This window comes from Streptomyces sp. NPDC055025 (assembly GCF_053608565.1).
In genome coordinates, this window is sequence record NZ_JBSGVS010000046.1 from 1 (window position 1) to 40442 (window position 40442).

Sequence of the window (40442 nt, forward strand, 5' to 3'; positions counted from 1 at the left end):
AAACGCTCGACTGGGAAACCCCAGCCGAGCGTCTCGCTAAGCTCCTGGCCACAGCCAGTTGATCACCTGTGTTGCAACGGCCCCTGGAATTCGCCGGGTGCGCCGGGGCCCGTCGTGGAGATCCGGTTCCGTGGGGACGGAACTGTCAGAGGCGTTCGATCACATAGTCGATGCACTCCGTCAGCGCCGCGACGTCCGCCGGGTCGACCGCCGGGAACATCGCCACGCGGAGCTGGTTGCGGCCGAGCTTGCGGTAGGGCTCGGTGTCGACGATGCCGTTGGCGCGCAGCGCCTTGGCGACCGCCGCCGCGTCGATCTCGTCCGCGAAGTCGATCGTGCCGATGACCTGCGAGCGCTTCGCCGGGTCGACCACGAACGGCGTCGCGTACTTGGAGGCCTCGGCCCAGCCGTACAGCGTGCGCGAGGAGGTGGCCGTGCGGCGGACCGACCAGTCGAGACCGCCCTGCGAGTTGAGCCAGCCGAGCTGCTCGTTGAGCAGGAAGAGGGTGGCCAGCGCGGGGGTGTTGTATGTCTGGTTCTTCAGCGAGTTGTCGATCGCGGTCGGCAGCGAGAAGAACTCCGGCACATGCCGTCCCGAGCCGTGCACGCGGGCGGCACGCTCCAGCGCGGCGGGCGAGAAGACACCGATCCACAGGCCGCCGTCGGAGGCGAAGGACTTCTGCGGGGCGAAGTAGTAGACGTCCGTCTCGCTGATGTCGACCGGCAGACCGCCCGCGCCGGAGGTCGCGTCGACCAGGACCAGCGCGCCCTCGTCGGCGCCCGCGACCCGCTCGACGGGGGCGGCGACACCCGTGGAGGTCTCGTTGTGGGTGAAGGCGTAGACGTCGACTCCGGCCTCCGCCACCGGGTCCGGGTGCGAGCCGGGGTCGGAGGTGATGACGGTCGGCTCGGCCAGCCAGGGGGCGAGCTTCGCCGCCTTGGCGAACTTGGAGGAGAACTCACCGAAGGAGAGGTGCTGCGACTTGTTCTCGATCAGACCGTGCGTCGCGATGTCCCAGAAGGCGGTGGAGCCGCCGTTGCCCAGGATCACCTCGTATCCCTCGGGCAGCTCGAAGAGGTTCCGCACCCCGTCGCGTACCGAGCCGACCAGGTTCTTCACCGGGGCCTGCCGGTGGGATGTGCCGAGCAGTGAGGTACCGGTGGCGGCCAGCGCGTCCACCGCCTCCGTCCGCACTTTGGAGGGACCTGCGCCGAAACGGCCGTCGGCGGGCTTGATGTCAGCGGGAATCTGGATATCGGCCACGGGCCGGAGCCTAGTCCCTTCCGGCGCGCGGCCGGCAACGGTGTCCGTCGGATGAGACACCGCTCCCGGCCCCGGGAGAGAACGCTCGGGGCGGGTCGGACGCGTCTTCCGTGGCGGGAGGGGTTTCACTCGCAGGGACGACGCTGTCACCTGCTGTGATAGCCGCTGTCACCCGTCCCCGGGCTCGTCGCCCCGCTCGTCCTGCGCCTCCTGCCCGTCCCGCTCGTCCTGCTCCTTCCGCCCGTCCTGCCCGTCCCCGTCCTGCGGCGCCCGGTCAATGTCCTCCTGCGCCCGCGCCTGCTCCGCCGCGCGCTTGGAGGCCAGCTCGAAGAGGTATTCGATCAGTGTGATCAGGACGTATTTGCTGGAGGAGCGGTCCCGCGCGTCGCACTCCACCAGCGGTACGTCCGGGGACAGCGCGAGCGCCGCACGGATCTGGTCCACCGCGTGGAAGGGGCCGCCGAAGTCGTTGCAGGCGACGATGAAGGGCGTGCCGTGGTGTTCCAGCCGGTCGAGGGCGTACCAGGAGTCGGAGAGACGGCGGGTGTCGACCAGGACGACCGCGCCGAGGGTCCCCGAGAAGAGCCGCTCCCAGAGAAACCAGAAGCGCTCCTGGCCGGGGGCGCCGAAGAGATACAGGACGGACTTCTCGTCGAGGGAGATCCGGCCGAAGTCGAAGGCGACGGTGGTGGAGTTCTTTCTTCGCAGCCCGTCGAGGCCGGCGATCGCGTCGATGTCCGCGCTCGCCCGGGAGATCGTCTCCTCGGTGTTGAGGGGACGGATCTCGCTGACGGAACGGACCATGGTGGTCTTGCCGACACCGAAGCCGCCCACGATGACGATCTTCAGGGCGTTGTTGACGGTGCTGGCCAGTGCGGGTCCGTCCGAGGACCGCTGCGTCAGGGACGGGACGGCCATGGCCGCGCCCGTGAACCGCTCGGGGGTTCCGGCGGGCCGTTCAGAGGTTGCGGAGTCCAACGCGCACCTGCTTCGGGAGGTCGGGATCGGGGAGTCGCGAGGCCGCATGAGCCGTACGGGGATGGCGGGCGCCCCGGGAACGTGCCCGGGGGCGGCCCGTTCATGCCCGTGCCCGTGGGCCGCTCTGTCCGTGTGCGGTGGTGCGCGGGGGAGGGCCGGCCTGTTCGACGGAGGGGACGAAAGGGATGGAGGGGACGGAGATGATGGAGCTGCCAGTCGTGGTCATCGTGGATCGCCTTCCGGGTGTGTGGGGTCGGCCGGGTGCGGTGGAGCGGTTGGTACGACCTTCCGGAAGGCGCTGAACCGGTGTGCCGGTGGGGCGGCGACGGGCACGGCGGGGATGGGGAAGCCCCGCGTCGCCCACGGTGGGTGAGCCAGAGGTGATCCGGAGGTGACAGGCTCGGAATCTGTTGAATATTGCTCAAACGGTGGCCACTATATGAGATTTGACGATCAGTTTGGGAGTTTCCTGTTCGCTTTTCTTCTGCGCTCCGAGTGCGGCGAGCGGCGAAAAGCCAGGGTTGTGGTGGTGGCGGAGGCATCCTGGGCTTATGGCTGAGTCGGATACGAACACAGCGGCAAGGGCGACGGCGGCGACGACCACGGCGGAGGCAGCGGCCACGGCGGCCACGGCGCTCGCGCGGGCGCTGAGAAAGGCCGTGCGCGGCGAGGTGGAGTTCGACGCGGCGGCACGCGCGCTGACGACCATGGACGCGTCCAACTACCGCCGGGTCCCCGTGGGTGTGGTCGCGCCACGCGACACGGCGGACACGGCGGCGGCGCTGGCGGTCTGCCGGGAACACGGCGTACCGGTGGTGCCACGCGGCGCCGGGACCTCGATCGCCGGGAACGCCACCGGTGTGGGGGTGGTGCTCGATCTCACCCGCCATCTGCGCTCCATCGTGTCCGTGGACCCGCAGGCGCGCACGGCGGTCGTCCAGCCCGGGGTCGTCCTGGACGATCTGCGCGCCGCCGTGAGGCCGCACGGACTGACCTTCGGGCCCGATCCGTCCACGCACAGCCGCTGCACGCTCGGCGGGATGATCGGCAACAACGCGTGCGGATCGCACTCCGTGGCCTGGGGGACGACCGCCGACAACGTCCAGGGGCTGTCGGTCCTGACCTACGGCGGTGACACATTGCGCCTCGGCCGGGGCTGGGACGGCGCCCCCGCCGGACTGCGCGAGCTGATCGACCGCAATCTCGCGCCGCTGCGCACGGGCTTTCCCGCCGGACTGCCCCGGCTGATCTCCGGTTACGCGCTCAACGCGCTGCTGCCTGAGGCGGGCCCCGACCTCGCCCGCGCCTTCTGCGGCAGCGAGGGCACGCTCGGCGTCGTCACCGAAGCGACCGTACGGCTGGTCGAGGCACCCGCCGCGCGGGCGCTCGCCGTCCTCGGCTACCCGGACGAGAGCGCCGCCGCCGAGGCCGCGTCCGGGCTGCTGCCGTACGGCCCGCTGACCGTCGAGGGCATGGCCGAGGACCTCGTACGCGTACGGGACGGAGGCGGCGGGGGCGGAGGCGGCGGGGGCGGTCGGGCGCTGCCGCGCGGCGGAGCCTGGCTCTTCGTGGAGACCGGCGGCGCGACCCCCGCCGAGGCACGGGCCGCCGCCATGGAGATCCTGCGCGCGGCCGACCCGCTGGACGGCATGGTGGTGGACGATCCGGCCGGACAGCGGGCCCTGTGGCGGGTACGGGAGGACGCGGCGGGCACCGCGACCCGTATGCCGGACGGCAGCGAGGCCTGGCCGGGCTGGGAGGACTGCGCGGTGCCGCCGGCCCGGCTCGGCGCGTATCTGCGCGACTTCCGCGCCCTGCTGGCCGCACACGGCCTGCGCGGCACGCCGTACGGGCACTTCGGCGACGGCTGCGTCCATGTCCGTATCGACTTCGACCTGCTGAGCGAGGACGGCGTACGGCGCTTCCGGCGGTTCTCCGAGGAGGCGGCCGGTCTGGTGGTCGCGCACGGCGGCTCGCTGTCGGGGGAGCACGGCGACGGACTGGCGCGCTCCGAGCTGCTGCCGAAAATGTACGGCGACGAACTGACCGGTCTCTTCCGGCAGTTCAAGGACGTCTGGGACCCGGCGGGCGGGATGAACCCGGGAGTGCTCGCCCGGCCCGCCCGGCTCGATGAGAACCTCCGCTTCTCCGTGCTGCCGCGCGAGCGCGTCGACGTCGCCTTCGGCTATCCGCACGACGGACCCGGCGGCGGGGACTTCTCGGCGGCCGTACGCAGATGTGTCGGGGTGGCGAAGTGCCGGGTGGCGGGGCCGAGTTCGGGATCGGAGGTGATGTGCCCCTCGTTCCGTGCGACGGGTGAGGAACAGCACTCCACACGGGGGCGCGCCCGGCTGCTCCACGAGATGCTCGCGGGCGAGGTGGTCACGGACGGCTGGCGCTCGGAGGAGGTACGGGACGCGCTCGATCTCTGTCTCTCCTGCAAGGGCTGCCGGAGCGACTGCCCGGTGGGCGTGGACATGGCCACCTACAAGGCGGAGTTCCTCCACCACCACTACCGGGGCCGGCGGCGGCCCGCCGCGCACTACGCGCTGGGCCGGCTGCCGGTGTGGCTCAGGGCGGCGGCGCCGTTCGCCCCGGTGCTGAACGCGGCGGCGCGGGTGCCACCGCTGGCGGGCCTGGCCAAGCGGCTGGCCGGCATCGCTCCGGAACGTACGATCCCACGGCTCGCGCCCGAGACCTTCGGACGGTGGCTGAGGCGCCATATGAAGGGCAGGACCGAGGTGTTCACCCGTGGCCGCACGGTGATCCTGTGGCCCGACACCTTCACCGAGCACCTGGCGCCGTCGGTCGGACAGGCGGCGGTACGGGTGCTGGAGGCGGCCGGTGTCGGCGTCGTGGTGCCGCCGGGCGAGCGGGGCGGCCAGCGCGGGCGCGGCGGGCAGGTGTGCTGCGGGCTGACGTATGTCTCGACGGGCCAGCTCGATCAGGCCCGTACGGTCATGCGCCGCACGCTGGACCGGATGGAACCCCTGCTCGACCTCGATCTGCCGGTGCTCGTCCTGGAACCGAGCTGCGCCGCCACGCTGATGACCGATCTGCCGGAGCTGTTCCCCGGCGATCCGCGCGCGGCGCGGCTGGCCGCGTCCGTACGGACCTTCGCGCAGGCCCTGGAGGAGTGCGCGCCGGAGTGGGAGCCACCGAGGCTCGACCGCGCGGTCGCCGGCCAGACCCACTGCCACCAGCACGCGGTCCTCGGTGACGCGGCGGACCGACGGCTGCGTGAACGGGCGGGTCTGACCGGCGAGTTGAGCGGGGGCTGCTGTGGTCTCGCGGGCAACTTCGGTTTCGAGCGGGGCCACTACGAGGTGTCGGTGGCGTGTGCGGAGGACCAGCTCCTGCCCTCGGTGAGGGCGGCGGAGCGGGCGGGGGGAGTGGGGGTAACGGGGGGAGCGGGGAGGGGTGCCGGGAGGGGTGCCGGGAGGGGCGCGGAGCTGCTGGCGGACGGTTTCTCCTGCCGTACCCAGCTCGACCAGCTCGGCGGACACCGGGCACGGCATATGGCGGAGGTGCTGGCGGAGGCTCTGGGGGAGGCGCGGGGAGAGGACCCGGCGGGGGCGGGGTGACGGCGGGGGCGAGGTGATGGCGGGGCCGAGGTGACAGTGGGGCGAGGTGATGGCGGGGTGGCTCTCCGTCAGCTCTCGGTGGGCCGGCGTCTGCGGACCACCGAGACCACGCCCGCTCCCGCGACGACGGCGGCATCGGCGGCACCGGCGGCACCGGCGACGCTCGGTGCCGTGGCCCCTGTCGGGCCCGTGGACCCCGTGGACCCCGTGGAATCCACGGACCCCGTCGTGGTCAGGACGGTCCTGGGCGGTTCCCCGGTGGTGGACGCCCGCGACCGGGCCGCGTCCAGGATCAGATCCGTGACCGCCTTCGGGTGGGTGAGCATCACGAGGTGCGGGGCGTCGATCTCGACGGTGCGGGAGCGGGCCCGCCGGGCCTGGAAGCGCTCCAGCTCGGGGGAGACGGCCCGGTCCTGGCGCGAGATCACGGCCCAGGAGGGGATGGTCCGCCAGGCGACGGAACCGGCCGCGTCCTTGAACGCCTGGGCGTCGATGGGCCGTTGAGAGGCGGCCAGCACGGCCGTGGTGGCCTGGGGGAGCGAGGCGGCGAGGACCGGGCGGTACAGCTCGGGCTTGACATGGAGATCGGTGCCTGTGGATCCGTCCGGCTCGGTGAACGGCACCGGCTTCAGGGCCGGGTCGAGTTCGCTGCCGGGAAACATGCCGGAGAGGACCGAGAGGACCTCGCCCTCGTCGGGCACCAGCGCGTTGATGTACACGAGCGACTTGACATGGGGGTTGCCGACCGCCGCGCCGCTGATCACCGCGCCGGCGTAGGAGTGGCCGACCAGGACGATCGGGCCCTCGATACTTCTGAGGACGCTCGCGATGTACGCCGTGTCACCGGGCAGACCTCTGAGCGGATTGGCCGGGACCATGACCCGGTAGCCGTCGCTCTGGAGACGCGGGACGATCTCGCGCCAGCTCGACGCGTCGGCGAAGGCGCCGTGCACCAGCACGATCGTCGGTCTGGCGGTGCCGCCGCGACGGTTCGCGGGGGCGGCGGGAGCGGCGCCGGCGGTGGGGACGGCGGTCGCGAGAGCGGTCGCCGTGAGCATCGCGGCGAGCGCGTACCCCCGGCGCGATGGTATCCGCGGGCCGGGCCGCGGACCTTTCCCCGGGCCGGTGCGCGAGGGTATGGCCATATCTCTCTCCTCTGACGGTCGGACGAGATCGGCATCAGTGTGGTCAAACCCCCGGGGGCGGGGCGCGCGGCGAGAGGCAAGCGGGTGAACGGGACCGCCATTCGGGTAGTGGTACGCGTACGGGGAGTGACTGGGGTGCGGGGTGGAGGTGGCTGGTGGCCGGTGGCCCTCGTGGTGGCGGAGTGCCTCTCGGTTCCCGGTACCGCGGCTCACGCCTGCCCGTCACCCGGGCTCACGCCTCCGCGGTGAGTTCGTGCGCCAGGGCCGCGAGACGGGGGATCGCCGGGTGCGTGGTGCCCTCGCGCCAGACCAGGAAGACCGGGAGGGGCGGGGCGTCGGAGAGCGGACGGTAGGCCACACCGGGATGCGGATGGACGGCTGCCGTCGAGGCGCCCGTGACACCGATACCGCGCGCCGCGGCGATCGCCGTCAGCCAGTCGTCGGTGTTGGTGACCGTGACGGTCATGGCGGGACCGGCGTCCGGCGGCCACAGGGCCGGACTCGTGGTGCCCGAGACCCGGTTGAAGATCAGCGGTTCCGGCGCCAGGTCCGCCAGCGTGAGCGACGCACGCGCGGCCAGCGGTCCGTCGGCGGGTACGGCCGCCACCCGGGCCTCGGTGAACAGCAGTTCCTTGACCAGCCCCGGGATCTCCACCGGCCCGCGCAGCAGCGCCGCGTCGACCTCGCCCCGGGTCAGCCCCGCCGTACGGTCGTCGATCCTGAGCAGTTCCAGCGGGGTCCCCGGCTGCTCGCTCTGCCAGCGCCGCAGCAGGGGCGTGGTGTACGGGCCGAAGGCCGACCACGGGTGGCCGAGCCGCAGCGGCCGGCGCCGCAGCCGCCCGGCGTCGAGTGCCTCGTCGAACGCGGCCACCGCCGCGGCGGCCTTGTCACGGAAGACGCGCCCTTCGGCGGTGAGCGCGAGATGGTGGGTGGAACGCTCAGCGAGCCGTACGCCGAGACGCTTCTCCAGCGCCGCCAGGGCGCGGGAGACGGCGGGCTGGGTGAGGTGCAGCCGGTCCGCCGCCCTCGTCAGGTTGGATTCTTCGGCGATGGCGAGGAAGCAGCGGAGATGACGCATCTCAATGCTCATGCGCGTGGAGCATAACGGCAGCCCAATCGGCATTTCACGGGGTGAGATACCGAGCCGTAGCGTGAGCGGGGAAACGGACGGGTGAAGTACAGTACGTTGGACTCCAAGTCCATTGAAGTGAACCGTGCGTCAAGGGGAGGATCCCGGTGGAAGAGCCGCGTACCGCTACGGCCGCAGGCGCGGTCCAACTGCCGGAGGTGGCCGGAAGCGCGCACGCCGCCCCGGCGGAGACCGGTGGCCGCCCGGGGGCGTCCGGGCGCGCGCTGGGGCCGGTCACCCTTGTCGTCGCCGGCGGGCTGTCCGTGCAGTTCGGCGCGGCCGTCGCCGTGCTGCTCATACCGCGCACCGGCGCCCTCGGAGTGGTCTCGCTGCGGCTCGCGCTCGCCGCGGTCGTCCTGCTCGTGGTGTGCCGGCCCACGCTGCGCGGGCACTCGCGCGCCGACTGGGGAACGGTCGTCGCCTTCGGTGCGGTGATGGCCGCCATGAACGGGCTCTTCTACCAGTCGGTGGACCGTATCCCGCTGGGCGCGGCCGTCACCCTCGAAGTCCTCGGCCCGCTCACGCTCTCCGTGATCGTCTCGCGGCGGCTGGTCAATGTGCTCTGGGCCGTGCTGGCCCTCGGCGGGGTGCTGCTGCTCAGCGGCGGCGGTTTCGACCGGCTCGACCCGGTGGGCGCGGCGTTCGCCGTGTCGGCGGGCGCCATGTGGGCGGCGTACATAGTCTTCAGCGCGCGGACCGGCCGACGCTTCCCGCAGGCCGACGGACTGGCGTTGGCCATGGCGGTGGCGGCGCTGCTCGCGCTGCCGCTCGGGATCGCGGAGTCGGGATCGAAGCTGCTGGTGCCCTCGACGCTGGGGCTGGGGCTCGCGGTGGCGGTGATGTCCTCCGTCCTTCCGTACACCCTCGAACTGCTCGCGCTGCGGCGGCTGCCCTCCTCGACCTTCGCCGTGCTGATGAGTCTGGAGCCGGCCATCGCGGCGACGGCCGGGTTCCTGGTGCTGAGTCAGGCGCTCTCCGCCGCCGAGTCGCTGGCGATCGCGCTGGTCATCGCGGCGAGCATGGGCGCGGTGCGGACCCAGGTGGGCGGGAAGGACGCGGGGACCGGCCGGGAGTGAGGCGCGTGCGGGTAAAGCAAGCACGCTTGCTTGTTTCTCCGGGCGCTGCCATGCTCCGGGGCACGCACATAGCCGTGTCCCGAGGGGAGCGCACCCGTGTCCGTATCCGGTTCCGCATCCGGTCCGGAGTCCGCGCGTGGTCCGGCGTCCGGTGTCGCGCTGCTCGGGTTACTCGGCGATCTGCGCGCCGAGAGCGAGGAACTCGACGCTCTGGTGGCCCCTCTCGGCCCCGGGGACTGGTCCCTCGCGACCCCCTCACCCGGATGGTCCATCGCCCATCAGATCGCCCATCTCAGCTGGACCGACCGGGCCGCGCTGCTCGCCGTGACCGATCCGGCGGCCTTCGCGGAGGAGTCGGAGAAGGCCCTGGCGGCCCCCGATTCCTTTGTCGACGAGGGCACGGCGGCCGGGGCGTCGCTCCCGCCCGCCGCGCTGCTCGCCCGCTGGCGCGAGGGCCGCGCGCGGCTCGGGGACGCCTTGCGCGTATCACCGCCCGGCGCCCGTTTCCCCTGGTACGGACCGCCGATGAGCGGCGCCTCGCTGGCCACCGCGCGGCTGATGGAGACCTGGGCGCACGGCCAGGACGTCGCGGACGCGCTCGGTGTCCGGCGTGAGCCGACCGCGCGGCTGCGGCATGTGGCGTGGATCGGCGTACGGGCCCGCGACTACGCGTATCTCGTCCGCCGGGAACAGCCGCCCGCCGAGCCCTTCCGTGTCGAACTGACCGGACCGGCCGGGGAGTCGTGGACGTACGGTCCCGAGGACGCGGCCCAGCGGGTGACCGGGCCCGCGCTCGACTTCTGTCTGCTGGTCACCCAGCGGGCGCACCGCGCGGATCTCGCCGTACGGGCCGAGGGCGCCGACGCCGGCCACTGGCTGGACATCGCCCAGGCCTTCGCGGGTCCGGCGGGCGCGGGCCGCGCGCCGAAGGGGGACCGATGAGCGGCCCCGCGCCCGCGCCGGGTGCGCCCGGTGCGTCAGGTCCGCCGGGTTCACCGAGTGCGCCGGGTGCGTCAGGTCCGCCAGGTTCACCGAGTGCGCCCGGTGTGCTGCGGATCGGGAACGCCTCCGGCTTCTACGGCGACCGCTTCGACGCACTGCGCGAGATGCTCACGGGCGGTCCGCTCGATGTCCTCACCGGGGACTATCTCGCCGAGCTGACGATGCTCATCCTGGGCCGGGACCGGATGAAGAACCCGGACGCCGGATACGCGAAGACCTTTCTGCGCCAGTTGGAGGAGGGGCTCGGGCTCGCCCATGAGCGGGGCGTGCGGATCGTCGCCAACGCGGGCGGACTCAACCCCGCCGGGCTCGCCGCCGCCGTACGCGAGCTGGCCGGGCGGGTCGGGGTGCCGGTACGGGTCGCCCATGTCGAGGGCGACGATCTGCTGACCGGTCACGCGCCCGCCCGCGGGACACCGACCGGTCACACGCCCGCCCGCGGGACGCCGACCGGTGACGTGCCCGCCCGCGGGACCGGGACATGGGGCGAGGGCGTCCTCACCGCCAACGCGTATCTCGGCGGCGCCGGGATCGCCGCGTGCCTGCGCGCGGGCGCCGATGTGGTGATCACCGGCCGGGTCACCGACGCGGCGCTCGTGACCGGACCGGCGGCGGCCCGCTTCGGCTGGGACCCGGAGACCCCGGAAGGACGGCACGCGCTCGCCGGGGCCGTCGTCGCCGGGCATGTGCTGGAGTGCGGCACCCAGGCCACCGGCGGCAACTACTCCTTCTTCACCCGCCACGACATACGCCGCCCCGGCTTCCCGCTCGCCGAGATCCACGCCGACGGCTCGGCGGTCATCACCAAACACCCTGGTACGGGCGGGGTCGTGGACGTGGGCACCGTCACCGCGCAACTGCTGTACGAGACCGGGGGCGCCCGGTACGCGGGCCCCGATGTGACCGCCCGGCTCGACACCGTACGGCTCGCCCAGGACGGGCCCGACCGCGTCAGGATCACGGGCGTACGGGGCGAGCCGCCGCCCCCCACCCTCAAGGCCGGGCTCACCCGGATCGGCGGCTGGCGCAACGAGGTCGTCTTCGTCCTCACCGGTCTCGACATCGACGCCAAGGCCCGGCTGGTGCGCGAGCAGGTCGAGGACGCGCTCGCGAAGCGCCGCCCCGCCGAGGTGCGCTGGGAGCTGGCCCGCACCGACCACCCGGACGCCGGCACCGAGGAGACCGCCAGCGCCCTGCTGCGGCTCGTCGTACGGGACAGCGATCCCGAGGCGGTGGGCCGGGCGGTCGGCGCGGCGGCCGTCGAACTCGCGCTCGCCAGCTACCCCGGTTTCCATGTGAGCGCACCACCGGGCAACGGGGCGCCGTACGGGGTCTTCGAGGCGGTGTACCTCGACGCGGCGGATGTGACGCACACGGCCGTACTGCCGGACGGACGGCGGGTGACGGTGCCGCATCCCGTCCGTACGCGCGCACTTGAGCCCGTCCCCGAGACGGTTGAGCCGCTTCCCGACCTGCTTCCCGACCTGCTTCCCGAGCCGCTCCCCGACCCGCTCCCCGCCGGACTGCCGACCCGCCGCGCGCCCCTCGGGCTCGTCGTCGGCGCCCGCAGCGGGGACAAGGGCGGGGACGCCAATGTCGGGGTGTGGGCGCGGGACGAGGACGGCTGGCGCTGGCTGGCCCATGAGCTGACCACCGAGCGTTTCCGGCAGCTCATCCCCGAGAGCCGGGAGCTGACCGTCGTCCGCCATCCTCTCCCCCGTCTCCGCGCCCTCAACTTCACCGTCGAGGGGCTGCTGGGCGAAGGCGTCGCCGCCCAGCACCGGTTCGACCCCCAGGCCAAGGCCCTCGGCGAGTGGCTGCGCGCCCGGCACCTGGACATCCCGGAGGTACTGCTGTGATCCCGGAGGCACTGCTGTGACCGCGCCCGCGACCCTGACCGTGGAGGCACCGCTGATCCCGGAGGCACCGCTGACCGTGGACGTACCGCTGATCGCGGGGGTACCGCTGACCGTGGACGTGCCGCTGACCATGGAGGTACCGCTGTGACCGTGCTCCCCTCGGCCCTCGACACCGCGTCCCCCGACTACGCCGCCCACCGCGAGGCCATGCTCACCAAGCTCGCCGAGCTGGCGGACGAACACGCCAAGGCCCTGGCCGGCGGCGGTGAGAAGTATGTGGCCCGCCATCGCGCGCGCGGCAAACTCCTCGCCCGGGAGCGGATCGAGCTGCTTCTCGACCCGGACACCCCCTTCCTGGAGCTCTCGCCGCTCGCCGCCTGGGGCAGTGACTACCCCGTCGGCGCGTCCATGGTCACCGGTATCGGTGTGGTCGAGGGCGTCGAGTGCGTGATCACCGCCAACGACCCGACCGTACGGGGCGGTGCCTCCAACCCCTGGACGCTGAAGAAGGCGCTGCGGGCCAACGAGATCGCGTTCGCCAACCGCCTGCCCGTCATCAGTCTCGTCGAGTCCGGCGGCGCCGATCTGCCCTCCCAGAAGGAGATCTTCATCCCCGGCGGGGCGCTCTTCCGCGATCTCACCCGGCTCTCGGCCGCCGGTATCCCCACGATCGCGGTCGTCTTCGGCAACTCCACGGCGGGCGGCGCGTATGTCCCCGGGATGTCCGACCACACCGTCATGATCGAGGAACGGTCGAAGGTCTTCCTCGGCGGACCGCCACTCGTGAAGATGGCCACGGGCGAGGAGAGCGACGACGAGTCGCTCGGCGGCGCCGGGATGCACGCCCGTACGTCGGGGCTCGCGGACCACTACGCGCTGGACGAACAGGACGCGGTCCGTCAGGCGCGGCGGATCGTCGCCCGGCTCAACTGGCGCAAGGCGCACGCCGATCCGGGCCCGGCCGAGCCCCCCAAGTACGACGAGGAAGAGCTGCTCGGGATCGTCCCCGGCGATCTGAAGATCCCCTTCGACCCCCGCGAGGTGGTCGCCCGGGTCGTGGACGGCTCGGACTTCGACGAGTTCAAGCCGCTGTACGGGCCGAGCCTGGTGACGGGGTGGGCCCGGCTGCACGGCTATCCGGTGGGGGTGCTGGCGAACGCGCGGGGCGTGCTCTTCTCCGCCGAGTCCCAGAAGGCCGCGCAGTTCATCCAGCTCGCCAACCAGCGGGACATCCCCCTGGTGTTCCTCCACAACACCACCGGCTACATGGTCGGCAGGGAGTACGAGCAGGGCGGCATCATCAAGCACGGCGCGATGGTGATCAACGCGGTGTCCAACTCGCGCGTTCCGCATCTGTCGGTGCTGATGGGAGCGTCGTACGGGGCGGGGCACTACGGCATGTGCGGCCGGGCCTACGATCCGCGCTTCCTCTTCGCCTGGCCGAGCGCCAAGTCCGCGGTGATGGGCCCCCAGCAGCTCGCCGGGGTGCTGTCGATCGTGGCGCGGGCCTCGGCGGAGGCCAAGGGCCGGCCGTACGACGAGGAGGGTGACGCGGCGCTGCGCGCGATGGTGGAGCGGCAGATCGAGTCCGAGTCCCTGCCGGTGTTCCTGTCGGGGCGGCTGTACGACGACGGGGTCATCGATCCGCGCGACACCCGTACCGTGCTCGGCCTGTGTCTGTCCGCGATCCACTCGGCGCCGGTCGAGGGTGTGCGCGGCGGCTTCGGCGTTTTCCGTATGTGACCTCCGCGTCATGTGATCTCCGCGTCATGTGATCTCCGCGTCATGTGACCTCTGCGTCATGTGACCTCCGATTGACGTACGCGGACAAGGGCGAGGGACCTGATGATCACTTCTGTACTGGTCGCCAACCGGGGCGAGATCGCCTGCCGGGTCTTCCGGACCTGCCGTGAGCGGGGGATCGCGACGGTCGCGGTGTACTCCGACGCGGACGAGGGCGCGCTGCACGTACGGGACGCGGACACGGCGGTACGGCTGCCGGGGGCCGTGCCCGCCGACACCTATCTGCGCGGCGATCTGATCGTGAAGGCGGCGCTGGCGGCGGGCGCGGACGCCGTGCACCCCGGCTACGGATTCCTCTCCGAGAACGCGGAGTTCGCACGGGCCGTGCTGGACGCCGGGCTCGGGTGGATCGGGCCGCCGCCGGAGGCCATCGAGGCGATGGCGTCGAAGACACGCGCCAAGGAGCTGATGGGCGCGGCGGGCGTGCCGCTGCTCGCGCCGGTGGATCCGGCCACGGCCACGGAGTCGGATCTGCCGCTGCTGCTCAAGGCGGCGGCGGGCGGCGGCGGGCGCGGAATGCGGATCGTCCGCGAACTCGGCGCTCTCGGCGAGGCGTTGACGGCGGCGTCGGCGGAGGCGCGCTCGGCCTTCGGTGACGGGGAGGTCTTCGCGGAGCCGTATGTGGAGCGTGGCCGCCATGTCGAGGTGCAGATCCTCGGGGACACCCATGGCACGGTCTGGGCGCTGGGCACCCGGGACTGCTCCCTCCAGCGCCGCCACCAGAAGGTCATCGAGGAGTGCCCGGCGCCCGGTCTGCCGGACTCGCTCCGTACCGTCCTGCACGAGGCCGCCGTCACGGCGGCGCGCGCGGTCGGCTACACGGGCGCGGGCACGGTCGAGTTCCTGGTCTCCGCCGAGGGCCGTCCGTACTTCCTGGAGATGAACACCCGCCTCCAGGTCGAACACCCGGTGACGGAGGAGGTGTTCGGACTCGATCTGGTGGCCCTGCAACTCTCGGTCGCGGAGGGCGCGGCGCTCCCCGCCGGGCCCCCGGCCGCGCACGGCCACGCGATGGAGGCCCGGCTCTACGCGGAGGACCCGGCCAGGGCGTGGGCGCCGCAGACGGGCACGCTGCACGCCCTGGAGTTCCCGTACGGCCCGCCGTCGGGTCTCGCGGACGCCACCGCGCCACGGCTGCGCGTCGACGCCGGTTACGCCGGGGGCGACACGATCGGAGTGCATTACGACGCGCTGCTCGCCAAGGCCGTCGTCTGGGCCCCCACCCGCGACGAGGCGCTGCGCGCCCTGCGGTACGCGCTGCGGCGGGCCCGGGTGCACGGGCCCGGGACCAACCGGGAACTGCTCGTACGGTCGCTGGAGCATCCCGACTTCACGGGCGGACGGTTCGACACCGGGTTCTACGAGCGCCATCTCGACGCGCTGACCGGGGCCGCGCCCGCGTCCGCGCCCACGTCCGCGTCCGCGTCCGCGCCCGGTGAGCGGTACGCCGCGATCGCCGCCGCGCTGGCCGACGCGGCAGCCCGGGGGAGCGGCGGGAGCGGCGGGAGCGGCGGGAGCGGAGGCGCGGCCGGGGTTCGCGGCGCGGCCCGGGGGAGCGGCGCCGCGCTGCCCGCCCGGCTCGGCGGCTGGCGCAATGTCGGAGCCGGGACCCAGAGCAAGACCTACGGCGAGCACGAGATCCGCTACCGGACCACCCGGCAGGGATTCGCCGTCGAGGGCGACGACGTACGGGTCGTCGCCGTCGGACCCCACCGCGTCAGCCTCGAAGCCGAGGGAGTCGTACGGCACTTCGAGGTCAGCGCGTACGGCGACGAGGTCCATGTGGACAGCGCCCACGGCGCGTACCGCCTGACCGCCCGGCCGCGCTTCGGCGATCCCAGCCGGCACACCGAGCCGGGATCGCTGCTCGCGCCCATGCCGGGCACCGTCGTACGGATCGCGGACGGAGTGGCCGAAGGCGCCCGCGTCACCGCGGGGCAGCCGCTGATCTGGCTGGAGGCGATGAAGATGGAACACCGGATCACCGCGCCCGCCTCCGGCACACTCACCGCGCTCCACGCCGCGCCCGGCCGCCAGGTCGAGGTGGGCGCCCTGCTCGCCGTGGTCACCGACACAGCACAGGCCGCACATACCGAACGGACCGCACCGGAGGAACCGTCATGACCGGCAGCTTCCTGATCGAGACCGAGGAGCGGACCGCGCTGCGCGCCGCCGTCGCCGCCCTCGGCCGCCGCCACGGCCGCGGCTACGACCGCGAGAGCCTCTGGCGCGAGGCCGGGAAGCTCGGCTATCTCGGGGTCAATCTGCCCGAGGAGTACGGCGGCGGAGGCGCCGGGATCACCGAACTCTCGCTCGTGCTGGAGGAGTTGGGAAGCGCCGGCTGCCCGCTGCTGCTGATGATCGTCTCGCCGGCCATCTGCGGCACCGTGATCGCCCGCTTCGGTACGGACGAACAGAAGCGGCAGTGGCTGCCCGGCCTCTCCGACGGCTCCCTCACCATGGCCTTCGGCATCACCGAACCCGACGCGGGATCCAACTCCCACCGGCTCACCACCACGGCCCGCAAGGACGGCGGCGACTGGGTGCTGAACGGGCGCAAGGTCTTCGTCTCCGGCGTCGACATCGCCGACGCCACCTTGATCGTCGGCCGTACCGAGGACGCGCGGACCGGCCGTCTCAAGCCCTGTCTCTTCATCGTCCCCCGGGACGCGGAAGGCTTCCACCGCTCCGCGATCGACATGGAACTCCACGCCGTGGAGAAGCAGTTCGAGCTGGTCATCGATGACGTACGGCTGCCCGCCGACGCGCTGGTCGGCGACGAGGACGCCGGACTGCTCCAGCTCTTCGCCGGACTCAACCCCGAACGCGTCATGACCGCCGCCTTCGCCCTCGGCATGGGCCGCTACGCACTGGACCGGGCGGTCGAGTACGCGAAGACCCGCCAGGTGTGGAAGGAGCCGATCGGCGCCCACCAGGCCATCGCGCACCCCCTCGCCCAGGCCCATATCGAACTCGAACTCGCCGCCCTGATGACGCGCAAGGCCGCGTATCTCCTCGACGCGGGCGACGACACCGGCGCGGGCGAGGCCGCCAACATGGCCAAGTACGCCGCCGCCGAGGCCTGCGTACACGCCGTCGACCAGGCAGTGCACACCCTCGGCGGCAACGGCCTCACCCGCGAGTACGGCCTCGCGTCCCTGGTCACCGCGGCCCGGGTGGCCCGGATCGCGCCGGTCAGCCGCGAGATGATCCTGAACTACATATCGCACCAGTCCTTGGGGCTCCCCAAGTCGTACTGAGTCTCGTACGGAGTCTCTCGCCAACAGGCGGACACGGGGCGGTTCTCAGAACCGGGGCGGTTCTCAGAACCGGGGTGGTTCTGAGGAACCTCAGGAGAGCGGCCAGCCGCGCAGGGCGGCGTCGGCCATCCTCTGGAGTTCGTCACGGGGGACATCGCTCGCGGCCTGCACGGCGATGCCGTGGGCGAGGGTCACGATGTAGCGGGCCAGCAGGCCCGGATCGGCCTCCGGCGGCAGGTCGCCTTCGTCCACGGCTCGCTGGAATCGTTCCCGTATCCAGGAGTTGCCGTCGTCGCGCCAGGCGATGAGCAGATCGCGGATCTCCTGCCCGGAGTCGCCGACGGCCAGCGCGGCCTGCACGCCCAGGCAGCCGTGGGGATGGGCGGTGCGGGTGGTGTTACGGATGGTCCCGGCGAGGATCGCCCCGGCCACCCCGAGCGCGGTCGGTTCCCGTAGGGCGCGGACCAGATAGGCGCTGGGGCCGGTGATGTAGCGGTCGAGGGCTTTGCGGAACAGCTCCTGCTTGTTGCCGAAGGCCGCGTACATGCTGGTCGTGGAGATGCCCATCGCCTCGGTCAGGCAGGCCAGGCTGGCGCCCTCGTAGCCGTGTTCCCAGAACACCAGCATCGCGCGCTCCAGCGCCTCGTCGGCGTCGAACCCCCTCGGACGCCCTCTCGGACCACTCTGTTTCGTTCCCACTGGTGCGCCCTGCCTTTTTCTGTAGCGATCGATGCGGAAAGTGCTACTCTTCCATTCTGCATCAATCGCTACAGAACTCGAAGCGAATCCTTGGAAAGAGGGGTGCCCTCATGTCCGAAAGTGAGCTGCGCGCGTTCTACGAGCGCTACCTCCAGGCACTCAACGCCCATGAGTTCGACGGCATGGACGAGTTCATCAGCGACCGGACCACGCTGAACGGCGAGCCCGCGACCCGGGAGGACCTCCTCTCGGTGCAGAAGCACGATGTGGACGCGGTGCCGGACCTCCACTGGGAACTGAGGGAACTGTTCTTCGACGGCGACCGGCTGGCCGCCCGTCTGATCAACACCGGCACCCCGGTGAGGGAGTGGCTGGGCGTGGCGCCCACCGGCGCGTCGTTCGAGATTGTCGAGTACGCCATCTACCAGGTCCGTGCCGGGCGCTTCATTCATATGACGGCCCTCCACGACGCCGGAGAAATGCGCCGGCAGCTGGCGGTCGGCCGATCTCGCTGACCACACGGGGCCGTACGCGGCGCATGCGACGGCCCGCCGGGGCCGACCGGTCCGCTCGGTGCGGCGGCCCGGTCGGGCCACTGTGCCCGCTCGGTCCGACGGCCCGCTCGGGCCACTATTTCGGGAGGAAGACCATGACCGTCACCCTGATCACCGGAGCCAACAAGGGCATCGGGTTCGAGACGGCGAAGCAGCTTCTGGAGCTGGGCCACACGGTCTACATCGGCGCGCGTGACGCCGAGCGGGGCGAGAAGGCCGCGGCGGCGCTCGGCGCGCGGTTCGTCCAGCTCGACGTCACCGACGACGCCTCGGTGAGCGGCGCGCTGGCGACGATCGGCGCGGCCGAGGGCCGGCTCGACGTCCTGATCAACAACGCGGGCGTACTGGGCGCCGGGGCCATCGACGGCCCCACGGCACTGCGGGTCTTCGACACCAACGCGGTGGGGATCGTCCGCGTCACGGAGGCGGCGCTCCCCCTGCTCCACGAGTCCTCGAACCCCACGGTGGTCACGGTCTCCAGCAGCGTCGGGTCCTTCTGGGCGGTCACCAACCCCGACCGGCCCGAGTACGGCCTGCCGCTGGCGCTCTACGCCGCCTCGAAGGCGGCGGCCACCATGCTCACGGTCCAGTACGCCACGGCCTATCCGGGCATCAAGTTCAACGCGATCGAGCCCGGCACGACCGCCACCGACATGACGGCCGACTTCGGCATCGGCCGCTCTCCCGAGGAGAGCGCCAGGGTCGTGGTCCGCTTCGCGACCCTGGACGCGAACGGCCCGACGGGAACGCTCCAGGACGAAGCGGGGGAACTGCCCTGGTAGCCACCGGCGACCGAACTCTGTAAGGCGCCACGGCCACGCGCTCAGGACGCGCAGACCCCCGCAGGGCCGTGAGGCGGTTCATTGGGACCGTGGCCGTCTCGATCAGGCTGACGTTCTTCGCGTCGGCGGTCACCTGGCCGGCGGAGACGACGACGTACTGTGCGGAAGGCCTACAGGTCAGCTCGTGCCCATCTCTCCTTCGCCAACGGCTCAAGCAGCACGCGCGAAAGTCACCCGGCGTCCGCGCGAGCTGCGCGCCGACCGCGCCCTCCGCCGAACCGAAGGGGCGCAATGACAGGCCCTGCGTCGCGTACGACGCGCTGCACCACGCCAGAGTGCCGAGGGGACGCGCGCGGACAGTGCTACGGGCCTGGACAGATCCGCGTCGACCAGCCGCCCGCCACGGCTCCGGGCCGGGGCGGGTTCCGCACATCGAGTGAAAGGAGGGCAGACAGCCACGCATGCGGCGCAGTGTGACGTAAGACTCGATCGCCCGCCAAGAGGAGATCGATATGGCACTCATCTGCCCTCACTGCAAGGCCGCCGAGGCCATCGCCTACGTGGAGAACGAGGACGGACAGACCCTCTTCCCCTGCTTGTTCTGCGAGCTGCCGCCGGGCCCAGGCCCCACACACTTCACCGCGTGCGTGACCGCACCGTGCGACACGACAGGCTGCGGTGGAGATGTCGAGGACCGCTACCAGTACGGGGCCGCGGGCCGCGTGCTCGTGGTGCGTCGACTGCCGTGCGAGTACTGCGGATCAACCAAGACCGGAGTGCGTAATGCCCCAGATCAGTGAGGTCATTTCGTGCCCGACTCCTGGCTGTGACGGATCACGATCCGACACCTGGGAGACCGACGACAAAGGCAACAAGATCAGCAAAGTAAGCAGCAGCTCCTGCCACAAGTGCGGGAACTGAGGAAGGCCTGGCCGCACGCACGGTGGGGCCGGGCCTCTATCTACCGCCCCCGCCTGTGCGGGGAATACGTGACGACCTTGCCCCAGCCGTACCCCCGGCACCGGACCACCCCCGCCCGTGCGGGGAATACGCGGCCGAGACCGCCGACGAGATCAGCCCGCACGGACCACCCCCGCCCGTGCGGGGAATACATCAAGCTGCCGAAGATCGGCACGGTGAAGACGGGACCACCCCCGCCCGTGCGGGGAATACCCTTCCTGAGCTGCGGTGTTAGAGCAGCTTTGCTGTTGCTTGGCCAACACTCATCCGCATGCCTACATCCTCTCAGAGCCTTGGGGCGACGGAAGTCGTGGTTCCCCTTGGCGCGGAGGGTCGTCGAGCCGGTCCTTCGCGAGGAGGTCCACGCCGTAGCGGGTGAGGAGCCATTCGCAGTCCAGTGCCAGGAGTCGTACCTGCACATGCGCGGCCAGGGTGCCGCCGGCGAGGGGTTGTTCGGCGTCGGTCGAGATGTTGTGCAGGCGGGAGCCGAGGACGTACCACTCCCGGCTTCCGCGCCACATCTGGTCGACCTGGGCCTGTGCGGCGGGAAGCATCTCGGTGGCGTAGGCGCGGAGGTCCGTGGCCAGTCCGGCGAGTTCCTCATGTGCGCCTGCTCCGTGGCCGGCCGCCTGTGCCGAAGCTCGACAGCTGTCACCGACCGCACTGCGTATGCTGCGCACGAGCCAGGCCGGAGCAGCCGGGTTGTCACCAGGGAGGCGCTGTAGTTGTCACACACAGCTGATCGTCGGCCTTCCTGTCGACCGGGTCGCAGCGTGACCCGCGACGACCTCATCGCCATGCTTTGCGAACAGACCCCGGCATCCGGACCTGCGAGGGCCGCCTTGATCGCCGGGGCCGACTTCGTCGTCTGGGACGGCCTGGTCCCCGCCAACCAGCACGCGGGCGTTTTCCGGGGCCGAATGCTCCATCCCCTAAAGCGTGGCCACACGATCGATGGCCTTGCCGACAGCATCGACATCCTCAGGCGGGCTGGGGAAGAGCCGCTTCGTACCGGATCCATCGACGCGGTGGGCAGGTCATCCTGGTTCATGATCTTTCTGAACTCCACGGCGACAGAAGTGGTGGCCTGCTGCGGCGGGCGCCGACCCACCATTGAGTCAGCTGTCCTGTCGAATTGCATCTGTCAGATAGCGAGCCGTCGACCTGCTGGGATGCCAGGCCGTTTGAGAAGACGGAGGCTCGGGGTTCTCAAACGACCTGGCTTTCGTGGAGGGTGGTTCACAGAACTGTCCAAAGGCGGCAACAGGTGAGACATGCCTGCGGGGACCCCCGGTGCAACCGGTTGTCAGTGCTGTTCGGCAGGGTGTGCATGTGACGAATCGAGGCGAGGAACGTGGCGCACCCATCTGGTCTGAACTGCCTTCGACGGCCAGAGAGCTGCTCATGGCAACTGAATGGGGCGCCCTGCAGCATGCATATGGGAGCGCCGAGGACACCCCGCCGTACCTGTGTCAACTCCTGAACGAGGATCCCGAGGTGCAGGCCGAGGCGCTGGGAATGCTCGATATGTCCGTGCTGCATCAAGGATCCCTGTACAGCTCCACCCCGTCGGCCGCACTGTTCGTCGCAGCGATCCTGACCCACCGCCAGACTTTGGCCGAGCACGAGAGCTTCTTCCCCTGGGACGACCGGACCCGACCCCTACGGGCCGCACTACTCGACTGGCTCGGCCAGATCGCCGACTCGGCCTCCTATGGCGAGGACCCCGGCAGCGAGGACGAGTACGGGGATGAGTACGACGGCGAGGACGAAGACGAGCTCGAAGCGATCCACGCATGCCGGAGTATCCGACGCGAGCTTTACGACGCGGTCGAACCGTTCCTCGACGATCCGCATCCGGACACCCGAGAGGCAGCCCTCGGAGCGGTCACCCTGCTTCTGAAGGCACCCGACCTCGCCGAGCTCGTTCCCCGCGCCGCCCACCGCCTGCGTAGCGTTCTCGCAGCGGATGGCAGTCGCCGAGAACGCTCCTCCGCAGCTCTGGCCATGGGCGCCTGGGGCCAGGACACCACCGGCCTCCTCAACGATCCTGATCCGGCCGTGCGCACCTGCGCCGCTCTGGCCAGCGGATGCGCGCACATGCCACGCGCCACCGCCGTCCTGCTCGAAGCCCTGCAAAACCCGGTCGAGGCAGACCACTGGTTCCCGGACCCACTCCCTCAATTCGACGGCTGGCTCCGCTTTACCCTCCTGAAGGCCGTCCTTGACCGCGTCGACGCCTTCGAAGACCTAGCTCCGGCGGCCATGACCCTGATACCGCTCGCCGGCGACTACACCGTCGACCGCGACTGGGGTCCGCTGCTCGTCAAAGCCTTTCCCACCGGCTACAGCCCCGGCCTGCCACTGTCGGCCGCGCAACGAGAGCTTCTGAAAGCCGTCACCGCCAATGACAACTGTTGGGGGAATATTGGCAACAAATTCCGCTGGCTCAGGGAAGCCGGCCTGCCAGAGCAGCGCGACGCCATCCGAGCCCTGCTCTGATCACACGGCCGCCGGCTGATCTGGTCCAAGAACAAAGCCTGTCCGCAGTCCGCTGTGTACGGGGCAAACGTCGTCGCTCAGCGCGCGACGCAATGAGAATCCGGCAGCACGAACGAGAAGCAGTGAGAATCCGACAGGCTCAGTGCGACAGGACATCAGCCGACATCCTCGAGTCCGGCGCCCAACCTCGAGGGTGACAACAAGCCTGCCTATGTGACAACCATCGTGCTTCGGCTCACCACCCGGGCCCTGTCCATGGCGGCCTGTCGGCGCTCGCGGCGTCCGTCTGTCTGCCCGTGGCTGCCTCCGTGGGCACTCATACGGGCCTCGCGCGCGTGTTGCGCCGAATTACACGTGATTGCGCGCACCGACCCGGGTCAAGGAGGCACTCTTGACGGCTTCACCGGGAGATATCACCGTGGCGGAAATCCCTGTAACCAGCTAGCGGCAGGAGATCAGCCATCGTGACCCGAGTGTCATGCCCTGTCTCCCGCCAAGGCGCCGATCCCGCCCGACGAAACGGTCATCAGGATTCCCCGGCGCATGGTGTCGATCATCAGGAAGGCGTGTGATGAACTCGACGGAGTTCAGTGACCTGATTGCCGGTGCCGAGCGGTCGGCCGTCCATCTGGAGATGCGGGACGGCTATTTCACCAACCCCCGCTTCGAGGCGTGGCAGCAGGGCCACCGCGTCGACTGGAGCGATCGAGCATCATGGTGGCGTCCCTTTCACCAGCAGATCGCCGACGCCGTGGCCCGGGGAGTGTCCGTCCGTCGCGCCCGCGTGGTCTCGGAGCCGGTGACCGAGTACATCCGTTGGGAGCACCACGTGACCAACGCCAACGTGGCGGCGGGCGAGCAGGTGCGGTGGCTGCCTCGCCGGTTCGCCACGGACCTCCTGCTGCCCGCCAACGACTTCTGGATCTTCGATGACCAGTTGATGCGGGTCCATCACTTCTCCGGCGACGGAGACTGGCTGGACAAGGAAGTGCGCGAGGACCCTCAGGTGGTCGAGGCGTGCTCCACCGCGTTCGAGAAGATCTGGGAACGCGCCATCCCCCACGACGAGTACGAGATCAGGTAGCCCACCCCTCCCATGCCCCTCTCACCATCGTCCAGCGCGCATCAGGCACGGGCGGCCCTCGCGGAACGGCTGCGGGAGCTGCGTCTGGACGCGGGGATCACAGGCAAGGAACTCGCGGCGCGCTGCGGCTGGTCCGTCGCCAAGTCGTCCCGGATCGAGAACGCCCGCACGCCACCGTCCGACGCGGACATCCGCGCCTGGTGCACGGCGTGTGGCGCGGACGGCCGGGCGGCGGACCTGGTCGCCGCCAACCGGCGGGCCGACTCCATGTACGTCGAGTGGAGGAGACTCCAGCGCACGGGCATGAAGCGGCTACAAGAGGTGTCCACGCCCCTGTACGAGCGCACGCGGCTCTTCCGCGTGTACGCCTCCCATGTCGTGCCCGGATTCCTCCAGACGCCTGGCTACGCGACAGCCCTCATGGGCACCATCGCCGGTTTCCGTGGCACTCCCGACGACGTGAGCGAAGCGGTCGACGCCCGCATACGGCGCTCGCGCGTCGTCTACGAAGGAGACCACCGCTTCGCGACGCTCATCGAGGAGCATGTCCTCCACCACCGCATCGGTGACGCGGAAACGATGGCCGGCCAGTTGGGTAACCTCCTGGCGTCCATGTCGCTGCCGTCCATGGCGCTGGGAATCATCCCCGCAGGCGTGCCGCGGGAACAGGCCATGTGGCCTCTTGAGCAGTTCACCGTGTTCGACGACGCGCGGGTTCACGTGGAACTGGCCGCCGCGAAGGTGACCGTTACGGCGCCCGGCGAGCTGGACGTCTACCTTCGCGCGTTCACCAGGCTTACGGAGCTTGCCGTGTACGGGGCCGGGGCGCGGGCGTTGATCGTCAGGGCCATTGACGCCCTGTCCTGACCCGGTGTGCGGACGGGGCTTCCGCCGGCCGTCCCCTGTCGGCACGCACGGTGCGACCGCGCGGCCGGCGAGGGATTCAACGTCCGGAGTTTCGCCGACGGGTGACGGATCGCCGAGAAGGCGACCGTGGCGGTGCGGTCCGTCGAGCTCAGGATGCTGGCCGGTATGACCGAGGCCGAGCAGTCGGGCGCGTTCCGGATTTTGCGGAGCATGATCCATTCTCTGCGCGACGGCGGCGACGGCGGCGGCGACGGCAACAACGACGCTCCGTAGCTCGTTCCTCGGCGTACGTCTTGCCGCGCCCGGACAGCTGCTTCAGCAGCCACCCCCGGGCGGTCGAAAGGCCATTGACGCGTCGGCCTGAGTCCGGGTGGGACGCGAGAGCCCCGCCGCTCCCAGGAGGTTGAGGCTGGGGGGAGGGCGGGGCTCAGCGGGGTGGTGTGCGGGTCATGCGGTGTGGGTGCGGGTGAACTCGCCTGTCTTGGCGGCCTCTACGAAGGAGGTGAACGCGTCGGCGGGGATGTTCAGGACCGGACCGGTGGGGTGCTTGGAGTCGCGGACGGGGACCGTGCCGCGTGTGGTGGCGAGGTTGGCGGCGACCTGTACGCAGGCGCCGCCGTTGTCGCTGTAGGAGGACGTGAACCAACGGGGAGTTTCGTTCGTCACGGGTGTCCTTTCACGCGCCTGGGGTGCGGGTGAACTCGCCTGTCTTGGTGGCCTCTACGAAGGAGGTGAACGCGCCGGCGGGGATGTTCAGGACCGGACCGGTGGGGTGCTTGGAGTCGCGGACGGGGACCGTGCCGCGCGAGGTGGCGAGGTTGGCGGCCACCTCAACACAGTTACCGCCGTTGTTGCTGTAGGAGGACGTGAACCAACGGGGGGACTCGGTCGTCACGGGATGCCCTTTCGTACCTGCTCGATCATGGCCACGGAAGCCGCCTGGGAGAGCGCTTCGGCCTGTAGCTGATGGTAGGCCGTCAGTAGGGGCACTACGGAAGTCGTCTCCCGGTCCAGGTGTCCCTGAGTTTGAGACTCCGCATAGGCGGCTACGGATCGGTCGGACAGCGTCAGCAAATTGACCGGGAGGTCGAACGAACGGCGCTCGCCCATCTCGAACGGCGCCACTTGGAGCACCGTGTTCGCGTTGGCGGCGAACTTGGCCAGCCGTTCAAGCTGCGGCTCCATGACCGCATGGCCGCCGATGGGGCGCCGGATGCAGCTCTCGTCCATGACGACGAACATCATCGGGGGCCGGGACCGCTCCAACGCCTGCTGTCGTTCAGCCAGATAAGACACTCGTTCGTCGGCCTGCTCGGGTGTGATGGCGCCCCGCTGTACGGCGCTGTCGGCGAGCACCCGCGCGTACTCCGGAGTCTGGAGCAGACCAGGGACGATCCCGATCTCGTACAGCCGGATCTCGACCGCCCGGCCCTCGTACCCCACGTACTCCGAGAAGCCTTCCAGCAAGGCGCCATGCTTGATCTCACGGCACTTGCGCTCGAACAGGTCACCAGTACCCAACGCTCGGTCAGCACTGCGCGCAAACCGCAACGTTGGCATCTTCCGGCCAGTTTCCACGGCCGAGATATGCGTACTGGAATATTCCATCTGGGCGGACAGGTCTTCCTGCTTCCACCCCTTCCCCTCCCTGAGGCTGCGCAGTTGCGCTCCGTAGGCCGCTTGCGGACTGCTGTCGGGGTTGAGTTCCTTCCGGTTTACCAACCTGCCACCAACTTTCCTGCCATTTCTGACACGTTGAATGCTTCTTCACTCTACGCCACTCTGAGTGCTCCCGGTAGTCGTTTCGCTACGGAGAGGAGTCGAACCGTGCCCTGGAAGTGCACTCCTCCAAGTCCCGCAGCGGCGCTGACCAGTTGGCCCGGAGCGAAAAGCGCAGATGGAGGCCGTGTGACATGTACGGGAAACCCACGCCGAAACCAACCAGTAGCACTGTTGTTCTGCGGTGGAGCAGTCACCCGAGGTGTGTGGCGCTGGCGCGGCTGGAGTTGCGCAAGGCGCTGGCGGAGTGGGGGCTGTCGGTCCTTGAGGATTCGGCCGTCCTGATCCTGTCCGAGCTGCTGAGCAATGCCGGGCGGCACGCGAGGGTGACGCCGGAACAGACCATCGAGACGCGGTACTTCCGCAGTTCGGGTGCTCTGCGGATCGAGGTGCACGACGCTTCGCCGGACCGGCCGCAGCCGCGTGTGCCGGACGCGGAGGCGTCGGACGGGCGCGGCCTCCTGCTGGTGGAGGCGCTGGCGGACGAGTGGGGGGTGGCCGAGCGGTGCGGTCCGGGGAAGGCGGTGTGGGCTTCCCTGTCCGTGCCTCGGGTACGGCCCGGTGAGGGTGAGATTGAAGGTAAGGGCATGAGCGAGGGGGGCCGCTCATGACCGGGCCGGTGGGCAAGCCTCCGCTGGGGGCGTTTCCGCGCCCGGATGTCGTCCCGTACATCGCGTGTTGGTCGTCGGAGCAGCGGCCTGCGGGTGTGGTGGTCGTGAGGGGCGGTGGCATCGCGTACGCGGACGAGGGTTCTTACGAACGCGACGACATGGGTGTGCTGTGGAAGCGGATCGGGATCAGTCCGGGGAAGGGGCGGCCGGAGTTCGGGAAGGTGCATTTCCTGCGGCAGCGCCGGGCCATGCGGAAGTTGCTGTGCCAGGTCTGCGGTGGGCCCTCGGACCGTACGGGTGAGGGCACGCTCTGGCTGGTCGGGGAGGATCCCGACGGCCCGGAACTCTGGGAGCCCGGCTATGTCACCACGCATCCGCCGGTGTGTGTGCCGTGTGCGGTGACGTCGGTGGGTGCGTGTCCGCATTTGCGTGAGGTGTATGTGGCCTTGCGGGTGCGGGCGTTCGCGCCGGTGGGGGTGCATGGGGCGTTGTACCGGCCGGGCGAGCCGTTCCCGGTGGTGTACGACGCGGACGGGGTCACGTTCGAGGACTGGCGGATCGGGTGGGTGCTGGCGTCTCAGCTGATCATGGAGTTCCAGGAGTTCACGGTGGTCGACCTGGAGGCCGAGCACGCGGCGTACCTGAGGCGTACCTGAAGCGGGCGGAAGCGCGGACCACCCCCTCGTAGCCCGAACCGACCCGGGCGAGGAAGCGCGTGATCCGGCCCATCGGTCCCCGGGTCTCCCCAAACCCACCGGCACACGCGATTCTTGCTGTCCCAACGCCCGCTCGCCACTGCCGCGTCGAAGGGGTCGCCCCATGGTGTTCCGCAGCGAGTACGAGGATGTACCGGCCGTCGATCTGCCCATCCACGAGGCCGTGCTCGGCCGCGCCGCCGAGTTCGGTGACACCGTCGCGATCATGGACGGGACGGTTGGGATAGCTGGGATAGCTGGGATAACCGGGATGGGAGGGATGGGAGGGACGACCGGTGCCGGAGGTGTGAGTGGTGTCTGGGGTACGGCAGGCACAGGGGGTACGGCGGGAACAGGGGGTACGGCGGGGGCGGGACGTACGGCGGGAGCGGGAGGTACGCCCGGGGCGGCCGTGACCAGCCTGACCTACGCCCAGCTCGATGTCTTCCACCGCCGTATCGCCGCCGCCTTCGCCGACGCCGGGGTGCGCAAGGGCGATGTGCTGGCCCTGCACAGCCCGAACACCGTCCTCTACCCGGCCGTCTTCTACGCGGCCACCCGCGCCGGCGCCTCCGTCACCACCGCGCACCCCCTCGCCACGGCGGAGGAGCTCGCCACCCAGCTCCGCGACTCCGCCGCCCGCTGGATCGTCACCGTCTCCGCGCTGCTCGACGTGGCACGGCGCTCCGCCGAACTCGTCGGCGGCATAGAGGAGATCTTCGTCTGCGACCGGGCCGTGGGACACCGCTCCGTCCTCGACATGGCACGGTCGACCGCCCCCGCGCCCGCCGTCACGATCGATCCCGGCGAGGACATCGCGGCCCTGCCGTACTCCTCGGGCACCACCGGTGTCCCCAAGGGCGTGATGCTCACGCACCGTTCGATCGCCACCAATCTCGCGCAGCTCGAACCGGCCGTGCCGATGAAGCGGGGCGACCGTATCCTCGCCGTCCTGCCCTTCTTCCACATCTACGGGCTCACCGCCCTGATGAACGCGCCGCTGCGGCATGGCGCGACGGTCGTCGTGCTGCCGCGCTTCGACCTCGACCAGTTCCTCAAGGCCATCGAGAAACACCGCATCAACGGGCTCTACGTGGCCCCGCCCATCGTGCTCGCGCTGGCCAAGCACCCGGCCGTCGCCCGGTACGACCTCTCCTCGCTCGACTATGTGCTGAGCGCCGCCGCCCCGCTGGACGCCCGGCTCGCCGCCGCCTGTTCGGCCCGGCTGAGGCTGCCGCCCGTACGGCAGGCGTACGGCATGACGGAGCTGTCGCCCGGCACCCATGTCGTACCGCTCACCGCCGCCGACCCGCCGCCCGGCGCCGTCGGCAAACTCCTGCCCAGCACCGAGATGCGCATCGTCGCCCTGGACGATCCGGACCAGGACGCCGCCCCCGGCACCGAGGGCGAGATCCTCATCCGGGGCCCGCAGGTGATGAAGGGCTATCTCGGGCGGCCCGGAGCCACCGCCGCGATGATCGACGCCGACGGCTGGGTGCACACCGGCGATGTCGGCAGGACCGACGGTGACGGCTGGCTCTTCGTCGTCGACCGGGTCAAGGAACTCATCAAGTACAAGGGATTCCAGGTCGCCCCGGCCGAACTGGAGGCCCTCCTGCTCACCCACGAGGCGATCGCGGACGCGGCGGTGACCGGTGTCCACGACCCGGACGGCAACGAGATCCCGAAGGCATACATTGTCCGTCGGCCCGGTGCGGAGGCGCTCACCGAGGACGAGGTGATGACCTTTGTCGCCGAGCGCGTCGCCCCGTACAAGAAGGTCCGCCGGGTCGAGTTCATCGGCGGCGTCCCCCGGGCCGCCTCCGGCAAGATCCTCAGGCGCGAACTGAGGGACCGCGAAGACCACGCAGACCGCGAAAACCACGCAGACCACGCAGCACGGGAGCGCGAGGCGTACCCCCGTGAGAGGGAGACCATGTGACGGACCGAGACCATGTGACGGACCACGCGAGGCTGGTCACGACCGCGCACGAGCGGGGCATCACCACCCTGACCCTGGACTCACCGGCGAACCGCAACGCCCTGTCGGCACGGCTCGTGCGCGCGCTGGGGGACTCCCTCACCGGCTGCGCCGAGGACTCCTCGGTACGGGCCGTGGTGCTCACGCACACCGGCACCACCTTCAGCTCGGGCGCCGACCTCAAGGAACCGGCCAACCCGTACACCTTCATCGCCCTGATGCGGCAGATCATCGAACTGCCCAAGCCGGTCGTGGCACGCGTCAGCGGCCATGTGCGGGCCGGCGGACTCGGCCTCCTCGGGGCCTGCGACATCGCGATCGCGGACCGTACGTCCGACTTCGCGTTCACGGAGGTACGGATCGGGGTGGCGCCCGCCGTGATCTCGCTGCCGCTCCTGCCCCGGATCGAACCGCGCGCGGCGGCCCGCTACTACCTCACCGGTGAGCGCTTCGACGCGGTGCGCGCGGCGGAGGCGGGGCTGATCACCGAGGCGGCGGAGGACGCGGACGCGGCGCTCGCGCCCGTCCTCGACGGACTGCGCAGGGCCTCGCCGCAGGGGCTCGCGGAGTCCAAGAGACTGCTCACCGTCGGTGTGCTGGACGCCTTCGACCGGTACGCCGAGGATCTCGTCCAGCGCTCGGCCTCGCTCTTCGTGACGGCGGAGGCGCGCGAGGGCATCACGGCGTTCATGGAACGGCGGGACGCCGCGTGGGTGCGGTAGCCGCGCCCAAGCAGGACCGTGGCCGCGCCACCAGGCGGCGGCTGCTGGAGGCCGCGGTGGCCTGTCTGGCCGAGTACGGCTGGGCGGGCTCCACGGTCTCGGTCGTCGCCGAGCGGGCCGGGGTCTCGCGCGGCGCGGCCCAGCACCACTTCCCGACCCGGGAGGACCTGTTCACGGCGGCCGTCGAGTATGTGGCGGAGGAACGGTCCTCCGCGCTGCGCGCGCTGGTCCCGGCGGGACCCGGGCACCGGCGCGAGGCGGTGGAGGGGATCGTGGCCCTCTACACGGGACCGCTCTTCCGGGCCGCGCTGCATCTGTGGGTGGCCGCCTCTGCGGCCTCCGCCGCTTCTGGGGCCGCTGGGGCCTCCGCCGCCTCTGGGGCCTCCGCCGCTTCTGGGGCCTCTGTGGCCTCCGATGCCTCCGACGAGGAGCGGCTGCGGCCCCGGGTCACCGAGCTGGAGGCCCGTATCGGCCGCGAGGCCCACCGGACGGCGGTGGAACTGCTCGGCGCCGACGAATCCGTACCGGGGGTACGGGAGACCGTGCAGGGGCTGCTGGACATGGCGCGCGGACTGGGCCTGGCGACGCTGCTGACGGACGACAGCAGGCGGCGCGAGCGGGTGGTCGCGCAGTGGTCGCGGATCCTGGACGCCGTACTGCCGGAGCACGGCTGACCCGTGCCCCCCCGGGGGGCGTGCCTGGGGCCCGTGCCGGGAGGTCGCGCCCGGAGGTCGCGCTCTGCGCCCGGGGGCCGTGCCCGGGAGCCGTTCCGGGGCCCGGTGGAACAGCCGCCCTGCGGGTCCGGCGGAACTGTCGCGCCCGCAGGGCGGAGCCGAGCAGCCGCCGCCGCGCGGGCCGGGTCGGGGGCGCGCGGCGCGGGAGAGGGCGAAGGCTACGGATCAGCCGCCGAGGCCCTCGAAGCCCTCGATCTGGCGCGGGTCCCTGGTCCCCGGACCGACATAACGCGCCGACGGACGCACCAGACGGCCCGTCCGCTTCTGCTCCAGGATGTGCGCCGACCAGCCGGCCGTACGGGCACAGGTGAACATCGACGTGAACATATGCGCCGGGACCTCCGCGAAGTCCAGCACGATCGCCGCCCAGAACTCCACGTTCGTCGCCAGCACCCGGTCGGGCCTGCGCGCGTGCAGCTCGTCCAGCGCGGCCTTCTCCAGCGCCTCGGCCACCTCGAACCGGGGCGCCGCCAGCTCCCGCGCCGTACGCCGCAGCACCCGCGCCCTCGGGTCCTCGGCCCGGTAGACCCGGTGGCCGAAGCCCATCAGCCGCTCGCCCTGGTCCAGGGCGCGCTTCACATACGCGGTCGCGTCGCCCGTACGCTCGATCTCCTCGATCATGCCGAGGACGCGGGAGGGCGCGCCGCCGTGCAGCGGGCCCGACATCGCGCCGACCGCGCCGGACAGGGCCGCCGCCACATCCGCGCCGGTGGACGCGATGACCCGGGCCGTGAACGTCGACGCGTTCATGCCGTGCTCGGCGGCCGAGGTCCAGTACGCGTCGACGGCCTTCACATGCCGGGGGTCCGGCTCCCCGCGCCAGCGGATCATAAAGCGCTCGACGACCGTCCGCGCCTTGTCGATCTCCTGCTGCGGCACCATCGGCAGCCCCTGGCCACGGGCCGACTGGGCGACGTACGAGAGCGCCATCACGGCGGCGCGCGCCAGATCGTCACGGGCCGTGCGCTCGTCGATGTCGAGCAGCGGCTTCAGCCCCCACACGGGCGCGAGCATCGCCAGCGCGGACTGCACGTCCACCCGGATGTCACCCGAGTGGACGGGGATCGGGAAGGGCTCGGCGGGCGGCAGACCGGGGTCGAACGCGCCGTCGACCAGCAGTCCCCACACATTGCCGAAGGAGACCTGCCCGACCAGGTCCTCGATGTCGACGCCCCGGTAGCGGAGCGAACCGCCTTCCTTGTCCGGTTCGGCGATCTCCGTCTCGAACGCGACTACGCCTTCCAGACCTGGTACGAAGGAGGGATCGATGTCGGACATCAGGCGGCTCCTCATGATGTGTGCGACGGATGGTCACCCCGGGTGGATGCCTCCGTACGGCAGCGGTCCGGGAGGCCAGGAACAATAGCCTCCGGTGTACGAAGGCCACAGAGGCCCACCCTAGGATTTTGGCGAGTTCCGCTGATGCGGGGAAGCGTGATAACCGGCACACTGCCAGACTTCGTCCGCCGAGGATTGGCGGCACTCAGTGCCGGGCAAGCTCGGCCCTACGGCAGGATGGTCCCGTGCCCGACGAGAACCCGGACGAGAACCCGGACGAGAATCCGGACGAGAACCTGGATCCCGCCGCCATGCGCGAGCGGTACCGCGGTACGCCGCTGCTGGAGGCGGATCTCGCGCCCGCCCCGATGGAACAGTTCGACCGCTGGTTCAGGGCGGCCGCGGCCGGCGATCTCTACGAGCCGAACGCGATGGTGGTCTCGACGGCGACGCCCGACGGCCGCCCCTCGTCCCGCACGGTGCTGATGAAGGCGTACGACGAGCGCGGTTTTGTCTTCTTCACCAACTACTCCTCGCGCAAGGGCCGTGAGATCGAGGCGAACGCGTATGTCTCGCTACTCTTCCCCTGGCATCCGCTGGCCCGCCAGATCATCGTGACCGGCACGGCGGCGCGTATCGGCCGCGACGAGACGGCCGCGTACTTCCGCACCCGTCCGCACGGCTCCCAGCTCGGTGCCTGGGCGAGCGACCAGTCCGCACCAGTCGACTCCCGCGAGACCCTGCTCCGCCGCTACCGGACCCTGGAGGTCCGCTACCCGGACGCCGAACAGGTCCCGGTGCCCCCGCTCTGGGGCGGCTTCCGCGTCACCCCGGAGACGGTCGAGTTCTGGCAGGGCCACGAGAACCGGCTCCATGACCGGCTGCGCTACTTCCGCGAGAAGACGACGGAGGCCGCGTCCACGGAGGCCGCGTCGACGGGGGCCGGACCGGGCGGTTGGTGTACGGAGCGTCTCTGCCCGTAGCCGCGGGCGTTCCGCGCCGGGCGCACACGCAGACGACCCGCGGACCATGGTCCCTCCGGAGAGGGAGCCGGCCGGACATACCGGCGGTCCGCGGGTCGGGTGACTGCTTGGGATTTCGGCCTTCGACCCGGCCGAGCACTGCGGAGAGTACGACGACGAGCGTTAGCCCGCAGCCACCTCACTTGTCCGGACTGAATACATCTTCCGGATCACCTCCTTTCGGTGTGCGCCTCACGTTAGGCGCCTTCGCGGAGCGGCTCAAGTGAATTACGGAGATATTGACGCGCCCGGCTCCCACCCCCGCCTGTGACCGGTGTGCCCGGTGGTGCGGCAATGACGTACGGGGCGGAGAATTGTTCAAAGCAACGATTTCGGGGAACCTTGTGTGTGCTGGGTCACGTTGAAGTTCAATGTCGAGACGTGCGTCAGCACAGGCGGAGACGCCCTGCAGGGGGTGCCAGGATGAGTGCTTCTCGGAGTGAGACCACCGACGCGCGAGGACCGGACGAGCCGGAGCCCGGTACGGAGGCGCGGGCCTCGGCCGTGGCCGGGGGTGAGCGGGACGAGGCGGGGCCCGATCTGCTCGCGGCCCTGCTCGACGGGATGGACGCCGCCCTGTGCGCTTTCGACGCGCAGGGCGTGATCACGCACTGGAACCGCGAGGCGGAGCGCATACTCGGCTGGTCCGCCGAGGAGGCCGTCGGGCGGCGGGGGTTCGCCGGGTGGGCGGTGCGCACGGCCGACGCCGATGACGTGCAGGCACGGCTGATGGCCGTGATGGAGGCCCCGGGACGGCAGGTCGACGAGTTCGCGCTGCTGCGCAAGGACGGCGGCCGGGTGCTGATCCGTACGCAGTCGGCCGGGATGCGCGGCGCCGACGGCAAGCCCGCCGGGGTGTACAGCGCGTTCAGCGAGGTCCATGAGCAGATCGATCTGGAGCGGTCCATCGCGCTCAGCGAGGCGCTCTTCGACGACGCGTCCTGGGGAGTCGTCCTGGTCGATGTCGATCTGCGGCCCACCGTCGTCAACAGCTACGCGGCGCGCGCGCTCGGTTCCGGGCGTACGGCCGTGCTGGGCCGCCCGCTCGGCGAGGTGGTCGTCCAGGGTGTCGAGGAGCTGGAGGCCGCGCTCCACCATGTGCTCGCCGAAGGGGCGCCGAAGTCGCCCGCCGAGCTGTGGGTCACCGTCCGTACGCCCGAGGGCGACCGGCGGCGCTGCTGGCGGAGCGGCTTTCTGCGGCTGGCGTCACCGCTGGCGGAGGAGCCGGTGCCGCTGGGCGTGGGGTGGATGTTCCAGGACGCGACGGAAATGAAGCTGGCCACGCAGGAGGCGGACCGGCTGCGGTTCCGCTCCAGTCAGCTCCACCGGGCCGGGCGCGCGGCCGTCGAGTGCGAGGACCCGATGGAGGCGGCCACGGTCTATCTGGACTTCGCGCTGGCGGGCTTCGCCGATCACGCGCTGATCGATCTGGTGGCGGGGGAGCCGAGGTCGGGTTCGTTCTCCTCGGTCCCGGAGACTCCCCTACGGCTGGTGCGGGTCGCGGCGACGCCGTCCGGCGGCAGCTCGGGGCCCAGTACGCAGGTGAGCACCGGTGGCATACCGGTGCGGTACGGGGGCGGGCATCCGGCGCTCCAGGCGATGGACCGCGCGGGCTCGGTCCGCGCGAGCGCCCCCTCGGGCGCCGCGCCCTCGCCGACCTGGGCGACCTCGCGCCAGTGGCCGCCGGACTCGGTGCACGCGCTGTGCACGGTGCTGCGCAGCCGGGGCCGGTCGCTGGGGGTGGTGACGTTTCTGCGGGGGGCGAGCAGGTCCGCGTTCGAGCGTCCCGACGCGGTGTACGCGGAGGATGTGACGGTCAGGATGGCGGCCTCGCTGGATCTCTCCAGAGCGCTGTCCAGCACCGACTGACGCACTTCCCCCATCGACTGACTCACTGCTCGACTGACTCACTGCCCGGTCCGGCCGACCCGGTGTGGCGCCGGGCGGGCCGACCCGGTGTGGCGCCGGTCCGGCCGACCCGGTGTGCCGCCGGGCGGGGCGACCCGGTGTGGCGCCGGGCGGTGGGGAGCACCGCCCGGCGCCGGTGTGCGGTGGACGTCAGGTGACGTTCGGCGGGTGCATTCTCACCGGTTCCGTCTCCGCGTCGTTGTGCCGCAGCGCCCAGTTCTCCAGGGCGATCCGGCACGCGTGGTCGACATGGCGCAGCCCGGACAGATCCAGCTCGATCGGACGGTCCTTCGGCAGTGACTCCAACTGCTCCAGGGTCCTGGGCAGCCTGAGGAACGTCGCGTTCCCGGTGAACGACACCACCAGCCGGCCACCCGTCAGTTCGCGGATGTCGAGATGGAGATGGGAGATCTCCCACGCCGTCTTGACCACCGCGAGCAGCAGCCCCAGGATCACGCCCTCGAAGAGGTTCGTGACCAGGATCGCCACCGCCGTGATCGCGAGGATCACCGCCTCGCCGCGGTGGTCCCGGTACAGCGGGAGCAGTTCCCGCACCGGGACCAGTTTGCACCCGGCGTGCACCAGGACGCCCGCGAGCGCCGCGAGCGGGATGACCCCGATCGCCGCCGGCAGCAGCGCGGCGAACAGCAGCAGCCACAGGCCGTGCAGGATGCGGGAGAGCGGGGTCCGCGCCCCCGCCTGGACATTGGCGGCGCTGCGCACGATGACCGCGGTCATCGGCAGCGCACCGAGCGCCCCGCAGATCGTGTTGCCCACGCCCTGCGCCATCAGTTCCTTGTTGTAGTCCGTACGCGGTCCGTCGTGCATACGGTCGACCGCGGCGGCGCTGAACAGACTCTCCGCCGAGGCGATCAGGGTGAAGGCGAGGACGGTACCGAGCGCGGCCACGCCCACGAGCTGCCCGAAGTCGTCGAAGCCGGGCGGGCGTATGGACTCCAGCAGGCCCTTCACCTCGACCTTGGCGAGGGGCAGATCGAAGAGCAGGGTCGCGCCGGTGGCCAGGGCGACCGCCGCGAGCGGGCCCGGGACCACCCGGACCCGGTCGGGCATTCTGGGCCAGACGACCAGTACGGCGACGGTGCCGGCCCCGACCAGGAACGCGGTCAGCGCCGTACCGTTCGTGAAGATCTCGCCGACCAGTCCGGGCAGCCCGGCCACCTTGCCGAGTCCGCCGGAGGGCTGGGCCGTGTCGGCCATGGCGTACACCTGGCCCAGGATCAGTACGAGGCCGATGCCGGCCAGCATCCCCTGGACCACGGCGACCGAGATGGCCCGGAACCAGCGGCCGAAACCGAGGGCCCCGAGCATGAGTTGCAGCAGTCCGGAGACGAGGACGATGGCGCCGAGCGCGCCGAGGCCGAACTCCTGGACCGCTTCGTATACGAGTACGGTCAGTCCGGCCGCGGGGCCGCTGACCTGGAGTGAGCTGCCGGGCAGGCAGCCCACGACGAGTCCGCCCACGATGCCGGTGACCAGACCGAGTTCGGCGGGCACGCCGGAGGCGACCGCCACCCCCACACAGAGGGGCAGCGCGACGAGGAAGACGACGAGGGACGCGAGTATGTCGCGCCTGAGGACACGTTGGTCCTTCAACAGGGAGAACATGAGGGTGTTCCTAGGGGTGCGGTCCGCGCGCACGAGCGGACGTGACGGGGAGTGAGGTGGCCTGGACCGCTGTCACAGCGGTCTGAACTCCCCGCCCAGGTCGGGCCGGTGGACACTGATCGCGCCGGTGTCCACTTCGTAGTACCAGGCGTGCAGGGACAGCCGTCCCTCGTTGTGGCGCTCCCATACGGCGGGATAGCCGCGGAGGGTTTCGAGCTGGGCCGCGGCGTGGTGGCGTACCGCGTGCGCGAGGCCGCGGGAGGCCGGCAGCGCGGGGACGCCGAGGTCGAGCCAGCCGCGGACGGTGGGCACGGCGGAGAGGTCGTCGCCGCGTACGAGCGCGCCCACGGCCCCGCAGTGGGAGTGACCGCAGACGACGATGTCGCGGACGCCGAGCACACGGAGCGCGTACTCGATGGTGGCGGCCTCGCCGCTGGGCCGCTCCGCGTCGTAGCGCGGGACGATATTGCCCGCCGTACGCAGTTCGAACAGCTCACCGGGGCGTGCCCCGGTGATGAGGGACGGGATGACGCGGGAGTCCGAGCAGGTGATGAAGAGCGCTTCCGGTCGCTGTCCCGCAGCGAGTTCGCGGAACTCCTCGTGGCGCTCGGCCACCTGCACGGAGAAGGTACGGGCGTGGTCGATGAGTGACTTCATGATGGCCTGCCTCCTGCGCCCCCGGGCTCGCCGGGGCGCGGTGTGGTCGGGTCAGTGGGGGGTGGGGGCCGTGCGGGCAGCCGTACAGGCGTCATCTCCGCCGGATCGCGGCGGTTGAGAGTGGCCTACGGCCGGCCGGCGTGGATCGGCCGGAAAGACCGGTCAGAGGGCGGGCGTTCCGGGTCTGACGGTGGACTCGCGGTCCGGTCGGACTTTCACGACTCGCCCTTTCCGTCGTGCGGTCTTTCGGTCTTTCGGTCTTTCGATGGTGCGGTCTTTACGGTCGTGCTGACTTTGCGATCGTTCGAGCGGGTTGTGCGGTGGGGTGGTGCGATGCCGCGGTGGTGCGGTCGTCCGAACTGCCGCGTGCGGCGCGGTTGTCAGTGCCCAAACGGCGCCCACACGTCGTCAGCTCCGATGATGCAACACCGCAGCTTCCCTTACTTTGCACGAACATTACCTTCTCGTGAAAGATCGGAATTCCGCCAACCGGGGCTTTCATGACGCAAAGTCGTTCATCGGCGGCGGGTGGACGACAGAGGCCCGCGGGGAGAGTTCCCGCAGGCCTCGGCCATCAGTTCTAGCTGTTCGACTGTCCAGGCAGTCCCGTCACCTGTCGTTGCTTTGGCTACTTCCGTGCGTTCACCGTTCGAGCGGGGGCCCGGTCAGTGGCGGTAGAAGATACGGTCGGCGTACTCCGTCATTACGCGGCGATTCCACTCGGTCCCACCGTCCACATTGCCCGACCGCAGCAACGGGGGCTCGATGCCCCGGTGGACGAGTTCCTCCGCGGCGGCGGCCATCATCGCCTGCATCAGGGCGCTGGTGACGACCGTGGAGGCGGGGGCGAACGGCGCCTCGATGCCGTCGGCGGTCAGCTCCGCGTCGCCCACCGCGATCCCGCTGTCGAGGACGATGTCGCAGTGGTCCTTGAGATAGGTGCCCGACGGGTTTCGGGAGGTCGTCTCCGTCGCATAGGCCACGGAGGTCACTCCGATGACCGTCAGCCCCAGCGCCCGCGCATGGGTCGCCATCTCGACGGGAAGGGCGTTGCGCCCGGAGAGGGAGATGATCACCAGTACGTCCCCGGCGGTGGCGGGGCTGGAGTCGAGCACGGCGGTCGCCAGACCGTCGACGCGCTCCAGCGCGGAGCCGAGGGGGGCCGGTGTCTCGACACCCACCGCCCCGGGCACGGCCAGCAGATTGGCCAGGGCGAAGCCGCCCGCCCGGTAGACGATGTCCTGCGCGGCGAGCGAGGAGTGCCCGGCGCCGAAGGCGAAGATCCGGCCGCCGGCGGCGACGGTGTCGGCGACGGCCTTGCCCGCCGCCGCGACATGGGCGGACTCCTCGTCCCTCACGCGTTGCAGCAGTCCGATCGCGGCATCGAAGAACTGACCGGCCAGCTTGCTCTCGCTCATCGGGGAGGCCCTCCCAGGCATGGGGTTTCCGGGGGTTTTCGTGGGGTGTTTCCCGAGGTGTTCCCGGGAGTGTTCCCAGAGGCGGGAATGTCTGTGCCGCGGATCACGTTGAGGTCTGGACCATTGCTCTGTCAATACGGCTGCCGGACCGCTCGGTGAGCGCCGTCCGGCCACTTCCATGGTCACGCCACTTCGGCGTTCTCCGGCACGGCACGGTTGTCGGTGGCATGCGTCAGAATTGGTTCAGGGCCAGCGCACGATTTATCGAGGGGCATGTATGTCCGGACTGATCGACACGACGGAGATGTACCTCCGCACCATCCTTGAGCTGGAAGAGGAAGGTGTGGTCCCAATGCGCGCCCGGATCGCGGAGCGGCTCGACCAGAGCGGGCCGACGGTCAGCCAGACCGTGGCCCGGATGGAGCGGGACGGACTCGTGCAGGTGGCGGGCGACCGGCATCTGGAACTGACCGAGGAAGGGCGCAGGCTGGCGACCCGCGTCATGCGCAAGCACCGGCTCGCCGAGTGTCTGCTGGTCGATGTGATCGGCCTGGAGTGGGAGCAGGTGCACGCCGAGGCGTGCCGCTGGGAGCATGTGATGAGCGAGGCGGTGGAGCGGCGGGTGCTGGAGCTGCTGCGCCACCCGACGGAGTCGCCGTACGGCAATCCGATCCCGGGCCTGGAGGAGCTGGGCGAGAAGACCGAGGCCGATCCGTTCCTCGACGCGGGAATGGTGAGCCTGGCGGAGCTGGATCCGGGCACCGAGGGCAAGACCGTGGTCGTACGGCGTATCGGTGAGCCCATCCAGACCGACGCCCAGCTCATGTACACGCTGCGGCGCGCGGGTGTGCAGCCCGGGTCCGTGGTGAGTGTGACGGAGTCTCCCGGCGGGGTGCTGGTGGGAAGCAGCGGCGAGGCGGCGGAGCTGGTCTCCGAGGTGGCGTCGCACGTCTTTGTCGCCAAGCGCTGAGGCGGTCGGCGGGAGAGCGACTGGCGGGAGAGCGGCTGGCGGGAGCGGTTCACGGGGGAGCGGTCTGCGGGGGAGCGGTCCGCGCGGCTTCACGAAGGCGATGACGGGACGGTACGGGTGCGGTCGCGGCGGCGGGGGCGCCCGGGGGCGCGCCCGTGGCCGGGGGCGCGCTTTCCGGCGGAACGGCAGCGGCGGGGCGCGCCGCGTGCCAGGCTGTCGCTGAGGCATGTGACCTGAAGGCGGCCGGGGCCCCGGCCCCACGCCCGGGGAGGGGAGCAGGGTTGTGCGCCTGTGTGGGGGTGGGCACGGCGGGGGCCGACACGGTGTGTCGCGACTCTCGCATGCCCTGTACGACTCCGTCGTGTGCGGGGGCGGCTCCCGCGCCGCCCCGCCCCGGGGGCCGTGCACCCCCTTGGTGTCCCCGCGCCCCCCCCCCCCCGGGGGCTTACCCCCCGACCCGCCAACCCCGCCCGGCCGCCACCCCGGGGAAAAA

35 protein-coding genes and 1 pseudogene are annotated in these 40442 nt (G+C 70.9%); 23 read left to right on the forward strand and 13 right to left on the reverse strand.

Features of this window, described 5'->3' with window-relative positions; translation table 11 throughout:
• Positions 1-145: 145 nt before the first annotated feature.
• A complete protein-coding gene (serC, locus tag ACWGDX_RS26190; protein ID WP_453629326.1) occupies positions 146-1264 on the reverse strand; it encodes a phosphoserine transaminase in 1119 nt (372 codons plus the stop codon).
• A gap of 168 nt (positions 1265-1432) precedes the next feature.
• Complete coding sequence (locus ACWGDX_RS26195) at positions 1433-2182, reverse strand: GTP-binding protein (protein WP_453629431.1); 750 nt, start codon at positions 2180-2182, stop codon at positions 1433-1435.
• Between the two features lie 611 nt (positions 2183-2793).
• Here ACWGDX_RS26195 and ACWGDX_RS26200 point away from each other — a divergent pair.
• Complete coding sequence (locus ACWGDX_RS26200; protein WP_453629328.1) at positions 2794-5826, forward strand: FAD-binding and (Fe-S)-binding domain-containing protein; 3033 nt, start codon at positions 2794-2796, stop codon at positions 5824-5826.
• A 68-nt stretch (positions 5827-5894) separates the two neighbouring features.
• Here ACWGDX_RS26200 and ACWGDX_RS26205 read toward each other — a convergent pair whose 3' ends face one another.
• Together ACWGDX_RS26205 and ACWGDX_RS26210 are read right to left on the reverse strand one after the other, a co-directional pair.
• Positions 5895-6884, reverse strand: a complete 990-nt coding sequence (locus ACWGDX_RS26205; RefSeq protein ID WP_453629330.1) for an alpha/beta fold hydrolase — start codon at positions 6882-6884, stop codon at positions 5895-5897.
• A gap of 319 nt (positions 6885-7203) precedes the next feature.
• Complete coding sequence (locus ACWGDX_RS26210; RefSeq protein ID WP_453629332.1) at positions 7204-8061, reverse strand: LysR family transcriptional regulator; 858 nt, start codon at positions 8059-8061, stop codon at positions 7204-7206.
• A gap of 146 nt (positions 8062-8207) precedes the next feature.
• On the opposite strand from ACWGDX_RS26210, the gene ACWGDX_RS26215 reads away from it, so the two are divergent.
• The 7 genes from ACWGDX_RS26215 to ACWGDX_RS26245 all read left to right on the forward strand — a co-directional run bounded on the left by ACWGDX_RS26215 (position 8208) and on the right by ACWGDX_RS26245 (position 17100).
• Positions 8208-9176: an EamA family transporter gene (locus tag ACWGDX_RS26215; RefSeq protein ID WP_453629334.1), complete on the forward strand. Its 969-nt coding sequence runs from the start codon at positions 8208-8210 to the stop codon at positions 9174-9176.
• Between the two features lie 159 nt (positions 9177-9335).
• Positions 9336-10118: a TIGR03084 family metal-binding protein gene (locus tag ACWGDX_RS26220; protein ID WP_453629433.1), complete on the forward strand. Its 783-nt coding sequence runs from the start codon at positions 9336-9338 to the stop codon at positions 10116-10118.
• Entirely contained in the window at positions 10115-12037 is a 1923-nt protein-coding gene (locus ACWGDX_RS26225) for an acyclic terpene utilization AtuA family protein (protein WP_453629336.1), read from the forward strand. The genes ACWGDX_RS26220 and ACWGDX_RS26225 overlap by 4 nt, the downstream gene beginning before the upstream one ends.
• A 16-nt stretch (positions 12038-12053) precedes the next feature.
• Positions 12054-12185, forward strand: a complete 132-nt coding sequence (locus ACWGDX_RS26230; protein ID WP_453629338.1) for a hypothetical protein — start codon at positions 12054-12056, stop codon at positions 12183-12185.
• On the forward strand, positions 12182-13780 hold the full coding sequence (locus ACWGDX_RS26235) for an acyl-CoA carboxylase subunit beta (protein WP_453629340.1): 1599 nt from the start codon (positions 12182-12184) through the stop codon (positions 13778-13780). Before ACWGDX_RS26230 ends, ACWGDX_RS26235 begins: the two co-directional genes overlap by 4 nt.
• A 102-nt stretch (positions 13781-13882) precedes the next feature.
• On the forward strand, positions 13883-15964 hold the full coding sequence (locus ACWGDX_RS26240) for an acetyl/propionyl/methylcrotonyl-CoA carboxylase subunit alpha (protein WP_453629342.1): 2082 nt from the start codon (positions 13883-13885) through the stop codon (positions 15962-15964).
• On the forward strand, positions 15961-17100 hold the full coding sequence (locus tag ACWGDX_RS26245; protein ID WP_453629344.1) for an acyl-CoA dehydrogenase family protein: 1140 nt from the start codon (positions 15961-15963) through the stop codon (positions 17098-17100). The genes ACWGDX_RS26240 and ACWGDX_RS26245 overlap by 4 nt, the downstream gene beginning before the upstream one ends.
• A gap of 90 nt (positions 17101-17190) precedes the next feature.
• Here ACWGDX_RS26245 and ACWGDX_RS26250 read toward each other — a convergent pair whose 3' ends face one another.
• Positions 17191-17799: a TetR/AcrR family transcriptional regulator gene (locus ACWGDX_RS26250; protein WP_453629346.1), complete on the reverse strand. Its 609-nt coding sequence runs from the start codon at positions 17797-17799 to the stop codon at positions 17191-17193.
• 110 nt (positions 17800-17909) lie between these two features.
• On the opposite strand from ACWGDX_RS26250, the gene ACWGDX_RS26255 reads away from it, so the two are divergent.
• From ACWGDX_RS26255 to ACWGDX_RS26265, 3 genes are all read left to right on the forward strand, one after another.
• Positions 17910-18314, forward strand: a complete 405-nt coding sequence (locus tag ACWGDX_RS26255) for an ester cyclase (RefSeq protein ID WP_453629348.1) — start codon at positions 17910-17912, stop codon at positions 18312-18314.
• Between the two features lie 134 nt (positions 18315-18448).
• A complete protein-coding gene (locus ACWGDX_RS26260) occupies positions 18449-19135 on the forward strand; it encodes an SDR family NAD(P)-dependent oxidoreductase (RefSeq protein WP_453629349.1) in 687 nt (228 codons plus the stop codon).
• A gap of 512 nt (positions 19136-19647) precedes the next feature.
• Positions 19648-19935, forward strand: coding sequence for a hypothetical protein (locus ACWGDX_RS26265; RefSeq protein WP_383037306.1), 288 nt, complete (start codon positions 19648-19650; stop codon positions 19933-19935).
• 435 nt (positions 19936-20370) lie between these two features.
• On the opposite strand, the gene ACWGDX_RS26270 is transcribed toward ACWGDX_RS26265, so the two are convergent.
• Positions 20371-20775: a DUF6415 family natural product biosynthesis protein gene (locus tag ACWGDX_RS26270; RefSeq protein ID WP_453629352.1), complete on the reverse strand. Its 405-nt coding sequence runs from the start codon at positions 20773-20775 to the stop codon at positions 20371-20373.
• A gap of 724 nt (positions 20776-21499) precedes the next feature.
• Between ACWGDX_RS26270 and ACWGDX_RS26275 the strand changes: the two genes are divergently transcribed.
• The 4 genes and pseudogenes from ACWGDX_RS26275 to ACWGDX_RS26290 form a co-directional block, all read left to right on the forward strand.
• Positions 21500-22597 (forward strand): HEAT repeat domain-containing protein, encoded by a 1098-nt coding sequence (locus ACWGDX_RS26275; RefSeq protein WP_453629354.1) that lies wholly within the window; start codon positions 21500-21502, stop codon positions 22595-22597.
• Between the two features lie 571 nt (positions 22598-23168).
• Complete coding sequence (locus tag ACWGDX_RS26280) at positions 23169-23681, forward strand: DUF6879 family protein (RefSeq protein WP_453629356.1); 513 nt, start codon at positions 23169-23171, stop codon at positions 23679-23681.
• A gap of 12 nt (positions 23682-23693) precedes the next feature.
• Positions 23694-24548: a helix-turn-helix domain-containing protein gene (locus ACWGDX_RS26285; RefSeq protein ID WP_453629358.1), complete on the forward strand. Its 855-nt coding sequence runs from the start codon at positions 23694-23696 to the stop codon at positions 24546-24548.
• A 105-nt stretch (positions 24549-24653) separates the two neighbouring features.
• A pseudogene (locus ACWGDX_RS26290) lies at positions 24654-24821 on the forward strand (MarR family transcriptional regulator); the annotation flags it as partial.
• A 174-nt stretch (positions 24822-24995) separates the two neighbouring features.
• Here the strand turns inward: ACWGDX_RS26290 and ACWGDX_RS26295 are convergent.
• Genes ACWGDX_RS26295 through ACWGDX_RS26305 form a run of 3 tightly spaced genes read right to left on the reverse strand, consistent with a single transcriptional unit; the run spans position 24996 to position 26270 of the window.
• Positions 24996-25214: a DUF397 domain-containing protein gene (locus ACWGDX_RS26295; protein ID WP_453629360.1), complete on the reverse strand. Its 219-nt coding sequence runs from the start codon at positions 25212-25214 to the stop codon at positions 24996-24998.
• 10 nt (positions 25215-25224) lie between these two features.
• Positions 25225-25443 carry a DUF397 domain-containing protein gene (locus tag ACWGDX_RS26300; RefSeq protein WP_453629362.1) on the reverse strand — a complete coding sequence of 73 codons (219 nt, stop codon included), beginning with the start codon at positions 25441-25443 and terminating at the stop codon, positions 25225-25227.
• The gene (locus ACWGDX_RS26305; RefSeq protein ID WP_453629364.1) at positions 25440-26270 is read right to left on the reverse strand and encodes a helix-turn-helix domain-containing protein; all 831 of its coding nucleotides are present in this window, start codon (positions 26268-26270) and stop codon (positions 25440-25442) included. Before ACWGDX_RS26305 ends, ACWGDX_RS26300 begins: the two co-directional genes overlap by 4 nt.
• A 191-nt stretch (positions 26271-26461) precedes the next feature.
• Here ACWGDX_RS26305 and ACWGDX_RS26310 point away from each other — a divergent pair, with 191 nt between their 5' ends.
• From ACWGDX_RS26310 to ACWGDX_RS26330, 5 genes are all read left to right on the forward strand, one after another.
• A complete protein-coding gene (locus tag ACWGDX_RS26310; RefSeq protein ID WP_453629366.1) occupies positions 26462-26938 on the forward strand; it encodes an ATP-binding protein in 477 nt (158 codons plus the stop codon).
• Positions 26935-27594: a hypothetical protein gene (locus ACWGDX_RS26315; RefSeq protein WP_453629368.1), complete on the forward strand. Its 660-nt coding sequence runs from the start codon at positions 26935-26937 to the stop codon at positions 27592-27594. Before ACWGDX_RS26310 ends, ACWGDX_RS26315 begins: the two co-directional genes overlap by 4 nt.
• A 163-nt stretch (positions 27595-27757) precedes the next feature.
• Positions 27758-29575 carry a 4-coumarate--CoA ligase family protein gene (locus ACWGDX_RS26320; RefSeq protein ID WP_453629370.1) on the forward strand — a complete coding sequence of 606 codons (1818 nt, stop codon included), beginning with the start codon at positions 27758-27760 and terminating at the stop codon, positions 29573-29575.
• Positions 29572-30336 carry an enoyl-CoA hydratase family protein gene (locus ACWGDX_RS26325; protein ID WP_453629372.1) on the forward strand — a complete coding sequence of 255 codons (765 nt, stop codon included), beginning with the start codon at positions 29572-29574 and terminating at the stop codon, positions 30334-30336. Before ACWGDX_RS26320 ends, ACWGDX_RS26325 begins: the two co-directional genes overlap by 4 nt.
• Entirely contained in the window at positions 30324-31010 is a 687-nt protein-coding gene (locus ACWGDX_RS26330) for a TetR/AcrR family transcriptional regulator (protein WP_453629374.1), read from the forward strand. The genes ACWGDX_RS26325 and ACWGDX_RS26330 overlap by 13 nt, the downstream gene beginning before the upstream one ends.
• Positions 31011-31235: 225 nt before the next feature.
• On the opposite strand, the gene ACWGDX_RS26335 is transcribed toward ACWGDX_RS26330, so the two are convergent.
• On the reverse strand, positions 31236-32348 hold the full coding sequence (locus ACWGDX_RS26335) for a citrate synthase 2 (protein WP_453629376.1): 1113 nt from the start codon (positions 32346-32348) through the stop codon (positions 31236-31238).
• 311 nt (positions 32349-32659) lie between these two features.
• On the opposite strand from ACWGDX_RS26335, the gene pdxH reads away from it, so the two are divergent.
• Together pdxH and ACWGDX_RS26345 are read left to right on the forward strand one after the other, a co-directional pair.
• Positions 32660-33331, forward strand: a complete 672-nt coding sequence (pdxH, locus tag ACWGDX_RS26340; protein ID WP_453629435.1) for a pyridoxamine 5'-phosphate oxidase — start codon at positions 32660-32662, stop codon at positions 33329-33331.
• 462 nt (positions 33332-33793) lie between these two features.
• Positions 33794-35239 (forward strand): PAS domain-containing protein, encoded by a 1446-nt coding sequence (locus ACWGDX_RS26345; RefSeq protein WP_453629378.1) that lies wholly within the window; start codon positions 33794-33796, stop codon positions 35237-35239.
• 189 nt (positions 35240-35428) lie between these two features.
• Here the strand turns inward: ACWGDX_RS26345 and ACWGDX_RS26350 are convergent, their stop codons facing one another.
• The 3 genes from ACWGDX_RS26350 to ACWGDX_RS26360 form a co-directional block, all read right to left on the reverse strand.
• A complete protein-coding gene (locus ACWGDX_RS26350; protein ID WP_453629380.1) occupies positions 35429-36904 on the reverse strand; it encodes a SulP family inorganic anion transporter in 1476 nt (491 codons plus the stop codon).
• A 72-nt stretch (positions 36905-36976) separates the two neighbouring features.
• The gene (locus tag ACWGDX_RS26355) at positions 36977-37561 is read right to left on the reverse strand and encodes a carbonic anhydrase (RefSeq protein WP_453629382.1); all 585 of its coding nucleotides are present in this window, start codon (positions 37559-37561) and stop codon (positions 36977-36979) included.
• A 665-nt stretch (positions 37562-38226) separates the two neighbouring features.
• The gene (locus ACWGDX_RS26360; protein WP_453629383.1) at positions 38227-38979 is read right to left on the reverse strand and encodes an SIS domain-containing protein; all 753 of its coding nucleotides are present in this window, start codon (positions 38977-38979) and stop codon (positions 38227-38229) included.
• A gap of 277 nt (positions 38980-39256) precedes the next feature.
• Here ACWGDX_RS26360 and ACWGDX_RS26365 point away from each other — a divergent pair, with 277 nt between their 5' ends.
• Positions 39257-39949 carry a metal-dependent transcriptional regulator gene (locus ACWGDX_RS26365; RefSeq protein ID WP_093590200.1) on the forward strand — a complete coding sequence of 231 codons (693 nt, stop codon included), beginning with the start codon at positions 39257-39259 and terminating at the stop codon, positions 39947-39949.
• The last annotated feature ends 493 nt before the right edge of the window (positions 39950-40442 follow it).

Bases quoted from the DNA above. Each gene is read 5' to 3' on its own strand.
- ACWGDX_RS26195 (WP_453629431.1), bottom strand. From the start codon at position 2,182: ATGGCCGTCCCGTCCCTGACGCAGCGGTCCTCGGACGGACCCGCACTG.
- ACWGDX_RS26200 (WP_453629328.1), top strand. From the start codon at position 2,794: ATGGCTGAGTCGGATACGAACACAGCGGCAAGGGCGACGGCGGCGACG.
- ACWGDX_RS26205 (WP_453629330.1), bottom strand. From the start codon at position 6,884: ATGCTCACGGCGACCGCTCTCGCGACCGCCGTCCCCACCGCCGGCGCC.
- ACWGDX_RS26210 (WP_453629332.1), bottom strand. From the start codon at position 8,061: ATGAGCATTGAGATGCGTCATCTCCGCTGCTTCCTCGCCATCGCCGAA.
- ACWGDX_RS26225 (WP_453629336.1), top strand. From the start codon at position 10,115: ATGAGCGGCCCCGCGCCCGCGCCGGGTGCGCCCGGTGCGTCAGGTCCG.
- ACWGDX_RS26240 (WP_453629342.1), top strand. From the start codon at position 13,883: ATGATCACTTCTGTACTGGTCGCCAACCGGGGCGAGATCGCCTGCCGG.
- ACWGDX_RS26245 (WP_453629344.1), top strand. From the start codon at position 15,961: ATGACCGGCAGCTTCCTGATCGAGACCGAGGAGCGGACCGCGCTGCGC.
- ACWGDX_RS26255 (WP_453629348.1), top strand. From the start codon at position 17,910: ATGTCCGAAAGTGAGCTGCGCGCGTTCTACGAGCGCTACCTCCAGGCA.
- ACWGDX_RS26260 (WP_453629349.1), top strand. From the start codon at position 18,449: ATGACCGTCACCCTGATCACCGGAGCCAACAAGGGCATCGGGTTCGAG.
- ACWGDX_RS26265 (WP_383037306.1), top strand. From the start codon at position 19,648: ATGGCACTCATCTGCCCTCACTGCAAGGCCGCCGAGGCCATCGCCTAC.
- ACWGDX_RS26275 (WP_453629354.1), top strand. From the start codon at position 21,500: ATGGCAACTGAATGGGGCGCCCTGCAGCATGCATATGGGAGCGCCGAG.
- ACWGDX_RS26280 (WP_453629356.1), top strand. From the start codon at position 23,169: ATGAACTCGACGGAGTTCAGTGACCTGATTGCCGGTGCCGAGCGGTCG.
- ACWGDX_RS26285 (WP_453629358.1), top strand. From the start codon at position 23,694: ATGCCCCTCTCACCATCGTCCAGCGCGCATCAGGCACGGGCGGCCCTC.
- ACWGDX_RS26310 (WP_453629366.1), top strand. From the start codon at position 26,462: ATGTACGGGAAACCCACGCCGAAACCAACCAGTAGCACTGTTGTTCTG.
- ACWGDX_RS26315 (WP_453629368.1), top strand. From the start codon at position 26,935: ATGACCGGGCCGGTGGGCAAGCCTCCGCTGGGGGCGTTTCCGCGCCCG.
- ACWGDX_RS26320 (WP_453629370.1), top strand. From the start codon at position 27,758: ATGGTGTTCCGCAGCGAGTACGAGGATGTACCGGCCGTCGATCTGCCC.
- ACWGDX_RS26335 (WP_453629376.1), bottom strand. From the start codon at position 32,348: ATGTCCGACATCGATCCCTCCTTCGTACCAGGTCTGGAAGGCGTAGTC.
- pdxH (WP_453629435.1), top strand. From the start codon at position 32,660: ATGCGCGAGCGGTACCGCGGTACGCCGCTGCTGGAGGCGGATCTCGCG.
- ACWGDX_RS26345 (WP_453629378.1), top strand. From the start codon at position 33,794: ATGAGTGCTTCTCGGAGTGAGACCACCGACGCGCGAGGACCGGACGAG.
- ACWGDX_RS26350 (WP_453629380.1), bottom strand. From the start codon at position 36,904: ATGTTCTCCCTGTTGAAGGACCAACGTGTCCTCAGGCGCGACATACTC.
- ACWGDX_RS26355 (WP_453629382.1), bottom strand. From the start codon at position 37,561: ATGAAGTCACTCATCGACCACGCCCGTACCTTCTCCGTGCAGGTGGCC.
- ACWGDX_RS26360 (WP_453629383.1), bottom strand. From the start codon at position 38,979: ATGAGCGAGAGCAAGCTGGCCGGTCAGTTCTTCGATGCCGCGATCGGA.
- ACWGDX_RS26365 (WP_093590200.1), top strand. From the start codon at position 39,257: ATGTCCGGACTGATCGACACGACGGAGATGTACCTCCGCACCATCCTT.